Below are 57,671 nucleotides of genomic sequence, written 5' to 3' on the forward strand. Positions count from 1 at the left end.
ACGGGCGCCCCTATTCACTCACAAAATGGGCCTGTGGATAACTCCACGGGGGCCTTTGCCTCGGGTATTCTGAAGCGGGGGAGTAGCGTCCACAAACCCGCTGGTTAGTTGGAGAATCTCGAGTCGCGGTGCACCTCGGTGCGCGCCCTCGCCACCGACGCCCGGCCGCCGCCGCGGTTCTTGGAGAATCTCCAGAGCCTCGGGCACGGACCCGGCTTCGGCGGTCGCATCGTGGCGTGGTTCGGTCGGAGAATCTCTCGAGAGCAGTAGGCGTCGACGCAGGTGCTGGCCGACGGCGGGTCGGGCGCCAATCCTGTACGGATTGGAGAATCCCCAACCCNNNTCCGCCGCTGCGGTGCTTGGAGAATCTCCAGTGCCATCGAGCTCTCCCCGTCCTCGACGGTCACGTCGCGGCGCCGTACGAGCGGAGAATCTCTGCTGCGATGCGCGTTGGAGCAAGGGGTCATTGGCGGCGCACCGGGCGTCACCCCTGCGAGGGTTGGAGAATCTCCAGGTCCGCGGACGTCCCCGTCTTCGGCGGTCGCATCTAGGCGTCGACGCAGGTGCTGGCCGACGGCGGGTCGGACGCCAATCCTGTACGGATTGGAGAATCCCCAACCCGGCCACCGCACACCCGCCACCCCCGACACTCAATGCTCGACCGGGAGTGCCGGGGCCGGAAGGACACCCGCACACCTGCCACCCCTGGCCTCAATGCTCCGCCGGGAGTGCCGGGGCATGCCTGTGCCGTTGCCGTTGCTTGTGCCGTTGCTTGTGCCGTCGCAGGAGCGAGCCACCACCCCCACACCTGAACCGTTGGCCACAATGAAACACCCCAGGGGGTGGGGTAGTTGCCCTTGACCCCGTTCCTTTGGGCTGGCGGGGGCCTCGGGGGAGCGGGTGGTTCGTCGATGCGGGTCGGGTCAGCCCGGCNTCCCGACACTCAATGCTCGGCCGGGAGTGCCGGGGCCTGAAGGACACCCGCACACCTGCCACCCCGGGACTCAATGCCCTGCCGGGAGTGCGCGGGGCGTGCCTGTGCCGTTGGCCTTCCGCAGGAGCGAGCCACCGCCCCCACACCTGAACCGTTGGCCACAATGAAGCACCCCAGGGGGTGGCAGTAGCAGTTGGCTCTTGACCCCGTTCCTTTGGGCTGGCGGGGGCCTCGGGGGAGCGGGTGGTTCGTCGATGCGGGTCGGGTCAGCCCGGCGAACAGGGCCGGAACGCACACCCCGAGGCGCCNCCCTGCGAGGGTTGGAGAATCTCCAGATCCGCGGACGTCCCCGTCTTCGGCGGTCGTATCGTGGCGTGGCTCGGTCGGAGAATCTCTCGAGCAGTAGGCGTCGACGCAGGTGCTGGCCGACGGCGGGTCGGACGCCAATCCTGTACGAACTGGAGAACCCCCAACCCGGCCACCGCACACCCGCCACCCCCGACACTCAATGCTCGGCCGGGAGCGCCGGGGCCCGGAGGACACCCGCACACCCGCCACCCCCGACACTCAATGCTCGGCCGGGAGCGCCGGGGCCCGGAGGACACCCGCACACCCGCCACCCCCGACACTCAATGCTCGGCCGGGAGCGCCGGGGCCCGGAGGACACCCGCACACCCGCCACCCCCGACACTCAATGCTCGGCCGGGAGCGCCGGGGCCCGGAGGACACCCGCACACCCGCCACCCCCGACACTCAATGCTCGGCCGGGAGCGCCGGGGCCCGGAGGACACCCGCACACCCGCCACCCCCGACACTCAATGCTCGGCCGGGAGCGCCGGGGCCCGGAGGACACCCGCACACCCGCCACCCCCGACACTCAATGCTCGGCCGGGAGTGCGCGGGCGTGCCTGTGCTTCCGCAGGAGCGAGCCACCGCCCCCACACNCGCGGGGCGTGCCTGTGCCGTTGGCCTTCCGCAGGAGCGAGCCACCGCCCCCACACCTGAACCGTTGGCCACAATGAAGCACCCCAGGGGGTGGCAGTAGCAGTTGGCTCTTGACCCCGTTCCTTTGGGCTGGCGGGGGCCTCGGGGGAGCGGGTGGTTCGTCGATGCGGGTCGGGTCAGCCCGGCGAACAGGGCCGGAACGCACACCCCGAGGCGCCCCGAACAACCACGCACAACGCCGCCACCCTCACCGCCCAGAGAAAGGGTCAGGGGGTGGCGCCGATGAGGGTTGCGTGAGGGCCCGGCCGGGCTAAGATCCGGCCCCGACGAACCACCACCCCCGAGGCACCCCCCCAGAACACCCCCCCAGAACACCCCCCCAGAACACCCCCCCCAGAACANCACAGGCATCCCGGCACGCACCCCACCGGCCCCGGAACGAGCTCCACCTCCGGACGGGCCACCCGCTCCGGAGACGGAGTGCACAGTCGACTTTCCTCCAGGGCTGAAAGCCTCCAGAACTGCACGCCGTGGGTGACTACAACCCCGCGATGGCGGCGGCGGGGTCCTCCATGGCGTCAGCAACAACACGCATGAACCCGGCGGCCGTGCCCCCGTCGCAGACACGGTGGTCGAAGGCGAAGGAGAGCTGGGTGATCTTGCGGGCGGTCAACTCCCCGTCGACGATCCACGGCCGGTCCATGATGCGGCCGAGCCCGAGGATCGCGACCTGGGGGTGGTTGATGATGGCGGCGCTCCCGTCCACACGCAGCGCTCCGTAGTTGTTCAGGGTGAACGTGCCGCCGGTCATCTCGGCGGGGGACGACTTCCCCTCACGCGCAGCCGCTGTCACCCGCCGGATCTCGGTGTCCAGCTCGGCCGTCGTGTACCGGTGGGCACCGAGCACGGCCGGGGCAACGAGACCCCGGTCGGTCTGCACGGCGAGGCCGAGGTTGACGCCGTCGTAGCGCACGAGCTCCTCGCGGTCGGTGTCCACACACCCGTTCAGCTCGGGGTGCGCGCGCAGTCCGGCGAGGACGAACCGGGCCACGTACACCATGAGCCCGGGGCCGTCGGGGTGCGATTCCCGCAGGCGCACCAGCTCCGTGGCGTCGACGTCCACCCACACGGTGGCCTCGGGGATCTCCCGGCGACTGCGGGAGAGCGCGGTGGCGACACTCTTGCGGAACCCGGTTATGGGCACCCGCGCGGACTCGGGCAGGCCGGTGCGGGGGTCGGTGGCACCGGGGGCACCAGCCGCCGCGGCCACGGCGTCCCGTCCGCCATTGCTCCGGCCGCCGGTGTCCTGACCCGCGACGTCGATCGCGGCGCGCACGTCCTTGCGCATGATCAGCCCGTTCGGACCGCTCCCCTCGAGGTCCGCAACACGGATGCCCGCCTCCCGCGCCATCTGCCGGACCAGGGGAGAGGTCACCAGCGGAACCCGGCGGGGCTCAGGCACCCCGCGGGGCTCCGGAACGCGGCCCCGCCCACCCGTGGACGGTACGGCGGTCGCGGCGGGACGGGTCCGGGGACGGCGCGTGCGTCCCCGGCCACCGGTCTCGGGGGTCCCGTAACCGACGAGCACGTTGCCGGATCCGGCACGCTCCTCCTCCCGGTAGCGCTCACCGGCCGGGTCGGGCGCAGTCGCAGCCGTAGGCGCGGGCACCGCCGCACCCGCCGCCTCGGAATCCCCCGACACCACGGTGATAAGCGGCCGCCCCACCTCGACGACCGCGCCCTCCTCGCCGTGCAAGACGCCGACGGTGCCGGCGAAGGGCGATGGCACCTCGACGATCGACTTGGCGGTCTCCACCTCGACGACGGGCTGGTCGAGCGCCACGGTGTCGCCGACGGCGACGAGCCAGCGCACGACCTCGGCCTCGGTCAGGCCCTCGCCCAGGTCGGGCAGGTCGAAGGTCCGGTCTGTCACTGGTCCTCCCACTGAAGGTCGTCGACGGCGTCGAGGATGCGGTCCACACCCGGCAGCTGGTGGCGTTCCAGCTTCGGCGGCGGGTACGGGATGTCGAACCCGGTCACACGCCGGACCGGGGCCGCGAGGGAGTGGAAGCAGCGTTCGTTCACACGCGCGGCGATCTCCGAGGCGACGCTGGCGAACCCGCTCGCCTCGGCGACGACGACGGCCCGGCCGGTGGAACGCACTGCCTCGCACACCGTCGTGTCGTCGAAGGGCACGAGGGACCGCACGTCCACGACCTGCAGGCTGCGCCCTTCCTGCGCGGCGGCCTCGGCGGCCTCGAGCGCGGTGGGCACGGAGGGCCCGTAGGTGATGAGCGTGGCGTCCGTGCCCTCCCGGCGGAGCACGGCGGTACCGATGCCCGGTGCAGGGGTGCTCAGGTCGACCTCGTCCTTGCCCCAGTAGAGCTTCTTCGGCTCCATGAACACGACCGGGTCGGGCAGGGCGATCGCCTCGCGCAGCATCCAGTACGCATCGGCGGGGGTGGAGGGGGCGAGCACGGTGAGGCCGGGGGTGTGCGCGTAGTAGGCCTCGGAGGAGTCGCAGTGGTGTTCGACCCCGCCGATGCCTCCGGCGTACGGAACCCGGATCACCATGGGCAGCGTGACCCGGCCGCGGGTGCGGTTGCGGGTCTTGGCGACGTGGCTGACGATCTGCTCGAACGCGGGGTAGGCGAAGGCGTCGAACTGCATCTCCACGACGGGCCGCATGCCGTTCATGGCCATGCCCACCGCCATGCCGACGATCCCGGACTCGGCGAGCGGGGTGTCGAAGCAGCGCTCCTCGCCGAAGTCGTCGGTGATGCCGTCGGTGATGCGGAAGACCCCGCCGAGCGGGCCGACGTCCTCGCCGAAGACGTACACGGTCGGGTCCTCGGCCATGGCGTCGCGCAGGGCCAGGTTGAGGGCCTGGGCCATGGACGTCTTCGTGAACCGTTCGGCCATGTCAGTTGCCCTCTCTGCTGAGTTCGTCGGCCAGGAAGGCGGCCTGCTCGGTCAGTTGGGGTGTGGGACGCGAGTGCACGTGGGCGAAGAGCTGCGAGGGGTCCGGGTCGGGGTCGGCGTCCGCACCGGCGCGCATGGCGGCGGCTACCTCCTCGGCTCGTTCGGCGATGCGGGCCGCGCGGGCCTTGGTCAGCACCCGTCTGCGCTTGAGGTGGGCCTCGGCGCGCAGCAGGGGGTCACGTTCGCGCCAGGGGTCGACCTCGCCGCCGTCGCGGTAGCGGGTGTCGTCATCGGCGTTGGTGTGGGCCTGCATCCGGTAGGTGTGCGCCTCCACGAGCCGGGGTCCTGCGCCGGCGCGGGCGGCGGCGACCTCGCGCTCGAGCACGGCCAGGACCGCGGCGATGTCGTTGCCGTCGACGCGTTCGCCCTTGATCCCGTAGCCGATGCCCTTGTGTGCCAGGGAGGGCGCTGCGGTCTGGCGGGCGAGGGGGACGGAGATCGCGTACTCGTTGTTCTGCACGAAGAAGACGACGGGGGCGTTGAACACCGCGGCGAAGTTGAGCGCCTCGTGGAAGTCGCCCTCGCTGGTGGCTCCGTCGCCGCACAGGGCCATGACGACGGTGTCCTCACCGCGCAGGCGGGCGGCGTGTGCGACGCCGACGGCGTGCAGGAGCTGGGTGGCCAGGGGTGTGGCCTGGGGCGCGACGCGGTGTTCGTGGGGGTCGTAGCCGGAGTGCCAGTCACCCTTGAGCAGGGTGAGCACCTCGACGGGGTCGACGCCCCGGGCCACGGCGGCCGCGGTGTCCCGGTAGGTCGGGAAGAGCCAGTCGCCGTCGGCGAGGGCGAGGGCGGCGCCGGTCTGGCAGGCCTCCTGGCCGTGGGAGGAGGGGTAGACGGCGAGCTTGCCCTGCCGGACGAGGGCTCCGGCCTGGTCGTTGACGCGGCGGCCGACCACCAGGGACTCGTACGCGGCGAGCAACCGGTCCTTGTGTGGGAGCGGCAGGACCGGGTGGTCGACCGCGCGGCCCGACGTGTCGAGCAGCTGTACGGGCTGCTCGGAGGGCAACAGGTCCCGGGCGTCGGCCATGCGACCACCTCCGTGTGTCGTGGATGACTCGTACGGCAACATGGTGCGATTCGGAGCCATCTGTTCGCCACAAACCGGGAAGATCCGAGAAAACGTCGCGATCTTCGCCGGATTTTCTGGCCAACCGTCCACCCATGTGACCTGAACCACCCGGGAGGCTGGACAGTTGTCCGGCCCTCCCGGCACCCCGTCCCTCCGGGGCACACACCGGACAGGCATACGATGGGCCGGTGCCGCACCGGCCCCCACCAGCGAGGAAGCGGGTCGGCGGCCCCCACCACACCCACCGGTCACTAAGGAATCCCCGTGAGCGACGAGCGCGAGAACCTCAGCTACGAACTCTTCGGCACCGCGATGCGCGATCTGGCCACCGCGGTCGCCGACGACGGGTTCGAGCCCGACATGATCCTCTCCATCGCCCGCGGCGGCCTCTTCGTCGCCGGCGGCCTCGGCTACGCGCTCGACGTCAAGAACCTGCACGTGATGAACGTGGAGTTCTACACGGGGGTCGGCCAGACCCTGGACATGCCGGTCATGCTCCCGCCCGTGCCCAACGTGGTGGACCTCAGCGACAAGAAGGTCCTGGTGGCCGACGACGTCGCCGACACAGGCAAGACCCTCAAACTCGTGCACGACTTCTGCGCCGAGCACGTCGCCGAGGTGCGCAGCGCGGTCATCTACGAGAAGCCGCAGTCCTCCATCAAGTGCGAGTACGTGTGGCGCCACACCGACCGGTGGATCAACTTCCCGTGGTCGGTCGAGCCCCCGGTCGTTCAGCGTCAGGGCCAGGTCCTGGACTCCTGACCCCGTCGCCGTCCTCGCGCGGCCGGCGCAGGAGCAGCCACACCAGGGCCGCGGCCATCGCCGCGCCGAGGACGAGCGCGAACACCGCACCGGGCATCCGCAGCGCCTCGGGCAGGTACAGCGGCAGGTGCCAGGAGCGGCCGACTGCCCCGGTGGCCAGGGCGATCAACGACATCGCACCCTGGTAGAGCGGCAGCCAGAAGGTCAGGCCGAGCACGGCCATGAGCGCGCCGGTGCGCGGTGGCATCGTCTCCAGGTTCCGGCCGACGCGGTCGACCAGGGCGCCGTGCTCCTCGGGGCCGTCCCCGCCACCGCCGTCCTCCCGGTCCGGTCCGCCGTGCTCGACCCGCTCGGCCACGCTCTGCCCGGCGGTGGCGTCCCATCCCCAGCGCAGTGTGGTCAGCAGCTCGGGCCCGCGGCGTTCCAGGCGCCGGTACGCGACCCGTCCCAGCACCCACCAGAACAGCAGGCCCTCCACCGCCCCCAGGGCGGCGCCGGCCCACATCACACCCGGCAGGCCGCCGAACACCCCGATCGCGGTCACGACGGCCGGCGGCACGCAGCTCACCAGGAGGATCGGGAAGAGCAGCGTGAACTGTCCGACCACGTCGCCGGACTCCAGCGCGTCCCCGCCGTGTCGATGGGGTTCCGGCCCCGGGGCGGGCCAGGCCACGGCGAACAGAACACTGAACCCGGCGCCCGCACCGGCGAGCGCGGGCAGCAGGGCCGCCACCCACGGCCACGCCCAGTCCTGCCCGGTCACCAGGGCCCCGCCCGCCGACAGCACCACCGCGACCGGCACGAACAGCAGCAGCCACACGAGCTGGCGCCCGCGCACGTCGCGGCGTTCGGCCCCGGGTGTGAGGAGCGTCTGCCACAGGGCCGTGCCGTCGAGCGCGTAGACGTTGAGCGACATGAGGGCGCCCAGGGCCAGGGTGACCAGGCCCGCCAGGGGAACCATGAAGGTCAGCCCCACGAGGAGCCCGAGCCCGCAGACGAGCACGCCGGTCCACAGGGCGATGCGCAGTTCCAGGGCGCGCCGCGGATCCTGTCCCCAGGTCCGCAGTTCCCTCGCGACGACCGCGCCGAGGGGACCCGACGGCAGCACGCGCACCGCATACCCGGTCAGCCCACCTCCCACACGGCCGGGCGCGGTGGTGGGGCTGGTGACCCGGGTGTGCACGAGCCGGGTCCAGACCGCGATCAGGCCCATCGAGGAGAGCCCCAGCGCCAGCAGCAACCCCAGGGCCAGGAGCACGTTGCCCTCGCCCGCCGCGGTGACCGCCCATACGCCCCACCCCGAGGGCAGGGCGAACAGTACGGACGTCCAGGGGTCGGCGAAACCCTCGTTCCACAGCGACCCCAGCACGTCGGAGTACTGCGAGACCGCTTGGTAGAGCATGAAGACCGAGAAACCGGTCGCCAGCACCGCCGCGTTCTGCAGGGCGGTGACCTCGATACCGAGGCGCGTGCGCAGGGCCGCGCTCGACAACGCCGTCACCACACGTGAGGCCAGCACGGTCAGGAGCAGCTGGGCGGGGACCGCGACCACGGCCACGAGCGCGGCCACCGCGCCGAACCGCGCCCCGAGCAGCACCAGCGACACCAGCGCCAACGCCGTCACCGGTGCGGTCACACCCACGAAGGCGGAGGCCAGCAGCCCCGCGGTGATACGGCGGACCGGGAACGCTTCCAGGGCGAAGTACTCCGGCCGCAGGGACTGGTCACCCCCGCCGGAGCCGGACGGCCCCAGCACCCACCCGAGCGTCCACGCCGCGACGAGCGCCGCGAGCAGACCCGCCGCCGCGGGGAGCGGGGCGAAGGCGGCGGTCAGAAGCGTCGCGATCGCCAGGGCGAGACCGACCACCCCGCCGACGGCCCTCCGGCTCCCGGAACCGTGCCGCAGGATCGCCAGCTTCATCCGGACCATCACGCCAACCATGCGAACCCCTTCACGGGTTCGGGGGCGCCGACCAGGTCGACGAAGGCCTCCTCCAGACCGGCGTGGTCACCGCGGACCTCACCCACGGTTCCCTGCGCCAGGACCCTGCCCCGGGCGATGACCCCGACGTGGTCGCAGACCTGCTCGACCAGCGCCATGACGTGGCTGGAGACCACGACCGACCCGCCGCCGTCGACGAACGAGCGCAGGAGGTCCTTGATGACGGTGGCGGACACGGGGTCGACGGCCTCGAACGGTTCGTCCAGCACCAGGAGCCTGGGGGCGTGGATCAGTGCACCGGCCAGCCCGATCTTCTTCCGCATGCCGGCCGAGTACTCGATGATCAGCGTGTTCTCGGCCTCGTCGAGCCCCAGGCCCGAGAGGAGGTCGTCGACCCGTTCCTGCACCTGGGCGGGGGAGAGGCCGCGCAGCTGCGCGAGGTAGGTGAGCAGTTCCCGTCCGGTGAGGCGCTCGGGCATGGCCATGCCGTCGGGCAGCACCCCGATCATCGCCTTGGCCCGGTCGGGGGCACCCCACACGTCCGTGCCGAAGACTTGCGCGCCGCCGGCGTCGGGACGGAGCAGGCCCACGGCCATGGTCAGGGACGTGGTCTTGCCGGCGCCGTTGGGCCCGACGAGACCGTAGAAAGAACCTCGGGGAACGGTGAGGTCGACGCCGTCGACGGCCCGTTTCTCACCGAACGTCTTCCTGAGGCCGTACAGCTCGAAGGCGGGGGGATGGGTGTCCATGAGCACCTCGGGGGGATGGGCTGTGATGGCGCACAGTCGTCTTCTGTTGTGGTTCTGCAGAGATCATGGCACACGGAGACCCGCGCTCAGGAACCCCCTCCTGCCGCGCGCAGCCGTTCGGCCAGCCACAGCGGCGTCCGCGCCCCGTCCCGGGGGAAGTACCGGGCGTCGAGCGCGTAACTGAACGCCGGCGGCGGGATCGAGAACGCGGGTTCGTCGGTGCGGTCGTAGGACATGCGCCACCCGCTGCCGTGTTCCAGGGTCAGGCAGGCGGTGAACCAGGCGCCGTACCCGGGCGAGAAGGTGGCCGAACGCAGCAGCGCCATCTCCTCCCGCAGGCCGTCGGGGAGCGGGACGTGGTGCTCGGCGTCGGGGCTCACCGCCACGATCTCGCCGCCCGCATAACCCACGAGCGCACGGTGGACCAGGCGCAGCTTCCGCCACGGGAGGCCGTCCGCGGCCTCGACGACGAGCGCCCGGATCCGGTCGATCAGCACCGCCCGCTCCTGTGCGTCCATCTCCACCGGGTCCACGCTGGGCAACCCGGGCGGGCCCGGCCACGGGGGCGACCACCGGGTGCGCGGGTCGAGCAGGCCGGCCCACGGGGGAGCACCGTCGGCCGGCGGACCGTGCTCCAGCAGGGCGGGGTCCGCGCGGCCCGAGGGGTCGTAGCCGTGGTCCTCGCCGGCGGTGCGCAGTGCGTCCCCGACGAGCAGCGCCCACTCGTCACGGCCGATGAGCGGCACCGAACGCACCGGCGGCGGCCCCTGACCGGCGGGGAGCTCCGGCGGGTCGGAACCCTCGGTGAGCCCCAGCCCGTGTGCGACGGTCACCGCGGTCCCGGTGTCGAACCCGGACACCCCGGACGCGGCCTCGGCGACCGCCTCCCGGGTGAGGTCGCGGCCCATGCACCGCGCCACGAACTCGTCGACCTCGGCCGCGGAGGAGCCTGGGCCGAGCAGGCGCGCGACCTCATCCGCCGTGGCGGACGGTGTGGCCGACCAGCCCAGCAGCCCGGCGATCCCGTCGTCGTCCCAGTCGTCGGGATAGGCGGCGCGCACCCAGGTGTCCTCCCACCAGTAGAGGAAGTGCGGGTCGGTCAGACGGTGGCGTTCCAGCCAATCGACCGGCAGCCACGAGGGAGCCCCGTCGAACGGGTCGGTGGGGCGGCGCAGCCCGGTCGCCGGGGCGCTGTCCGGGTTCTGGCCGAGCAGCACGAAACGCCCGTCGCCGACCCTCAGCAGGCGGAACCCCGAGCCGGGGACCCCCACGGCCAGGGACCGGTCGACGAGGGCGGCGTCGACCGCCCCCGACCCGGCCGAGACGACCGCGACAGCACCCGCCCGGCCCCAGAGGTCCTCGGGGCCGGGCAGGTCGCTGGGGAGTCCGGGTCGATGGAACACGTGCGGAGATCCTTCCTCGGGCCGTCCGTCTGTGCCGGGAACCCTTCCCCGGCATCCGCGCCGCCTCACACCTGGGCGTTCTCCGCGCGCTCGCGGGCGTCGCGCCGCCGGCGCTGCGGCACCACGGTGTACTTCGGGTCCTCCTGGGACTGGCGCCCGGCGTGGAAGACCCCCAACCGGGTGCACGCCGAACCGGCCACGAGCGCCGCGCCGCTGAGCGCCGAGGCGACCCGGCTGCGACGACCGAGCACGGCCCCGGCGGCACCCGCGAGCGTGAGGGTCTTGGCGGCGCGCATGTACCGGCCCGCCGTCCCCCGCCCGTAGAGCTCACCCGACAGCCCCATGCGGTGCTCCATCGCCGTGGACACCGCGGTCTCGGCGATGGCGCCCCCGACCGCGGCACGGCGTGCGGGACCGCTCTGTTCGGTGGGCGCGCCGATGAGCCCCGCACCCCCGGCGGCGGCGACCGCGGAGGAGGCGAAGACGAAGGGCATGTACCGGTAGCCCTCGTGCCAGGCCGGGACGGCGGTGTCGCAGACCAGGGGCGCGGTGTAGGTCGCCACGAGCGCGCCCATCGCCCCGGCACCGTAGGTGGCCAGGCGTCCGGTGCGCGGGAACCACCCGGTCAGGGCCGTCACCGCGGAGACACCCGCCAGGGGCCCGTATCCCATGAGGATCCACGAGCCCACGCTCATCGGCGAGGTCGGTTTGAACACGCGCAGCATGTTGAGGAACCGTTCCGGGCGCCCCAGGTCGTAGATGAGCGCGGCCGTCGATCCGGAGATCGCGGCGAGGGCGGTGTAGCGCAGCGGTCGGGCCAGTCCCGGCCGGCCGGTCAGTTCCGCACCCGCCGCGAGGGCGGAGGAGGCCCCGGCGAGGCCGCCGAGGAACAGGTAGCCGCCGATCGCGGGCGCCTCCCACACGATCGCGTTGATCACGGGCCGCCCGTAGTACGAGGCGAACTCGCCGTCGTCGGCGTGCCGTTCGGAGGGGCGTGCGTCGCGTTCGCGCCGCTGTTGTTCCCCGACGACACCGGCGGCGCCCGTGACGGCGTCCCGCCCGGGTTTCTGCCCGTGCATTTCTTCTTCGGTCACGTCCGACGTGCTCATTTCCGGCCTCCCAGGAACGTCGCGGCCACCCCGGCCAGCATCACCACCGCCGCCGCACCCGCGTGCCGCCACATCGACGGCAGGTCGCGTGTGGTGACGACGGGGTCCGGCGGCAGCCCGTACACCTCGGGTTCGTCCAGCAGCAGGAAGAACGCCCCGTTGCCGCCGACACCGTCGTCCGGGTCCTCGCCGTACAGGCGCGCGGAGCTCACCCCCGCGCCGTGCAGGTCCTCCAGGCGCTGTGCGGCGCGCTCGCGCAGTTCGTCGAGGTCGCCGAACTGGATGGAGTCGGTGGGGCAGGCCTTCGCGCAGGCGGGTTCGAGCCCGTCGCCGACCCGGTCGTAGCACAGGGTGCACTTCCAGGCCCGGCCGTCGTCCTCACGCCGGTCGATGACGCCGTAGGGACAGGCCGGGATGCAGTAGCCGCAGCCGTTGCAGATGTCCTGCTGCACGACCACGGTGTCGAACTCGGTGTGGAACAGTGCGCCGGTCGGGCACACGTCCACGCACGCCGCGTGGGTGCAGTGCTTGCACACGTCCGAGGACATGAGCCACCGGAACTCGCCGCGCTCCTCCGGCGCCGCCGACGCCCCGGGGAGCTCGAACGAGGGCATGCCCAGGTCGACGGTGTCCCTGCGCCCCAGGCCGGTCTCCTGGTGGGCGAGGGGTTCGCGCTGTTCGACGAAGGCCACGTGCCTCCAGGTGTCGGCGCTCAGGCCCCCGGTGTTGTCGAAGGACATCCCGGTGAAGTCGAGGCCGTCCTCAGGGACCATGTTCCATTCCTTGCAGGCCACCTCGCAGGCTTTGCACCCGATGCACACGCTGGTGTCGGTGAAGAAGCCGAGCCGCGGTTGCTCGGCGCCGCTGTCGGTGCTCACGTTCATTCCCCCGTTCCGGTCGACTCGGTGATGCGTGCGCGGCGGCGGTACGAACGCACGAGTTCGCGCCGCCCGGGGCCCCTGGGCCGGCGGCCGGGCCGGATGTCGGCGGTCAGCGCCTTGACCTCCTGGATGTGCACGTTCGGGTCGAGCGCCATGGACATGAGCTCGTTGGCGGAGTCGCCCGTGCTGTAGCCGTTGGGGCCCCAGTGGTAGGGCATGCCGATCTGGTGCACGACCCGGCCCTGCACCCGTAGCGGGGCCATGCGGTCGGTGACCATGACCCGGGCCTCGACGGCGTTGCGGGCGGTGACGACCGTGGCCCAGTCGCCGTGGCTGAGCCCGCGTTCGGCGGCCAGTTCGGGGCTGACCTCGCAGAAGAACGCGGGTTGGAGCTCGGCCAGATAGGGCGTCCACCGGCTCATGCCGCCGGAGGTGAAGTGCTCGGTGACCCGGTAGGTCGTGACCACGTACGGGTAGACGTCGGCCTCCGGGCTGCCGGGGTCCGGGTGGTACAGGTTGTACTCGTGCGGGTACAGCAGCCGGGTCGGGTTGCGGCCCTGTGCGTAGAGCGGGTTGTCGAACGGGGTGTCCTGCGGTTCGTAGTGGGTCGGCATCGGCCCGTCGTTCAGGCCCGCGGGTGCGTACAGCCACCCCTTGCCGTCGGACTGCATGATGAAGGCGTCGCGCCCGCTCAGCGCCTCCACGCCCTCGGCACCGTCGGACGGCCTGTGGTCGGGCGCCTTGTGTTTCTCGAAGTCGGGGCGGTCGTGCCCGGTCCACTCTCCGCGTTCGGCGTCCCACCAGACGAGGCTCTTGCGCGGGCTCCAGGGGCGTCCGTCCTCGTCGGCGGAGGCCCGGTTGTAGAGGATGCGCCGGTTGTCGGGCCAGCTCCAGGCCCATTCGGCCGCGATCCAGTCCTGCTCGGACCCGGGTTTCTTGCGGGCGGCCTGGTTGACGCCGTCCTTGAAGACACCGCAGTAGATCCAGCACCCGCAGGAGGTCGACCCGTCACTGCGCAGTTCCGTGTAGGCGTCGAGCGGACGTCCCTCGGCGTCGTGCCCGTTGATCTCCCGCAGGATCGCGGCGGCGTCGGGCTCCCCGTCGGGTTCGAGCGGATACCCCCAGGTCAGCTCCTGGACGGGCCGGTCCTTGGGGTCCTCGGAAGCGGCGAGGCGTTGGCGGATCAGCTCGCCCAGCCTGTGCATGAACCACAGGTCGCTTCGCCGGTCACCGCTCGGGTGTACTGCACGGTCGTGCCACTGCAGCGTGCGGTTGGTGTTGGTGAAGGTCCCCGACTTCTCGGTGTGCGCGGCCGCGGGGAAGAAGAACACCTCGGTGCCGATGTCCTCGGGGCGGTACTCCTCCGACTCGACCTCGGGCCCGTCCTTCCACCAGGTCGCGCTCTCGATGAGGGAGAAGTCGCGCACCACGAGCCAGTCGAGGTTGGCCATGCCCATGCGCTGGGCCCTGCTGTTGGCCGAGCCGACGGCGGGGTTCTCCCCCATGAGGAAGTACCCCTTGCACTCACCGCGGATCTGCGCCATGACCGTGTCGTAAGTGCTGTGCGACCCGGTCAGCCGGGGCAGGTACCCGAAGCAGTAGTCGTTGTCGGCGGTTGCGTTCTCGCCCCACCACGCCTTGAGCAGGCTGACGGTGTAGGCCTCCATGTTCGACCAGAACCCCTTGTGCGGGTGGCCGACGGCCCGCACGTAGGAACCCAGGTCCTGTTCCTCGTGCGCGTGCGGCATCGGCAGGTATCCGGGCAGCAGGTCGAACAGGGTCGGAACGTCGCTGGAGCCCTGGATGCTGGCGTGCCCGCGCAGCGCCTGGATCCCGCCGCCCGGCCGGCCGATGTTTCCCAGCAACAGCTGCAGGATCGAGGCGGTGCGGATGTACTGCGACCCGACGGTGTGCTGGGTCCAGCCGACCGCGTAACAGAACGCGCTCGTGCGGTCCTTGTTCGAGTTCTCGGTGAGGTGCCGGCACACCCGGAGGAAGGTCTCCTTCGGGATCCCGCAGATCTCCTCCACCATCTCCGGTGTGTAGCGCTCGTAGTGGCGCTTGAGGATCTGGAACACACAGCGCGGGTCCTGGAGCGTCTCGTCCTGGCGCGAGGCGTGTCGGATCACGGCCCCGCCCGCGCCCTGCTGCTCGGGGCGGCCCGACCGCGAGACGTCCAGTTCCTCCTCGGACCGCGCCTTGTAGAGCTGGTTGCGGTCGCCCGCCGCGGCCGCGACCTCCACACCCTCGTAGGTCCACTTCGACACGTCGTAGTCGCGCGCGGCGGGGTCGAAGCCCGAGAACAGCCCGTCGAGGTCCTCGGTGTCCCGGAACTCGTCCGTGACGATCGTGGACGCGTTGGTGAACGCCTTGACGTACCCCTCGAAGTACTTCCCCTCGGTGAGGACGTGGTTGATGATCCCGCCGAGGAACGCGATGTCGGTGCCGGCCCGGATCGGCACGTGCAGGTCGGCCAGGGCACTGGTGCGGCTGAACCGGGGATCGACGTGGATGACGACGGCGCCGCGGGCCTTGGCCTCCATCACCCACTGGAACCCGACGGGGTGGGCCTCGGCGAAGTTGGACCCCTCGATGACGATGCAGTCGGAGTTCTGCAGGTCCTGCAGGAACATCGTCGCGCCGCCGCGGCCGAAGCTGGTGCCGAGCCCGGCGACCGTGGAGCTGTGGCACACACGCGCCTGGTTCTCCACCTGCACGACGCCGAGCGCGCTGTGGAGCTTCTTGATGAGGTAGTTCTCCTCGTTGTCGAGCGTCGCCCCGCCCAGGCTCGCGATGCCCATGGTGCGGGCGACGCGGCGGCCGTTGCTCTCCTCCTGCCAGGTCTCCTCACGGGTGTCGACCACCCGGTCGGCGACCATGCGCATGGCCGTGTCGAGGTCGAGCGCCTCCCAGTCGGTTCCGTGCGGGCGGCGGTAGAGGACCTTCTCCTCGCGGGAGGGGCCGGTGGTCAGCTGCAGGCTGGCCGAGCCCTTGGGGCACAGGCGGCCGCGGCTGACGGGGGAGTCGGGGTCCCCCTCGATCTGCACGACCTGCTCGTCCTTGACGTAGACGTTCTGTCCGCAGCCGACGGCACAGAACGGGCAGACCGACTTGACCACACGGTCGGCGTCCTCGGTGCGCGGGCGCAGATCCTCACTCCACCGGGACTTGGCGGCCGCCCCTCGACCTGTCGGATCTTCGCCCGTGAGTTGCCGGTAGACCGGCCACGACTCGATCCATGTCCGTACCCCCATCGTGTGCCTCCCCCTGGCCCGCAACGGTCGGCGCGGGCTCGTCTCACCGTCGGCCACGGCGCGGGGACGGCAGGTGAGGACACGCCGCGCGGGGCACACGCTTGGGCGCTCCGGACGGGGTCAGTCCGCGGGGGAGACGAGGCGGGCCAGTTCCACCCGGGAGCGCACACCGAGCTCGGCGTAGATGTTGCGCAGGTGGTGGTCGACGGTACGAGGGCTCAGGTGCAGGCGCGCGGCGACCTCGCGGTTGGTGGCGCCGGAGACGACGTGGCGGGCCACGCGCGCCTGCTGCGGGCTGAGGCGGTCCAGGTCCACGGCGGGGGACGGGCCCGTGGTTCCGCGGGCGGCCCGCAGTTCCTCCGCGGCCTGTCTGGCCCACGGCACCGCGCCCAGGTGCTCCAGGGACGACAGGGCGGTGTAGAGGTGCTCGCGGGCCCGGCCAGGCCTGCGGGTACGGCGCAGATGGCCCCCGTACAGCAAGCGTGTGCGGGCCTCGTCCAGGTCGCAGTATCCGGAGGCGTGCAGTTCGAGTGCGCGTTCGAACCAGGCGTCGGCCTCCCGGCCCGGGGCGAGCAGCCCTCGGCAGCGCATGACCAGGGCGTGTGCGGTGGCGTCGCCGGTGGCTCCGGCCCAGGCCTCGAAGGTCGCCAGCCCCGCGTCGACCCGTACCGGGACCCCGCCCCGGACGGCCGCCTCCACCAGGTGCGGGGTCATGAGCAGCCGTACGGCGGCGTGCCCGCGGCCCGGGCCGGCGTGCGCCAGCGCCCTGAGCCCGAGGGCTGCCTCGGCGGTACGGCCGGCGCCCAGGTCGAGCAGGCACAGGGCCCAGGCGGCCAGTCCGGCGGGAAGGCCGACGTCGTTCTCGGCAGCGACCGCGAGGGCGGAACCGGCGTGGGTGCGGCACACGTCCTCCTCGCCCCGAACCGCCGCGACGAGGGCGAGAGCACCCCGGTGGTGGCCGGCGCAGTTGCGCTGCCCCGAAGCCGTGGCCATCGCGAGCCCGTCGACGGCGGTGGCCTCGGCCTGGGCGAGGCGCCCCGACCACAGTTCCGCGTACGTGCGGAACTCCAGGGCCTGGGGGACGAGGGCGAGGGCCCCGGTCGAACGCGCGCGTGTGGCGGCACGGGTGGCCAGGGACCTGGTGCGCTGCTGGTCCCCGCACAACAGCCCGGCGATGGCGCCCAACACCAAGGACTGCGGGTCGCCGGCCGCGTCGGCCCGGTCGAGAACCCCGCGCAGGGTGGCCACGCCCTCCCGGTGGCGTCCGCGGAAGAGCGCCGCCTTGCCCGCCATGTAGTCCAGGTGGAGGAGGTCGCGGGGGTGACGGACCCCTTCACCTCCACGCCACCGGCCCGCACGCTCGGCGGTGGCGAAGAACCGTGCGTGGTCACCGGAGAGACAACTGGCCTCGCCCGCGTGGAACAGGCCTTGCAGGGCCGCCTGCGGGTCGCGGTCGGCGATTCGGGTGACCGTTGCGTCGAGGAGGTGGAAGGCGTCGATGGCCACCCCGGACCGCAGTTCCATCTCGGCTCGGAGCAGGTCAGCGTGTTCGGGCGCCGCGTGGCCCCGGTCGAGGAGCCGGTGGGCGCGTTCCGGGTCTCCCGAGGTCCACGCGGCGCGTGCAGCTTCGACGCTGCGCACGGCCCTGGTGAAGGGGTCGGAGGTCAGGGCGGCGGCCTGCTGGTGCAGGACGGAGGAGTGGGCGTGACCGCGGGTCCGGGCCGCGCGGAGGGCTGAGGCGGCGAGCTCGGCGGCGATCCCCTCGTCGGGGCCGGGTGCGGTGGCGGCGCGGTGGAGCAGGGCGGTGTCGAGGTCTCCGGAGGCGTGCGCGCGGGCGGCGAGGGAGCGGTGGGCGCTCCGCCGGTCCTCGGGGTCGGCCCGGTGGTAGGCCGCGGCACGGGCCAGGGGATGGGCGGGGACGGGTCTGCCGTGTTCGTCGGTGACCAGGCCGGCCCGCCGGGCGGGGGTGAGGGCGTCGGTGCTGCCGGGGCCGTGGACGGGGTCGGCCGCTGTCTCGAGCAGGGCACGTCGGGCGGGAGCGGGCAGGCGCGCGATCGTTTCCGCGTAGGCCTCGGTGCGTTCGCCCTCGGCCGGGGGCGGCGCCCAGAGCGGCGCGGTGTGCACGTCGCCGGCCTCCGCCGCACGGGCCCCGGCGGCCAGTTCGAGTGCGGCACCGGGGTTTCCCTGCGCGGCGCGGGCGAGGTCGTTGCGTGCGGTGCCGGAGAGTCCGGGGGTTTCCTCCAGGGTTCGGAGGAGGTCGGTGTGGCTCAGGGGGCGTAAGGCGTGGACGGGGACCCCGGCGAGGTGATCGGGGTGTTCGTGGAGGGAGGTGAGCAGGGCCGCCGCCCCGTCGGCGGGCAGGCGTCGCGCGGCGAAGGCGACGGCCTCCATGGACAGGGGGTCGAGCAGGTGGAAGTCGTCGACGCAGACGAACAGGGGTGTGCGCGCGGCCGCCGCGGCCAGGAGCCCGTGGACGGCTGCTGCCACGGACCCGGCCTGCCCGGGGTCGCCGCTGTCCAGTGCCCGGACGAGCGTTGCGCGCGGTCGGGCGGGTAAGCGCGGCAGGTGGTGCAGGAGCGGGTGCAGGAGTTGGTTGAGGCCGGCCGCGGGGAGGTGCCGTTCGGCGGGGGCGGCCCGGGTGCGGAGGACGGTGAGGCCGTCGGCGTCCGCTGCGGCCCGTTCCAGGAGGGTGGTGCGGCCGGTTCCGGGGGATCCGGTGGCCAGGAGGGCGGCGCCGTCCCCGGAGCGTGCGGCTCGGAGGAGGTGCCGGACCAGGAGGAGTTCGTGGTGGCGTCCGTGCATCGGTGTGGTGCGTGTGAGCGGGGTCACGCTTGTCACGCCGCCAAGTTACCCGTCAGTCAATCGTGAGTAAAGAGACCGGCGATTCAGCCGATGCGCACCCGGCGGGGACGGACACACACTCGGAGTTCCCCCACCCCCTCACCGACGGAGTCCCCCATGAGACGCCTCCTCGCCCTGCTTTCCGGGTTCGCCCTCGTCGCTGCCCTCTTCCCCGCCTCGGCCGCCGCGGCCCAACCGTCCACCCCCGTCGTCTTCGTCCACGGCTTCAGCGGCAAGGGCGACCAGTGGGACGAGATGCGCGGGACCCTGGCCGACTCCGGTTACCCGGAGGAGCTGCTCAGCGCCTTCGACTACGACTGGGCCCGCTCCAACACCACGATCGCGGAAGGGCTCGGCGACCACGTCGACGACCTCCTCGACGAGCACGGCGCCGAGCGCGTGCACATGGTCACGCACTCCATGGGCGGACTCTCCTCGCGCTACTACATCCAGAACCTCGGCGGCACCGACACGGTGGACCAGTGGATCTCCATCGGCGGCCCCAACAACGGCACGAACATCGCGAACCTGTGCCCCTCGCCGATCACCCCGTGCGAGGAGATGCGCCACGACTCCGACTTCCTCAACGACCTCAACGAGGACCCCACCCCCGGGCCGGTCGACTACACGACCATGCGCTCACCCTGCGACGCCGTCATCTCGCCCGTCGACAGCACCTCCCTGCCGGGCGCCGAGAACATCGAGACCGGCTGCATCGGGCACATCGGGATGATGTCGGACGACGAGGTCATCGATCTCGTGGGCGACATCGTGCTCTGACGCCCCGGGCACAGCCCTCGTCGAGGTGTCGACCATGGCGAGGCGCCGACAGGTCACCCTGTCGGCGTCTCGCGATGTGTGTTTCACGTGAAACCGGCCAGGCCTCCGGCCAGGAAGAGCGTTCCAGGCCCGGGCCCCTGACCGCTCAATGCAGGCCCTCCGGTGCCTCCCCTGTGACGGTGAAGTCGCGGAACCGGGCCCGGAACCCCGCACGCTGCGGGGAGCAGCACATGAGCCCCACGAACGCCCGCTCGGCGGGCACCAGGGGACCCATGCGCAACATCTGCCAACCGTCGCCGTCCCGGTACTGGATCTGCACCGAGTCGTACCGGCGTACGAGGCGGAGCGTGAACTCACCGCCAGTGTCCGCGGGTCGCACCACCGACCAGTCGGAGACACCGTGGGTGACCACGGCGCTCAGATGGGGGACCCCGTCGGTGAACTCGACGCCGGCCTTGACCCAGTTCCCATCGTCCACGCGCACCATGAGGCCGAGCTGGTCATAAAGGGTCTCGTAGTCCCCGGAGAAGGTCACCTCTGCGGTGAAAACGCCCTCGACGTCGAGGCCGTAGACGTGACCGTCGTCGCGGACGAAACCGTAGAAGGTCTCGCGCCAGAAGTCGGTGCGGTCGCCGGTGACCGCTGTCAGGACGCCATCGGTGACGTCCCACTCCGGGGGCCGGTTCAGCCATCGCATGTCGGGGTACACGGGCCGCCTCCGTTCGTTCCGTTGCCCGAGGGATATCGCTTCACCGTTGGCACGGCAAGTCGGCACAGCCGCACCGGGCGGGGCCGTGTCCGGGTCCCGCCCGGTGCGCCCTCGTGCCTAACGCGCGGCCGTGTCGTCCTCGACGTGGAGGTCCACACCCTGCGGGTTCTTCACCAGGGAGACGGCCGTGCCCGAGATCAGGCACAGCACGACGATGTAGACACCGATGGTCCACGAGGCGCCGAACGAGGTCAGCAGCAGTTCGGCGATCGTGGCCGCGAACGCACCGCCGAGGATCGCACCCAACGCGTAGCCGATGGACACACCGGAGTAGCGGATCTCGGCGGGGAACATCTCCGCGTACAGCGCCGACTGGGGCCCGTAGCTCAGTCCGAGGGTCAGGCAGAACACGAACACCCCGACGAAGTACCAGAGCACGTCGGCGGTGTCGATCATGAACCACATCGGCACGGCCCAGACCGCGAGGATGACGTAGCCGACCTGGAAGGTGCGCACCCTGCCGAGCTTGTCGCTGACCCACCCGCCGTACATGGTCGAGATGAGCCAGCCGAACGAGGCGAGGGTGGTCGCCAGGAGCACCGTCTCGCGGTCCATGCCCAGACCGAACTCCTCCGCCGGGCGTGAGGCGTAGGTGGCCAGGAAGGCGATGACGAGGTAACCGGCGGCGTTGTTGGCCACGAAGATCAGCGCGGCGAGCACGACCTCCTTGGTGTTCTTGCGGAAGAGGCGACCCAGGGGAGCGGAGGACTTGGCCCGGCGCCGCTGCATCAGCTCGAAGACCGGGGACTCCTCGACCGTTCGCCGGATGAGGTGGCCGACCACGATCAGGACGAACGACAGCAGGAACGGGATGCGCCAACCCCATTCCATGAACGCGTCGGTGCCGATGGCCGCGGTGATCGCCCAGACCACGAAGGTCGCGAGGATCATGCCGCAGGGCACGCCGATCTGCGGGTAGGCGCCGAAGAGCCCGCGCTTGTGCACGGGGGCGTGCTCGACCGACATCAGCGCGGCGCCGCCCCACTCCCCTCCGGCGGAGAAGCCCTGCACCACGCGCAGGAAGATCAGCAGCACCGGCGCGGCCACGCCGATCTGCGCGTAGGTGGGGAGCAGTCCGATGAGGAAGGTCGCCACACCCATCATCACCAGGGTGAGCACGAGGATCCTCTTGCGGCCGAAGCGGTCGCCGAGGTGTCCGGCCACGATCGCGCCCAGGGGGCGGAAGAGGAAGGAGATGCCGATGGTGGCGAAGGCCAGCACCTGCGCCACGACGGGGTTGGCGTCGGCGAGGGGTGACAGGAAGAGCGGGGACAGGACCAGGCCCGCCGCCTGGGCGTAGATGAAGAAGTCGTACCACTCGATGGTCGTGCCGACCATGGTCCCGGCGAGGACCTTGCGCCGTTCCCGGGGTTCGAGCGTCCCGTCCGGGCGGGAGGCGGGTGGGTCGGAAGGTGCCATGGGTGCTCCGTAGGTTCTCGCGCCGGCCCAGGGGGAGGGCCGAACAGAACGACGAATCAGTGCGATCCGGTGATCCAACGCACACCATGACATGTGACCCACAGCACTCCAACCACTGGGGGCACCTATTTCCTGTTCGCCGCGTATGTCCTGAACGAACGGTCGGTCTGCGCGGGTCGGCCGGGAACCGCGCGGGGGTGGGCCGCACCGGAGGTCGATAACCTGCGCACGCAGCATCCCCCGACCCAAGGACCCCAGGTGCACCCCGACGAGTCGGCCCGAACGGGCCACGGCCCCCGCCATCACACGCGGAACCTGGAGAACCGCCCCGAGGACCTCGGTCTTCCGGGCGGGATCGCGGCAACCCTCTGTGCTGTGGGCCTCGTCTACGTGCGACGCCTGTGGCCACTGCTCGTGTCGATCACGGTGCCCCTGGCGTTTGCGGCCCCGCCGGCTGCGCTGCTCCTGTCCTTTCCCGGGCACGTCATCGCCAACGGCTTGCCCGTGCTCCTCGACGATCCGGACGCGTGGCGCATCGTGGCCCGCGGTGTTCTGACGGTCGCGGCCCTGGCTGGGGCCGCCGTCGGCCTGGGCGCGGCGGTCACACTCGGAAGCGCCGCGCTCATGGGGCGGGACGTCCCGGTGGCTGCGGCCTGGCGCATCGGCCTGCGGCGTCTGCGCACACTCGTCGTGTGGACCGCCGGGACCGGCGCCCTGACCGCCGCCACGCTGTGGACGGGGATGGTGAGGTTCACCGAGAGCGACATCCCGCCACCGTTCGCCATGCTCGTACTCCTGCCGCCCTACCTCCTACTCATGGCGGTGTGGTGTGTCGCGCTGTCCGCCGCGCTCTTGGAGGGGCGAGGGCTGGTGGACGCCGTGCGTCGGGCCTGGGAACTGGGCACCACGCGCCGCACCAGCCACGCGGTGCTCACGTCGGCCTGCGTCGCCACCGCTGTGCTGGCCGTCACCGGGACCGAGATCGCCGTCGGGGCCATCGTGGGCTCCGGCGGCGACCAGCTCCTGGCTCTGGCGGCCCGCGGAGCACTCCTGACCCTCGCCGTCCCGCTCGTACTCCTGCTGCTGTGTGCCCCGGGTGTGCACGCGAGCCCGGACTCACCCTGGTACCTCGACCTGGCACGCGTGGACCGGCGCCTAACGGCCGCAGGAAACACGGTGTGGCCCGTCCCGCGCGCGACAGTGCCGGTGTTGGCCGTTGCCGTGGCCCTTCCGACCGTAGCCCCGCCCCTGGCCACAGCGCTGTCGCCGAACATCACGCCCCAACTGGTCTCGGAGCCGTTGGACCTCGACGGGGCAGACGCCGGCCAGATGACCATCTCCGAGGACGGGACCACGGTGCACTTCGGCGACGACCTGGACACGGCCGAGCTGCGGGAGACCCACGGTGTGGCCGACCAGTACCGCAGCGCCCCCGCACCTCTGGAGAACGGGGTGGTCGTGACGACCTACGTCGACCCACACCACCGCATGGAGGAAGAAGGACCCGACCATCTCGACGGTCTGCGTGCCCACGTGTGCGAGGACGCCGCCTGCACCGACCCCCGGGAAGTGGATCTGGATGAAGAGCTCGAACAGACGGACAGGTTCCACAGGGACGAACACGCACGGGGGGGACATGGGGCTGGACGTGGCTGCCTCACCCGACGGTGGCTTTTCCGTGACGGTGCAGGAACCGGACTCCGGATCCTTCACCTTGATCCACTGTGCCGACACCGCCTGCTCGGACCCGGTGACCACTGAGCTGACCCGGCAGATCAACGCCTCCACCGACGCCGACACCCCGATCGAGGTGACCGGCTCCAGTATCGAGTACCGGCCGGACGGAACCCCGGTCATCGCCCACACCGACGCCCAACAGAGCGGCACTCACCTCGTCGACTGCCACGACGCCGCCTGTACCGAGTCGACCTCCCGTGTGCTCACCGGTAGCCCCTACGCCTGGACCACCACGCACGCCCCACCGGGTCTGGCGATCGACTCGCAGGGCGTGCCACACGTGGCCACGGCCGACCTGGACGCCTGGAAGCTGGTTCTGGTCTCTTGCCTCGACCTCACATGCTCCGAACACACCACGGTGCCTCTGAGCGGGTTCGGTGAACAGCCCAGGACGATCTTGCTGGGTCTGGACGGGCAGGACCGCCCGCGCCTGGTGTGGGGACCTTCGCCGGGAGAGGAGGGCCTGTGGCACACCGGTCGCGGCCCCGACGGCGAGTATCTGTGGTGCACCGAGCCCCGGTGCGGAGCTCCGGGTTCCGATCAGGGCTCCGCACCCTGATTCGGCCTCCGGGCCCACGGGCAGGGCAGGTCCGAGCCCGATTCGTCCCGCTCGCGGGGCCGAACCCGATCGGAGCTCCGGAAGAACATCGCCAGAATTGGGGGATCAGCGATGGCACTGACCACGGTGCGCGAAGTCATGACACCGGATCCGCGCTGCATCGGCACGGACGACTCGCTCCAGAAGGCGGCGGAGCTCATGGCCGGCGACGGGGTGGGCGCCCTTCCGATCTGCGGCCAGGACGGTCGGCTCAAGGGGGTGCTGACCGACCGGGACATCGTCGTGCGCGGACTCGCCGGGGGCAAGGAGCTCGCCGACCCGGCGGGCAGCCTCAACCAGGGGGAAGCGGTCACCGCGGGCGCCGACGACCCGGTCGACGTCGTACTGAACACCATGGTCGACAAGGGGGTCAAGCGCCTTCCGGTCATCGACGGCACGGAGCTGGTCGGGATGGTCACCGTCGCCGACATCGCCACGGCCCTGCCCAACCCGGCGGTCGGTGACCTCGTCGAGGTCCTGAGCGTGGACTGAAAGCCCCGTTTCCGTGGCGTCATGCGGTCATGGCGCCATGTCGACACGGTGACATGCAGGACGCCACGGCGACACGGCGCCGGGTCAGAGGGCCTCCTCGACGTCGGCGACGGTCGTGACCTCCGGGAACTGGGTCAGCCACCACGTGGCGCCGGCGTCCCGGAACGGGGCGGCGTCCTGCCCGGGCGGGCCGCCGACGGCGACCTCGTACCCGTCCAGTCCGCCGCGGTGTTCGGAGACCGACGCGAGCATCTCCCACAACCCGTCGGGGTCGGTCTCCGGGCACAGCCCCTCGTACCGCGCAGCACGGCGCAGGGGTGCGGCGCTGGTCGACTGAGCGGCCACCCACACCGGGATGCGGGGGCGCTGAACCGGGCGCGGCAGGAACCGGAGCCCGTCAACCCGGTAGTGCGTGCCCTCGTGGTGGACCTCCTCGCCGGTCCACAGGCGGCAGATCACGTCGAGGGCCTCGTCGAGCATGCCCGCCCGCTCGCGCGCACCGGTCGTCTCGCCCAGGCGCGAGAACTCACCGCCGGTGTCCCCGCCGAGCCCCGCCCCGAGCACGAAGCGTCCCCCGCTGAGGTGGTCCAGGGCCACGGCCTGCCGGGCGACCATCTCCGGCCTGCGCCGGGAGAGCGGGGTGACGCGCGTTCCCAGCACGACACGTTCGGTGCGGGAGGCCATCGCGGCGAGCGCGATCCACGGGTCGCACACCGGCAGGCCCGGGTTGAGCGGGCGCGCCACGTGGTCCCACAGGAACACCCCGTCGTAGCCGGCGTTCTCGGCGCGTACGGCCAGCTCGGCGAGGACGGCGGGGTCGGACAGCTCCCCGAACGGCGGCAGGTACAGACCGTGGCGCATCACAGCAGTCCCTTCAGATAGGCACCGGTCCGGCTCTCGGGCGCGGCGGCGACGTGGGCCGGTGTGCCCTCCGCGACGACCCGACCACCGGCCGCGCCCCCGTCGGGGCCGAGGTCGATCACGTGGTCGGCCACCGAGACCACCCGCATGTCGTGCTCGGCGGCAACGACGGTCGCCCCGGCGTCGATGAGGTCCTGCAGGCGGAGCATGAGCACGTCGGTGTCGTGAGGGTGCAGTCCGGAGGTGGGTTCGTCCAGCAGGTACACGGTGTCGGCGACACGGCGGCGCTGCAGTTCGGTGGCGAGCTTGATGCGCTGGGCCTCCCCGCCGGAGAGCTCCGTGGCGGGCTGCCCCAGCCGCAGGTAACCGAGGCCGACGGCGTTCAGGGTGTCGAGGGAGCGCCGGACCGCGGGAACGTCGTCGAAGAAGGCGAGCGCGTCCTCCACCGACAGGTCGAGGACGTCGGCGATGGTGCGCCCGCGATAAGCCACCCGCAGCGTGTCCGGGTTGTAGCGGGACCCTCCGCAGGTCGGACAGGGCGCGTAGGTCGTCGGCAGGAAGAGCAGCTCCACCGAGACGAACCCTTCGCCCTCGCAGGTGGGGCAGCGGCCGCCGGTGACGTTGAAGGAGAACCGTCCGGGCCCGTACCCGTGTTCGCGGGCCGTGTCGGTGGCGGCGAACAACTTGCGCACGGTGTCGAACAGCCCGGTGTAGGTGGCCAGGTTGGAGCGGGGCGTGCGCCCGATGGGCTGCTGGTCGACCCACACCGCCCGGCCCCGTTCGGCGGCGCGCTCGGCGACCCCGGTGAGCAGGCTGGACTTCCCCGCCCCGGACACCCCGGTCACGGCGGTCAGCACACCCAGGGGGACGTCCACGTCGAGACCGCGGAGGTTGTTGCGTTCCAGCCCGCGCACCTCCAGCTGCCCGGACGGGGTGTGGGGACGGCGTTCGGGGACCCGGTGCTCGAACAGGTACCGCCGGGTCTGCGAACCCTCGACCCCGGCGAGCCCGTCGACGGGGCCGCTGTAGAGCACGTGTCCGCCGTTCTCGCCGGCGCCCGGCCCCACGTCCACGACCCAGTCGGCGCCGCGAACCACGTCCAGGTCGTGCTCGACGAAACAGACGGTGTTGCCGCCGTCGCGCAATCGACGCAGGATCCCGGACAGCGCCTCGCAATCGGCCGGGTGCAGGCCCGCGGAGGGTTCGTCGAGCACGTAGACCACCCCGAACAGGGCGGTGCGCAGCTGCGTGGCCAGACGGATGCGCTGCATCTCGCCGCTGGAGAGCGTGGGCGCGGGCCGGTCGGTGCTCAGGTAACCGAGGCCGAGCTCGGCCAGGACCTCGACGCGCCCCACGATGTCCTCGGCCAGGGTGGACGCCGCCCCCTCCGTTCCCAGCCAGGGGCGCAGGAGGTCGGCCAGCGCGGTCAGCGGCAGGGCGGCCGCCTCGGTGACCGTGTGCCCGGCGAACGTGACCCGCAGGGCCTCGCGCCGCAGCCGGTGCCCGCCGCACTCGGGGCAGACCCGGTCGACCATGTACCGCTCCGCGCGCTTGCGCCGGGACTCGCTCGCCGAACCCGCGAACGCCTTGAGCACCAGGCGCCGGGCGCTGCTGTACTGCCCCTGGTACGGGCGGTGGATCCGGCCCGGGTCGCGCACGGGGTGCACCGTGACGACCGGCTGTTCCTCGGTGAACAGGATCCAGTCGCGTTCGGCCTGCGGGAGCTCGCTCCAGGGCCGGTGCACGTCGTACCCGAGGGTGTCGAGCACATCGCGCAGGTTCTTGCTCTGCCACGCGCCCGGCCAGGCGGCGATCGCACCCTCGGCGATGCTCGACGAGGGGTCGGGGACGAGGGAGTCCTCGGTGACCTCGTGCTCCACCCCCTCCCCGTGGCACACCGGGCAGGCGCCCACGGCGGTGTTCGGGGAGAAGGAGTCGGAGTCCAGGCGCTCGGCCCCGGGCGGATAGTGGCCGGCCCGCGAGAACAGCATGCGCAGCGAGTTGGACACCATCGTGAGCGTGCCGACGGTGGACCGCCCCGACGGCGCCGAACGGGCCTGCGCCAGTGCGACGGCCGGCGGCAGGCCGGTGATGTCGTCGACCTCCGGAGCGGGCAGCTGCTGGAGCAGGCGCCGGGCGTAGGGGGCGACCGACTCCATGTACCGGTGCTGCGCCTCCGCGAAGAGGGTCCCGAACGCCAACGACGACTTCCCGGAACCGGAGACCCCGGTGAAGGCCACGAGGGCGTCGCGCGGCACGGAGACGTGGACGTCGCGGAGGTTGTGGATCCGCGCGCCGCGCACGTGGATGCGGCCGTCGGTGGGGTCCATGGCCAGGGTTCTGCCCTCCCGGGGCTCTATGTGTTGTCGATGCGGGGTCGTGGTTCCGCAAACACGTGGCCCCGGAGGTCGACAGGCCGTTTCGGTGACCTGTCGACAAGGCGTCCCCTCGACATGGTGATCAGGCCATGAGGGGCAGGCGTTTGGTCAGGCGGGTGACCGCGTTGCGGGGTCCGAACAGGGCCACACCCACGTGGGCGACGTCCTCGGCGGGGGTCCGGGCGAGGGCCTCGGTGTAGGCCTCGTAGGTGCGGGACCTGCGCGCCACCTCGTTGAAGCCCACGACCACGACATCCTTACGGGCGGCCGCCTTGGCGTGCAACTCACCGAGACGGTCGGCGCTCGCGGTGAGTGTAGGCACCGGGTGCGGGTTGAGCCCGGCATGCACACCCCCGGAGGCGTCCTCGGAGTCCCCGGCGACGGAGCCCTCCAGGCGCCCACCCAGGGCGAGCCCGAGGACCGCGGCGGCGTTGGCAGCCAGTGCCGGGGACAGGTCCTCCTGGAGCGCGATGACAAGCTTGCGGTCGGACACAGTGACCTCACAGATGCGGATGATCGGCGTTACGGTCAATACACTAGACATACGCCCGGATTCAGAGCCAGAGATCTGAACATCATTCGGAAGATCGAGGTGAGGCGGCCGATGGACGAACTCGATACGGCGATCGTGCGCGAACTCCAAACGGATGCGCGGCAGACCAACCGGGAGCTCGCGCGCAGGGTGGGGATCGCCCCGTCGACCTGCCTGGAGCGCGTGCGCGCGCTGCACGAGCGAGGGGTCCTGCGGGGGTACCACGCCGAGATCGACCCGCGCGCGCTCAACCGGGGCGTCGAGGCCTTCGTCAGCACCCGTCTGCGGCCGCTGAGCCGTCCGGTGATCGACGGGTTCCGCAAGGCCCTCATCGACCTGCCCGAGGTACTGGCGGTGTACGTGGTCGCCGGCGACGACGACTTCCTCGTGCACGTGGCCGTGCAGGACCTCGACCACCTGCACGCGTTCCTCATCGACCGGCTGAGCCGCCGCAAGGAGGTCGTGGGGTTCCGGAGCCAGATCATCTACGCCAGCGACCACAAGCACGTGCGCGACCGGCTCCCCGACGTGTGAGGCGGCCGGCCTCGCCCACCCAAAGTCAATTAAACAAGCAGGAAAACAAGGAAGTGAGCCCGTGCCTGCACGGCGACCTGTCGACACGTCGACAGGTCCGCAGGTCACCAATGGGACAGGCCGCAACCGAGGCCTTGCCGACCCGGGGCTCCGCGTGCTGAGATCCAGGGGAACCACCACCGGGAGGCACCGTGGACACGACCGACGAACTCCTCGCCCTGGAACACGAAGGATGGCGCTCCCTGTGCGAGGGCACGGGCGACACCTTCTACGGCGAGCTCATGACCGAGGACGGCGCCATGGTCCTGGCCGACGGATCGGTGTTCGACCGGGACGCCGTCATCGCCTCGCTCGACCAGGCACCGACGTGGGACACCTACGAGCTCACCGGCGTCCGCCGCATCGACACCGGACCGGACTCCGCGGCGCTCGTCTACACGGGCCGCGCTCACAGGGGGGACGAGCCGCCGTTCGAGGCCCGCATGGCCAGCACGTACCGCTACACCGGCGGCCGGTGGCGCCTCGCGCTCTACCAGCAGACACCCCTGCCCTGACGCACCTGTGGCGCACGGGCACAAAAAAAGACCCCCCGAAGGGGGTCTTTTCGCTGGTGGGCGTACCAGGACTTGAACCTGGGGCCTCATCCTTATCAGGGATGCGCTCTAACCGACTGAGCTATACGCCCGCGTTCCGAGTGGAACTCTACCGCATCCGGAAGACCGGAGCGAACCGGATCCCGGACGAGGAAGGCGGAGGGACACGGAGCCCGCGTCCTTCTCCACCTCCCATTTTATCGCCCTTCGGGAGTGCTCGGACCAACCGGCGGCCGAGCCCCTCCGGCGCCGGCTACTCGGCCTCGGACAGGGTGATGTCGACGCCGCCCACCAGGTCCGCGACCAGGTTGTACAGCATGGCGCCCACCGTGGACAGCGCGGTGAGCAGCACGATGTTGAGGGCACCGACCACACCGGTGTAACCGAGCACCCGGCCGGGGGAGAACCATGCGGCGGGGTTCAGCCCGAGCTCGTCCTCGCCCCCGTCGCCCTCCAGCAGCGCCGTGATCATCGCCGTGAGCTCGTCGAAGACGCCGAGCACCGACAGCGTCGCGTAGATGACCGCGACCGCCACGAACAGGATGATGAAGCAGACCAGCGAGACGACGAAGCTGAACTTCATCACCGACCACGGCTCCACCCGGGAGACCGTCAGGTGCGCCTTGCGGCTGGACATCGTCGCCTTCACCGCGGTGGGGCCCTCCGGGACCGAGGAGGTGTCGGTCGCCTCCGCGCCGCCGCTCTCCCCGCTCTCGGCCGAGGAACCGGTCTCCGAAGAAGCGGTCTCCGCGGTGGACCCGCCCGCGTCCTTCTCAACAGCCGTGTCGACACCGTCCGCGTCGGAGTCGTTCGAGGTGGAGTTCCGCTCGTTGTCAGACATAGAAACGTTACCGCTGGACTTTCGTTGAGAACGGTGGTGGCGCCGTGGTTACCCGTGGGCCCTGGGATCCGGGGCCCACGGGAACCGAAATACATCGGGACGTACCGCGCAGTCTAGGCCTCGGCGTCCGGCGTGTCGTCGACCTCGGACCCCTCCGTGTCGGCCTCCTCGGCCTCGGCCTCGCCCGCGGCCTCGGCGTTGCGCGCCACGGCGATGATCTTGTTGCCGTTGTCGAGGTTCATCAGGCGCACACCCATGGTGGTGCGGCCGGACTGCTTGATCTCGTCCACGCCGGTACGGATGACCCCGCCGATGGAGGTGATCGCGAAGATCTCGTCCTCCTCGGGGTCGACCGTCATGGCCCCGACGATCTCGCCGCGGGCCTCGACGACCTTGGCGGTCAGCACACCCTTGCCGCCCCGGTTCTGCACCGGGTACTGGTCGGAGGGCGTGCGCTTGGCGTAACCGTTCTCGGTGGTGACCAGGATGTCGGTGGCACCGTCGCCGGGCCGGATCACGTCCATGGACAGCAGGTGGCCGCCCTCGAGGAACCGCATACCGATCACACCGCTGGTCGCCCGGCCCATGGGACGCAGCGACTCGTCCGAGGCCGGGAACCGGATCGCCTGCGCGTCGCTGGAGATCAGCAGCAGGTCGTCCTCGGAGAAGACCAGGCGGGCGGCGATGAGCTCGTCGTCCTCACGCAGGTTGATCGCGATGATGCCGGCCGAACGGGCGGAGTCGAAGTCGCCCAGGCGGGACTTCTTGACCAGGCCGGCCCGGGTCGCCAGCACCAGGTACGGGGCGGCCTCGTAGTCGCGCAGCGCCATGATCTGCGCGATCTCCTCGTCCGGCTGGAACGGGAGCAGGTTCGCCACGTGCTGGCCGCGGGCGTCGCGTGCGGCCTCGGGCAGCTCGTAGGCCTTCATCCGGTAGACCCGCCCCTGGTTCGTGAAGCAGAGGATCCAGTGGTGGGTCGTGGTGACGAAGAAGTGCTGGACGATGTCGTCCTGCTTGAGCTGGGCACCGCGCACGCCCTTGCCGCCGCGCTTCTGGGCGCGGTAGCTGTCGACGCGGGTGCGCTTGGCGTACCCACCGCGGGAGATCGTGACGACCACGTCCTCCTCCGCGATGAAGTCCTCCATGCGCATGTCGCCCTCGAAGGGGATGATGTGCGTGCGCCGCTCGTTGCCGTACTTCTCGACGATCTCGCCGAGCTCGGAGCGGATGATCGAGCGCTGGCGCACGTCCGACCCGAGGATGTCGTTGTAGTCGGCGATCTGCGCCATGAGCTCGTCGTACTCGGACGTGAGCTGGTTGCGCTCCAGGGCGGCGAGCTTGCGCAACTGCATGTCGAGGATCGCGCGCGCCTGCACGTCGTCGATCTCGAGCAGCTCCATGAGACCCGTACGGGCGTCGTCGGCGGAGGCGCTGCCGCGGATGAGGTTGATGACCTCGTCGATGCGGTCCATCGCGCGCAGGAGCGCACGCAGGATGTGGGCCCGCTCCTCGGCCTTGCGCAGCAGGTACTGCGTGCGGCGGACGATGACCTCGACCTGGTGCTTGACCCAGTGGCGGATCATCTGGTCCAGGCGCAGGGTGCGCGGTACACCGTCGACCAGCGCGAGCATGTTCGCGCCGAACGTCTCCTGCAGCTGCGTGTGCTTGTACAGGTTGTTGAGCACGACCTTGGCGACCGCGTCGCGCTTGAGCACCACGACCAGGCGCTGCCCGGTGCGGCCGCTGCTCTCGTCCCGCACGTCGGCGATGCCGCTGATCTTGCCGTCCTTGACCAGGTCGGCGATCTTCAGCGCGAGGTTGTCCGGGTTGACCTGGTAGGGCAGCTCGGTGACGACGAGGATCTGGCGCCCGCGGCTGTCCTCCTCGACCTCGACGACCGCGCGCATCGTGATGGAACCGCGCCCGGTGCGGTAGGCCTCCTCGATCCCGCGGCGGCCCACGATGAGGCCGCGGGTGGGGAAGTCGGGGCCCTTCACCCGCGCGATGAGCGCCTCGAGGAGCTCCTCGTCGTCGGTCTCCGGGTTGTCGAGGTACCAGTTGACGCCCTCGGCGACCTCGCGCAGGTTGTGCGGCGGGATGTTGGTGGCCATACCGACCGCGATGCCCGACGAGCCGTTCACCAGCAGGTTCGGGAAGCGGGCCGGGAGGACCACGGGCTCCTGGGAGCGGCCGTCGTAGTTGGGCCGGAAATCGACGGTCTCCTTGTCGATGTCCCGGAGCATCTCCATCGCCAGCGGCGCGAGCTTGGACTCGGTGTAACGCATCGCGGCGGCCGGGTCGTTGCCGGGCGAACCGAAGTTGCCGTTGGGGTCGACCAGCGGCATGCGCATCGACCACCACTGGGCCAGGCGGACCAGGGTGTCGTAGATGGCGCTGTCGCCGTGCGGGTGGTAGTTACCCATGACGTCGCCGACGACGCGGGCACACTTGAAGTACCCGCGGTCGGGTCGGTACCCGCCGTCGTACATGGCGTAGAGCACGCGCTGGTGGACCGGCTTGAGGCCGTCACGCACATCGGGCAGGGCACGGCCGACGATGACCGACATCGCGTAGTCGAGGTAGCTGCGCTGCATCTCGACCTGGATGTCGACTGGTTCGATCCGGTCGTGCTCGCCCGTGGGAGCGTCCGGGTTGTTCGCATCCGCCACGGATGTCGATCCCTTCTTCGAGGAGTCGTGGAGCTGGGTTCCGCCGGGTCAGATGTCCAGGAAACGGACGTCCTTGGCGTTGCGCTGGATGAAGGAGCGCCGGGACTCGACGTCCTCGCCCATGAGCACGCTGAACATCTCGTCGGCCTGAGCGGCGTCGTCCAAGCTGACCTGGGCCAGAACCCGCCGTGCCGGGTCCATCGTGGTGTCCCACAGTTCGTTGGCGTTCATCTCGCCGAGGCCCTTGAACCGCTGGACCAGGTCGCGGGGGCGCGGGTCCCGCTTGCCCTGCGCGATACCGGCCTCGATGGCGCGGTCGCGCCCGGCGTCGGAGAACGCGTAGTCGGCGTCGGAGCCGCGCTGGTCCCACTTGATCTTGTAGAGCGGCGGCATGGCGAGGTAGACGTTGCCGGCCTCGACCAGGGGCTTCATGAAGCGGAACAGCAGGGTGAGCAGCAGGGTGCGGATGTGCTGGCCGTCGACGTCGGCGTCGGCCATGAGGATGATCTTGTGGTACCGCAGCTTGCTCGCGTCGAAGTCCTCGTGGATCCCGGTGCCCAGGGCGGTGATGATCGCCTGGACCTCGTTGTTCTTGAGGATCCGGTCGATGCGCGACTTCTCCACGTTCAGGATCTTGCCTCGGATCGGCAGGATCGCCTGGTGGTGCGGGTCGCGGCCACCCTTCGCGGAACCGCCCGCCGAGTCGCCCTCGACGATGTAGACCTCGCACTCCTCCGGGTTGGTGGACTGGCAGTCCGACAGCTTGCCCGGAAGGGACGTGGTCTCGAGGAGGGTCTTGCGGCGGGTGAGGTCGCGCGCCTGGCGCGCGGCCACGCGGGCGCGCGCGGCCTGGCTGGCCTTGGAGACGATGTCCTTGGCCTCGCCGGGGTTGCGCTCGAGCCAGTCGCGCAGGTGCTCGTTGGTGACCTTCTGGACGAAGGACTTGGCCTCGGTGTTGCCGAGCTTGGTCTTGGTCTGCCCCTCGAACTGGGGGTCGGCCAGCTTGACCGAGATGATCGCGGTCAGACCCTCGCGGATGTCGTCACCGGTGAGGTTGTCGTCCTTGTCGCGCAGCAGCTTCTGATCGCGCGCGTACCGGTTGATCAGCGCGGTGAGCGCGGTGCGGAACCCTTCCTCGTGCGTGCCGCCCTCCGCCGTGTTGATCGTGTTGGCGAAGGTGTGCACCGACGAGGTGTAGGACTGGTTCCACTGCATGGCGATCTCGACCGAGATGCCGTCGCCGTCCTCCTCGAAGGAGATGATCGACGCGTGCGCCGGCTCCTTCTTGGAGTTGATGTAGTCGACGTAGTCCGAGAGGCCGTTCTCGTAGTGGTACGTGTTGACCACGGGGCCGTCGTCCACGAAATCGGGGCGCTCGTCGCGGATGGAGATGGACAGCCCCTTGTTGAGGAAGGCCATCTCCTGCATCCGACGGGAGAGCGTCTCGTAGGAGAACGTGGTCGTCTCGAAGATGCCCGCGTCCGGCCAGAAGGTGATCTGGGTACCGGTGCGCGTGGCCTCCTCACCCCGGACGAGGTCGCCGGTCGGGCGCGTCATCTCGTAGTGCTGGCGCCAGATGTGGCCGTCCCGGTGGATCTCCACGTCGAGGGAGGACGACAGCGCGTTGACGACGGAGACACCGACACCGTGCAGACCGCCGGAGACCGCGTAGGACTTGTCGTCGAACTTGCCGCCGGCGTGCAGCGTCGTGAGGACGAGTTCGACCGCGGGTCGTTTCTCCACGGGGTGGAGGTCGGTGGGGATGCCTCGGCCGTTGTCGGCGACGCGCACGCCGCCGTCGGCGAGCAGCGTCACCTCGATGGCGTCGGCGTGGCCCGCCATCGCCTCGTCGACGGAGTTGTCGACCACCTCGTAGACCAGGTGGTGCAGGCCCCGCTCTCCGGTGGAACCGATGTACATCCCGGGGCGCTTGCGTACTGCCTCAAGCCCCTCGAGGACAGTGATTGATCGAGCGTCGTAGGCCAAGTGGGAACACCCTCCTGCTGGGGACACCCGTCCACCGGTACGGAGGAGGCGACGGGTGGGCCCGCGGCAGGGCTGCCCGCAGGGACCGACTCACCTCGGCACCTGGGGATCAGCGCTCGCCGTACGGGCCGTCCGTCCACCCTCTGCTTGGGGCGTGGTACCGGCTTGGGGGCGTCTGAAGAACCGGCTCCATGATACCTCGCGTGGTGCGACAAAGTGGCATTGGCGGCCCTGTGCCGCCTCACAACGAATTTTCAGCGAGGGACGCGAGCCCCCTCACGCGGAACGGGCCCTCCGAGAGCCGGTGACGCCTTCAGCGGCCTTGAGGGCACAAGTGACCGGCAACACTCCACCGAACCCGCTTCACGGGCGCCCCCGAAGGCTCACGCATCACGGGAGAACCAGTCTTTCACCCCTGTGACCTGCTGAAACATCGGAACGCGACAGAAGGCGCGTCCTGCGCCACAGGGGTCAACGGCGGCGCGAACCGGGCCCTCGGACCTTGATGGCCAGGACGGTGCCGTCACCCAGCTCCTCGTTGAGCTTCTTCATCAAGGGCCGCACCATCGTTCGCGCCTGGGCCGCCATGGTCGGTGAATCGGCCACGACGACCAGCTCGCCCTCCGAAAAACTCTCCGGCTGGAGCCGACTGGCGTTGAACTCACCCACGATGTCGGACCACCGCCCGAAGACCCCTCCGATGGCCACCTGCTCCTGCCATCCGTGTTCGATCAGCCACGTACGGACCGCGTCGCCGAACATCTGGGGCTCGTCGCGTGACCGCAATCGGCCACGGCGGCGATGGCGGCGGGGGGCACGCGTGTCGCCCCCGCGCTCACGCGCCTGGGCTCGGGCCCGCGCCAGGGCCTGGCGGGCCAGGTCGGCACCGGAGGCCTGCGGCGCCTCGTCCGCGGGGGAGGGGGCATCCACAGGTTGTGGATGCCCTTGCGCCGCACCGGACCCGGGGCCTTGTGGGCGGCCGGGGCCGTCCACAGGCTGTGGAAGGAACTCATCCATCACCGACGCCCCCGTCGCGCACCACGAAACGGGCGCCGTCGAGCTCCTTGGGGATGTCGTCCTCGACGGCAGCGGTCACCAACACCTGCTCGGCGTCGCGCACCCGTTCCGCCAGTCTCCGGCGGCGTTCGGCGTCCAGCTCGGCGAACACGTCGTCCAGGATCAGCACCGGGTCGTCGCTCTCCTCGCGCAACAGCCCGAAGGCCGACAGTTTCAGCGACAGCGCGAACGACCAGGACTCGCCCTGGCTCGCGTACCCCTTCGCCGGCAGCTCTCCCAGGCTCAGCACCAGATCGTCGCGGTGCGGGCCCACCAGGCTGACCCCGCGCTGCAGTTCACGGTCGCGGGCCTCGGCCATCGCCGACCGCAGCGCCGCAGTGAGGGCCTCGCGGTCGGGCGCGGGTTCCGGGGCGTCCGGGTCGATGGAGGAACGGTAGGCCAGCCGCGCGGGGCCGCCGGAGTCGGTGAGCCCGGCGTAGGCCTCCTCGACCAGCGGGCGCAGGTCGTCCACAAGGGACAGGCGGGCCGCGAGCAGCTCGGCACCGGTCTCGGCCAGATGGGCGTCCCACACCTCGAGGGTGCTCAGGTCCGGGGGTGCGCCCTTGCGGGAGAACATACGGCCCGACGCGGATTTCAGCAGGGCGTTGCGCTGCTTCAACACCCGCTCGTAGTCGGAACGCACCCCCGCCATGCGCGGGGCGCGCGAGACCAGGAGATCGTCCAGGAAGCGTCTGCGTTCGCCGGGGTCGCCCTTGACCAACGAGAGGTCCTCGGGGGCGAACAGGACGGTGCGCAGCGCGCCGAGCACCTCACGCGGGCGCTGGGCGGGGGACTGGTTGATGCGGGCCCGGTTGGCCTTGCCGGGGTTGAGCTCCAGGTCCACGACCATCGACCGCTCGTCCCGCACGATCTTGGTGCGGATGATCGCCCGCGGCGCGCCCTGGCGCACGAGCGGGGTGTCGGACGAGACCCGGTGGCTGCTGAGGGTCGCCACGTAACCGAGCGCCTCGATCAGGTTGGTCTTGCCCTGGCCGTTGGCGCCGACGAACACGGTGACCCCGGGCGAGAGTTCCAGGAGGGCCTCGCCGTAGGACCGGAAGTCGGCCAGTTGCAGGTGGGAGACGTACATCCGGCCTTCCTCCTCGGGGGTGGCATGAGAACGGGGTCGGGCCGGGGCGGATACGGACGTCGCCCCGGCCGGACGCGGCTCAGGCGGAGGGGGTGTCCTCGGCGGACTTGGTGACGGCGTGGCCGCCGAACTGGTTGCGCAGGGCCGCGACGACCTTCATGGCCGGGCTGTCGTCCTGGCGGGAGGCGAAGCGGGCGAAGAGCGCGGCGGTCATGGCCGGTGCCGGGACGGCGTGGTCGACCGCGGCCTGGACGGTCCAGCGGCCCTCGCCGGAGTCCTGGGCGTACCCGCGCAGCTCGGCCAGCTCGGGGTCCTCCTCCAGCGCACGCGCGAGCAGGTCCAGCAGCCAGGAGCGCACGACGGTGCCCTCACGCCAGCTCTCGAACGTGCCGGGGACGTCGTCGACGATCCCGGAGGCGGCCATGAGCTCGTACCCCTCGGCGAAGGACTGCATCATGCCGTACTCGATGCCGTTGTGGACCATCTTGACGAAGTGGCCGGCACCGACGGCACCCGCGTGCACGAAGCCGCCGCCGTCGTCGGGGGTGAGGGACTCGAAGACGGGACGGGCCGCCTCGACGTGCTCGGCGTCGCCGCCGACCATGATCCCGTAGCCGTTCTGGCGGCCCCAGACACCGCCGCTGACGCCGGCGTCGAGGTACCCGATGCCCTTGGCGGCGAGCGCGTCGGCGCGGGTCCGGTCGTCGACGTAGTGGGTGTTGCCGCCCTCGATGACGAGGTCGCCCTCGCCGAGCAGCTCACCGAGTTCGGCGACGGTCGCCGCGGTGGGGTCGCCGGCCGGGACCATCACCCACACCACACGCGGCGCTTCCAGGCGGGCGACCAGGGCCGCCAGGCTGTCGACGTCGCGCTGGTCGGAGGTGACGTCGTAACCGACGACCTCGTGGCCCTTCTCGCGCAGGCGGGCGGCCATGTTGCCGCCCATCTTGCCCAGGCCGATCATTCCGAGTCGCATGGGTCCTCCCAGCTGTGGACACGTGCGGACCACCGGCCACCGCGACAGGCGGCCGGTGGTGTCAGTCAATCGAACGGCTGCGGATCAGTTGGACAGGCGCACCGGCATGATCAGGTACCGGTACTCGGGGGCGGCGCCCTCCTCGACGGGCTTGCCGGTGAGGATCGCGGGCTTGGTCGAGGTGGTGAAGTTGAGCCGCGCCACGTCGCCGCCGATCGCCCCGAGGCCGTCCAGGAGGAAGCCGGAGTTGAAGGCGATCTGGATGTCGTCGCCGTCGAGCTCGGCCTCGAGCGTCTCCACGGCCTGGGCGTCCTCGCCGGTGCCGGCCTCGAGGGTCAGCGTGCCCTCGGAGAAGGCCAGGCGGAGCGGGGTGTTGCGCTCGGCGACCAGGGAGACGCGCTTGACGGCCTCGACGAACTCGGCCCGGTTGATCTCGGCGACCGAGTTGAAGCTGTCCGGCAGCAGGGCCCGGTACTTGGGGAACTCGCCGTCCAGGAGTCGGGTCGTGGTCCGGCGGCCGCCGCCCTCGAAGCCGATCATGCCGTCGCCGGTGTCGCCGCTGGCCAGGGCCACCGAGATCTCGGCGCCCGAGGTGAGCGACTTGGCGGTGTCGGCGAGGGTCTTGGCCGGGACCAGGGCGACCGCGGACAGCTCCGGGTTCTCCGGCTTCCAGGTCAGCTCGCGCACCGCCAGGCGGTAGCGGTCGGTGGAGGCCAGCGTGATGGTCTCGCCCTCGATCTCGACGCGCACACCGGTGAGCATCGGCAGGGTGTCGTCGCGGCCGGCGGCGACGGCGACCTGGCCGACGGCGGCGGCGAAGGCGTCACTGCCGACGGTCCCGCTCAGACCGGGCATCTCCGGGAGCGTGGGGTACTCGTCGACGGACATCGTGTTGATGGTGAACTTCGCGCTGCCGCAGGTGACCAGGGCCTTGGCGCCGTCGGTGGAGATCTCCACAGTCTGTGGAGGAAGGTTCCGGGTGATCTCGGAGAGCAGCTTGCCGGGCACAAGGACGCGGCCGGGTTCCTCGACATCGACGTCGATCACCGACTGGGTGGAGACCTCGTAGTCGAAACCGGACAGCCGTACGCGCTGGGTGCCCTCGGTGTCGTCGGTCTCGAGCAGGATGCCGACGAGCACCGGGACCGAGGGGCGCGTCGGGAGAGTGCGCGCGGTCCAGGCGACTGCGTCGGCCAGTACGTCGCGTTCGACCCGGAACTTCACTTGTCCGACTCACTTTCCGCACGACCGACGACGTCGGTCGAAGCCTTCACGTTGGCAGCTCGTGGGTGTCTGTGGGGGTGGCCGGGTCCTGCGCGTCGCCGGTGGATGTCCACAGTGTGTGGACCACCGGGGGAGTCACCCGGTCCCCGTCGGGGTCTCCGCACCTGAGGGCGGGACGGGACAGGGGCGAGACCACACGTTACCCGGATTCACCGGCTGCCGCTGACGACACCACACCTCGCTGCTCCGGCCCCTCTCGAGGCCGGTTGTCCACAGATTCGCAGCGAAGCTGTTTTGACGCCACATCTGGGTTACTCAAGGTGCGCAGTAGTAGTAGGGCCTGTGGACAGTGTGGATAACCATTGTCTTTGCAGGTCAGAGACGGAATTTTTGTCCACAGGGCCTGTGGGTGAAGCTGTGGGAAACTCCGGGTCACTGTGGATGAAGAAGAGGGCCCACAGGTTGTCCACACGGCATCCACAGCTGCGTCCACAGGTTTTCCCCAGGTTGTCCACATGAGGCTGAGGTCCCGTGATCGGATGATGGGTGAACTCCGTCCACAGCTGAACCCCGGTTACCCACAGGGCGGGAGCACTTGTCCACAGCTTTTCCACAGTGTTGTCCACAGAATTCGACCTCCACCTGTGGACAACTGAGTCGAGATCGCTGAAAATTTTTTTTCGAGCACCCCGACGTACCTCTCGTACTGGGACAAAGATGCTGTGCACAGCGTTTTCCACAGGCACCCCGAAGAACGTGCACATCCGCCGTTGACACGGTCGTCCGGGGGCGGAGGCTCGGGTGTGGATGAAACCCCGGAACAGCCCGAAGAGCAGGGCGTTCGGTGCTTTGTGGCCAGGAAGGGGCAGGTCGGGGACGGTACCTCGCACAGCGGTCACCGGGGTGCTCATCCACACACAAGCCTGTGGATAACTTGCACTCAGGGCGGTGAGCGGCCTTCCGCAGGGCCGGCGGCGGCCGCATCACCCGTGGACCTGTGGACGAAGAGGCGGGGTCTGCACGGGGGGACACATCGGCCCGTGGACAGGTCGACCCGTCGACAAGTCGTGCCGTCGACGGGTCGACACCTCGACACAGAACGGGGAGGGCCGACAGGGACGTCGGCCCTCCCCGGAGTCACGGATGCCCTGGAGCGGGCGGGGGTCAGTGCAGCGAGGGCTGGTCCTTGATGCGGCTGGTGAGCTCGTGCACCTGGTTGTAGATGGACCGCCGCTCGGCCATGAGCGCGCGCACCTTGCGGTCGGCGTGCATCACCGTCGTGTGGTCGCGGCCGCCGAACTGCTGCCCGATCTTGGGCAGCGACAGCTCGGTGAGCTCCCGGCACAGGTACATGGCGATCTGGCGGGCCGTCACGAGCACACGCGAACGCGAGGTCCCGCAGAGGTCGTCCACGGTCAGGCCGAAGTAGGCGGCCGTCTGGGACATGATCGTGCCGGTCGTGATCTCGGGGACCTCGTCGCTGGGCACCAGGTCGCGCAGGACCTGCCCGGTCAGCTCCAGGTCCACCGACTGCCGGTTGAGGCTGGCGAAGGCGGTGACGCGGATCAGCGCGCCCTCGAGCTCGCGGATGTTCGTGGAGATCTTGCTCGCGATGAACTCCAGGACCTCCGGCGGCGCCGCCAGGCCCTCCTGCGCGGCCTTCTTGCGCAGGATCGCGATACGGGTCTCCAGCTCCGGCGGCTGCACGTCCGTGAGCAGGCCCCACTCGAACCGGCTGCGCATCCGGTCCTCCAGCGTCGTCAGCTGCTTGGGCGGCCGGTCACTGGAGATGACGATCTGTTTGTCGGAGTTGTGGAGCGTGTTGAACGTGTGGAAGAACTCCTCCTGCGTCTGCTCCTTGTTCTCCAGGAACTGGATGTCGTCCACCAGGAGCACGTCGATGTCCCGGTACCGGCGGCGGAACCCGTCCGCCTTGCCGTCGCGGATCGAGTTGATGAACTCGTTGGTGAACTCCTCGGAGCTGACGTAACGCACCCGGGAACCCTCGTAGAGACGGTGCGTGTAGTGCCCGATGGCGTGCAGGAGGTGGGTCTTGCCCAGGCCGGAACCGCCGTGGATGAACAGCGGGTTGTAGGCCTTGGCGGGCGCCTCCGCGGCCGCGACCGACGCGGCGTGCGCGAAGCGGTTGCTCGAACCGATGACGAACGTGTCGAAGGTGTACTTCGGGTTCAGGCGCGCGTGCTCGCTGGGCGGGGCCTCCTGTGAGCGGCCGGGCGGCGCCCCGGGGGACTCGCGCGCCTTGCCCTGGTCGGAGGGGGTCTGTCCCCCGGCCCCGGCGGACGCGGGTGCGTCTTCGGCCGGAGGGGTCTGAGGGGTCTCCCAGCGGTTGGGCGCGTCCCACTCGGGCGCGGGGACCTGCTCCTCCGACCGCGGTGCCCACCCGCCCGGCTCGGCCCGCCACGGCTCGGGCTGAGGCGCTGCCTGAGGCGCGGGCTGCGGTGCCGGTTGCGGGGCCGGCTGAGGAGCGGGCTGCGGGGCCGGCTCGGGACCGTGCGTCGGCCAGGCGGTCTCCCCACCCTGGGGGCCCGCGCCCGGCAGCTCCTCCTGGGAATAATGCTGCGGCTCGGCCTGCGGGGCGGCGTGTGCACCGCGCCGTTCCCACCCCTGGGGCTCGGGCTGCAGCAGGTCGGCCTGCTCGTGCTCCTGGGGCGCGGGGCGGGCGTGCTTGCTCTCCCAGTGCTGTTCATTCTGCTCGGGGGCGCTGTAGTAGCGCTCCTCCGGCGGCTGGAAGGGCGGCTGCGGTTGCGGCTGTGCCTGCGGCTCGGGCGCAGGGGCGTGCTGCGGCCCCTGGGCCTGGGGCCCTTGGGCAGGGGCCTCCGGGTACGGCGTCGGGGCAGGGTTGTGCTGGGCCGGGGAGGACGGCGGCGGCTGCACCGGTTGGGGGGTCTGCGGCGTCGGCGGTGGCGTGGGGACCGCGGTGGGGTCGACCGTCACCGCCACACGGATGTCCCTGCCCAGCTGTCCGGACAGCGCCTTGCTGATGGCCGGATAGAGCCGGGTCTCGAGCACCTTCTTGGTGAACTCGTTCGGTGCGGCGATGAGCGCCGTGTCCTCGATCAGGCCGAGCGGACGGGTCTGCGGAAGCCAGGCGCGCTGGTGCGCGGGCAGGGCGTCGTTGTCGATCCCGTCCAGCACGCTGGACCAGACCATTGCGAGGTTGACCTGTGCATCAGCCAAGGTGACCTGCCATGGGTGCTGTCCCTTCGGTGCGGATCTGTTCGGGCGTTCGTGCGCTCGTGCGCGCTGCCCCGGTGTGGGCGCGACTCTCCATTGTCCTCCCACACAGGGGGTCGACGGGACGCTTCGGGCGTCCCTGAAGGGGATCCGGGCCTGTGGACAACTTCACGGAGCCGGTGGCGCGGCCCTGTGGGTTACTGGTGAGTATCCACAGTCGGGGACGCTTGTCCACAAGTTGTGCACAGGTTTGTCCACAGGGTCTCAGATGGGTGTGCACAGCGCAGGGTTTTCCACAGTGCGCAGGTCAGGGCATGTGTGCAACGATCATGAGGAGGTTGTGCACAGGCGGCTCCCCGGCGAGGGGAAAGTTATCCACAGGCTGAGGTTATCCACAGGAGCCCGGGGATGTGGAAGTCTCACACGCTGTGGACAACCGGTGTCCACAGGTTTCCGCCGAACCCCTCCACCTCCCGGGCCGACAGTCTCTCGCGCGCGGGCCACGCGCGCGAGGGGAGAGCGGGCGGACCGCCCGGCCGCACCCCCTGAACAGGCCCGATTTGACCCCACGCGGGCCAGGCCGTATGTTCTTTATGCTTATGCCGATGATTCTGTCTGCGCCCGTGTGCTCAGTACTCGGTGACGCGTCCTCGGCGCATGAGCACAGCACGACCCCGCATATCCTGGGGGTCTGTCGTATGTATTTCCTGACACGCCCCTGGAGCCTTAAGTGAGCAAGCGTACGTTTCAGCCGAACAACCGGCGTCGCGCTAAGGTCCACGGCTTCCGGCTGCGCATGCGTACGCGCGCCGGTCGCGCCATCATCGCCTCGCGCCGTCGCAAGGGGCGCAAGGCTCTGAGCGTGAGCCACTAGGTCACGCGCGAGACCCACACTCTCGGGGACCGGTCCGGCCACTCGCCGGCCGGTCCCTTTGTCATGGGAAGACGCGGAGAGCCGGGAGGAAGCCATGCTGTCGCCGAAGAACCGGATGCGCCACAGCTCCGAGTTCGGCTCCGTCATGCGCTCCGGAAAGCGTTCTTCCCGCGAGACCCTGGGAGTGGTCTACCTCTCACCGCCCACCGTCGGGTCCGGAACCGGGACCGACCCCGAACCGCCCCGCGTCGGCTTCGTCGTGAGCAAAGCGGTCGGGGGAGCGGTCGTCCGCAAGCGGGTCCAGCGCCGCCTCCGTCACCTGATGCGGTCTCGGCTGGGTGATCTGCCAGACGGTAGCCTTCTGGTAGTGCGTGCCAAACCCTCCTCCGCCACCGCGCGGAACGAGGAACTGGCCGCGCAACTGGACAGTGCGATCGCCGCCGCGAAGCGCCCCAAGAGCGCCTCGCGGCGCCGCCGCGGCCGTGGCCGGACCCGTCCTCCCGAGGGGCCGGCGAACGGTGAAGCAGAAGGGAACCGCCGCCCCGAAGCGGCCGGAGAACGGTGGGCCAGCCGATGACCGAGCACAGACCGACCGCGTTCGCGCGTGTGCTGATGCTGCCCATCCGGGGATACCAACGCTTCATCAGCCCACTGTTCCCGCCGGTCTGTCGCTTCTACCCCTCGTGCAGCGCGTACGCCATGGAGGCCCTGCGCGTGCACGGCGCCCTCCGCGGACTGTGGCTCGCCGTCGCACGGATCGCCCGCTGCCATCCCTTCCACCCCGGAGGCCTGGACCCCGTCCCGCCTCCCCGGGGTGCTCGTACCGACCGGGCCGCCTCCGACGGCGGACCCGGGTCCGAACGGGAGCCCGCTCCCGATGACTCGGCGGACGGACCCGGTGACCCGGGAATCCGCCCCGGAGACCGCTAGCCGAACGAATCACCTAGGAGTTGGCCGGTGCTGGACTGGCTTTACAACATCGTCGGCCACGTATTGGTCTGGATCCATGCGGGTCTGACCGCCGTGGGCCTGAACCCCGAGAGCGGGTGGGCGTGGGGCCTGTCCATCGTGCTGCTCACCGTCGTCATGCGCCTGCTGCTGGTGCCGCTGTTCGTCAAGCAGATGAACACGCAGCGCAAGATGCAGGAGGTCCAACCGAAGATCGCCAAGCTTCGGGAGCGCTACAAGCACGACAAGGAACGCCTGCAGCGCGAGTCCATGAAGATCTACCAGGAGAGCGGCACCAACCCGATCATGGGTTGTCTCCCGCTCCTCCTGCAGATGCCGGTCTTCTTCGCCCTGTTCAACGTGCTGCGCAACGTCGCTGAGGGCAACGCCCGGTTCGGGTTCGACGAGCAGCTGGTCGAGCAGGCCCGTGAGGCCCAGATCTTCGCGGCCCCGATCGCCGCCCAGTTCAACTCCTCCGAGCAGGAGCTGGCCGCGCTGGGCGCCTCCGACCCCATCATCGCCAAGGTCGTCATCGCGATCGCGTGTGTGACCATGGGTCTGACGACCTTCCTCACCATGCGTCAGAGCATCAAGCGGAGCATGGCTCAGCAGCCTGACAACCCGATGATGCAGACGCAGAAGATCATGATGTACATGGCGCCCCTCTTCGGGCTCTTCGGCCTCATGATGCCGGTCGGTGTTCTGGTCTACTGGGTCACCTCCAACGTCTGGACCATGGGTCAGCAGCACATCCTCTACCGGAACCAGCCGGCGCCGGGTGAGGAGCCCAAGGCCAAGGAGAACGGTTCGGCCAAGGGCATGCTCGGCCGCAAGAAGGGGACCGAACCCGCGCCCGAGCCGGCGGAACAGCCTAAGATCGAACGCAAGCAGCCGAAGAAGCAGCCGCGTTCCAAGCGCACGGGTGGCGGTTCCTGACGGGACCCCCTCGGCCCGGCCGGAGACCGTCGTCGTGCTTCGTGTCGGCCGCGCACACAGTCGCGTACGCGGGCGACAATGCCCCTGAAGGTCACGACGTGAACGAGGAGACGGGATCGCTGTGGGACGTAGCGAGGAAGAGAGCGGTGGAGTAGCGGTGGCAGAGGCGCCTGAGTCCGGTATCGACGTCGAATCCTTGGAGAACGAGGGCGACATCGCCGCGGACTACATTGAGGGCCTCCTCGACATCGGGGACTTCGACGGGGACATCGACATGGACGTCGAGGGCGATCGTGCTCTCGTCTCCGTGGTCGGCGCGACCCTCGACGAGCTCATCGGTGACGACGGCGAGGTCCTGGAGTCGCTCCAGGAGCTCACCCGGCTGGCCGTACACCGGGCCACGGGTGAGCGCAGCCGCCTGATGCTCGACATCGGCGGTTACCGGGAAGGGCGCCGGAAGGTGCTCTTCCAGGTCGGCACTGACGCTGCGGACAAGGTCAAGGAGAGCGGGGAGTCCCACTCGCTGGAGCCCATGACCCCGTTCGAGCGCAAGGTCGTGCACGACGCCGTCGCCGCTGCCGGTCTGACGAGCGAGTCCGAGGGCGAGGAGCCCAACCGGTACGTGGTGGTCAACCCCGCCTGAGGTCGACCCTCACGCAGAACCCGAGGGCGTCGGTGCGAGAGCACCGGCGCCCTTCGTCGTGTCCGGGGCCTGTTTCACGTGAAACACACGCGCCCACGCGTGCCCTTGGTGGGAGCGGTCGGGTCGTGTTTCACGTGAAACCACTGGCCGATTCATGGCCATGTCGACATGGCCATGAATCGGGTGCACGGGAAGGCCACCGCACCAAGGGATCCTGGGATCTGGGGTCGAGGAGGAGGGGGTGCATCGACCCGTCGCCATATCGACATGCCGATCCCCGTGGGCGGTCCGCGCGTCTGCGGCACCCCTGTTTCACGTGAAACACGGCCCGTGAAACGCCCGATCCCCGGGTCGACGGTGATGGTTGCGCGGTGTCCCGCATAGGATCGATGGGGGTCCGACCCGATGGTGGTCGACTCTCATGAACCCCCTGCCCCACGCACCCCCGTTCGGCCGTGCCGGGAGAGTCCGCGCCCGGGTGGCCGCGCAAGCATGGAAATGACGATGGACGAGTACCGACAGGTGGTGTCCGATGACCTCGGGGCCTGACGTCCCGCCCGCAGCCGAAGCGCCGCCGCAGGAGGCGGAGGCCGTCTTCGGTGACTCCCTGCCCAAGGCCCGACGTTACGCAGAACTGCTCGCGGACGACGGCGTCCGCCGGGGGCTCATCGGCCCGCGTGAGGTCCCGCGCCTGTGGGGCCGGCACCTGATCAACTGCGCCGTCGTGGAGGAGCTCCTCCCGGAGGGCGCCGACGTGATCGACGTGGGGTCGGGCGCCGGGCTCCCCGGGGTGGTCCTCGGGCTGATGCGCCCGGACCTCAACGTGACGCTCCTGGAGCCGCTCCTTCGCCGCACCGTCTTCCTCGAGGAAGCGGTGCAGACGCTGGAGCTCCCCAATGTCCAGGTGCGCCGCGGGCGTGCCGAGGAGGTGCGCGGAGACCTGTCGGCGGACTTCGTGACCGCCCGTGCGGTCGCGCCGTTGGGCCGGCTCGCGGGATGGTCCCTGCCGCTCCTGCGTAAGAACGGGAGCCTCCTGGCGCTCAAGGGAGAGCAGGCCGAGGCCGAATTGGCAGCCGCAGAGAAAGACGTTTCAAAATTGCGGCCAAGTGTTAGCGATGTGATCCGGGTCGGTCGGGGTAAAGTCGATCCCGCTACCACGGTCGTTCGCGTCACGGTGACATCCGACGGTGGTCCGCCCCCCGGATCCCAGAAGTCGCGGGGCGGCAAGAAGAAGCGCGGACGGAAGAGGTGAACTCATTCGTGCCCCAGTACCCAGCCGACCAGGCCGCTGTTTCACGTGAAACAGCGCCGGGCGCCTACGGTGATCTGCTCGACGGCGACGGTGTTTCACGTGAAACACCCACGCCCGCGGCGCCGAACACGCCCCTGGCCAACGCCGCTCACGCAGCCACGTCCACACACGGGCACGACGAAGTGTGGCCGCGCCCCGAGCGCTGCCGCGTGATCAGCGTCGCCAATCAGAAGGGGGGCGTCGGCAAGACCACGACGACGGTCAATATCGCCGCCGCTCTCGCGATGCACGGGCAGCGTGTGCTCGTGGTCGACCTCGACCCCCAGGGGAACGCATCCACGGCGCTCGGTGTCGAGCGCGACAACCAGACCCGGTCCATCTACCACTGCCTGGTGGAGGACGAAGAGATCCGGAAGTTGGCGCAGCCGGTCCCCGACATCCCCAACCTGTGGTGCGCGCCGGCCACGATCGACCTGGCGGGCGCCGAGATCGAGCTCGTCTCCCTCGTCGCGCGGGAGGCCCGCCTCAAGCGTGCCTTCGCCGCCTACGACACCTCCGAACTCGACTACATCCTCGTCGACTGCCCTCCCTCACTGGGTCTGCTCACCGTCAACGCGATGGTCGCCTGCGACGAGGTCATGATCCCGATCCAGTGCGAGTACTACGCGCTGGAGGGTCTCGGCCAGCTGCTGCGGAACGTGGAACTCGTGCAGTCCCACCTCAACCCCGGGCTGTCCATCAGCACGATCCTCCTGACGATGTACGACGGGCGCACGCGCCTGTCCCAACAGGTCGCCGACGAGGTCAGGTCCCACTTCGGTGAGGTCGTCCTCAACTCGGTGGTGCCGCGCAGCGTGCGGGTCTCAGAGGCACCGAGTTACGGGCAGTCGGTGATGACCTACGACCCGTCCTCGACGGGTGCGTCCGCCTACGCGGACTCCGCGCGGGAGATGGCCCACCGCGCCCCGACCGCCGGTCGTTGACGGGCCGGTGGTTCTCCGTGTTCCCGGGGTAGGAGCCCCGGGGCGCACGACGTTCGTACGAAGGAATCTGGAGGGAATTGCCGGTGAGTCAGCAGCGGCGCGGACTGGGCAAGGGACTGGGGGCGCTCATCCCGCAGGGGCCGGCGGCCCCCGCGCCGTCGGAGGGCGGTGGCACCCCCGAGCCGGCGCCCGTGCCGGAGGCCCCCGAGGTCGTCGATGTGACCCCGGAGGGTCCGGCGGGGTTGTCCGACGGGACGTATCTGGAGGAGGTCGAGCTCGGGGCGATCACGCCGAACCCCCGGCAACCGCGGGTCAACTTCGACGACGAGGCGCTGGAGGAACTGCGCGACTCGATCGTGGAGGTCGGTCTCCTGCAGCCGGTGGTGGTACGCAAGCTCGCCGTCCGGGAGGGCGTGCAGCGCTACGAGCTCATCATGGGCGAGCGCCGTTGGCGGGCCAGCAAGGAGGCCGGTCTCGAGCGCATCCCCGCAATCGTGCGCAGCACGGGCGACGACGAGTTGCTCAGGGACGCGCTCCTGGAGAACCTCCAGCGCCAGGAACTCGACCCGTTGGAAGAGGCCGCCGCGTACCAGCAGCTGCTGGACGACTTCGGTGCCACGCACGGGGAGCTCGCCCAGCGGTTGGGCCGGTCGCGGTCGCACATCACCAACACCCTCCGGTTGCTGAACCTGCCGCCGAAGGTGCAGACACGGGTGAGCGCCCGTGTGCTGAGCGCCGGCCACGCGCGGGCGCTGCTCGCGGTGGAGGAACCGGAGCTTCAGGAGCGGCTCGCGGAGCGGGTCAACCTGGAAGGGCTCTCGGTGCGCTCCCTGGAGGAGACCATCGCTCTGCAGAAGAGCGGCCACGGGGTCGACGACCGCGACCGCGCACGGCGCAGCACCGGGCGTCCGACCCCGCCGCCGCAGGCGGAGGAGTGGGCCACGCGCCTCTCCGACCGTTTCGACACGACGGTGAAGGTCGACTTCGGCAAGAAGAAGGGGAAGCTCGTCGTCGAGTTCGCGACGATGGAGGACCTCGAGCGCATCATCGAGCAGATGGACGGCCGCGCCTCCTGACCGTCCGCCCGCGGTGTTTCACGTGAAACACCGCGCACGAAGAAGGGCCCCGGAGCGAAGAAAACGCTCCGGGGCCCTCGCGTGTCCGGGGACCGCTGAGGGTCACAGGAACTCGGCGAGCTCCTTCTCCAGGACGCGCTTGGGCTTGGCGCCGATGAGCTGCTTGACGACCTCACCGTCCTTGTAGACGTTCATGGTCGGCAGCGACATGACGTTGTAGGTGCGGGGGGTGTCGGGGTTCTGGTCGGTGTTGATCTTGACGACCTCGATCTTGTCGCCGTACTCCTCCGCCAGCTTGTCCAGCACCGGGGCCATCTGCTTGCACGGCCCGCACCAGTCCGCCCAGAAGTCCACGAGGACGGGCTTGCTGTTGGAGAGGACGTCGTCCTTGAAGGACGCGTCGGTGGTGGTCTTGACGTTGGACATGGTTCTCCTCGGTTGGCGGAACGTGAGGGATCCGGTCTCGGCACCGCTGCCGCCCCGGGGGACGGGGAGCCGGGACCGCATGGTCGATCGGGGTGTCAGTTGCCCATCGCGGCGAGGTGGCGCTCGGCGTCCAGTGCGGCCGAGCAGCCGGTCCCGGCGGCGGTGATCGCCTGGCGGTACTCGTGGTCGACGACGTCGCCGGAAGCGAAGACCCCGGGGAGGGTGGTGCGGGTGGAGGGGAAGTCCACCTTGACGTAACCCTCCTCGTCGAGCTCGATCTGCTTGTCGAACAGCTCGACACGGGGGTCGTGACCGATGGCGACGAAGAGGCCGGTGACCTCCAGGGTGCCGGACTCGCCGGTCTTGTTGTTGTAGGTCTTCAGCCCAGTGACGCGCTCCTCGCCGAGCACCTCGGTGACCTCGGTGTCCCACACGAAACTGATCTTCTCGTTGGCGTGGGCGCGCTCGGCCATGATCGCGCTGGCGCGGAGCTCGTCGCGGCGGTGGACGACCGTGACGGACTTGGCGAATCGCGTGAGGAAGAGCGCCTCCTCCATCGCGGTGTCGCCGCCGCCGACCACGGCGATGTCCTGGTCGCGGAAGAAGAAGCCGTCGCAGGTGGCGCACCAGGAGGTGCCCCGGCCGGAGAGCTCCTTCTCACCGGGAACGCCCAGCTCGCGGTAGCCCGAACCCGTGGAGAGGATGACGGTGTGGGCGTAGAAGGTCTCGCCGCCGGCGACGACCTCCTTCACCGGCTTGGTGAGGTCGGCCTCGGTCACGTCCTCGGGGACGAGCTCGGCGCCGAAGCGCTCGGCCTGCTTGCGCATGTTGTCCATGAGGTCGGGTCCCATGATCCCGTCGGGGAACCCGGGGAAGTTCTCGACGTCGGTCGTGTTCATGAGCGCGCCGCCGGCGGTGATGGAACCCTCGAAGACCAGGGGGCGCAGCTCAGCACGTGCTGCGTAGACGGCCGCGGTGTATCCCGCGGGACCGGAACCGATGATGATCACATTGCGGACGTCACTCACGCTCGTTGGCCCTTCGCACAGTCGCTGCCCCGGCCACCGGGCGTGACCTCGGGGAGAATGGTTAGCACAACCGATGGTAAGCGTCCGGCTATTCCCGATCGGACAGGGCCTCCGGGTACTGGGGAGGGGTATCGGTGCGGGCGTGCAGGGCAGAGCCCGTGGAGGCCTCCGCGCCGACCTCCTGCACGGCGCTCAGGTGACCCTGTGGCGGGTGCGGAGGGCCGACCCGGCCCCGAGTGCGATCAACCCCGCGACGAGCCCCCAGAGAGCGTTGGTGGCCGCCATCGGGACGAGCGCCACCGGGTTGGCCAGCGGGCCCTGGAGCTCACCGGACAGCACGGGGGACAGCACCGCGCTCAGTACGACCGACGCGAGCGCGTACGTGAGGCCGGTCAGCACGAGGGTGGCGACCGGGCGCGGCTCCCGCACCGCGACCACGGTTCCCACCCACACCGCCGTGATGAGAACGGTCACCAGGGGCTGGACGATCGCCCCGCCCACGGCTTCGGTCACCCCCACGATGCTGAGCAGCGGACGGACCAGGGCCAGCGCACCGAGTCCGAGAACGAGCGCCCACGGCAGACCGGGGGGCCGGCCCTGTTGGGAAGGGCGGGGCGGAAGAGGCTGAGACATGGTGACCTCCGACGTGTGACCTGCGATGACGTCCACCGACGGTAGAGCTCGGCCGCGCCCCGGTGCGTCCCCTCACGCGCGCCTTCTCGGACGCATACGGGCGTGCACCGCCTACGCGCGAACGCGTACACGGAGGACCGCGCCGCGGTAGGGACACCCGGACCCGCGCTCCGTAGAATCACCGCCATGTCCAGTGAGAGCGGCCGCCGGGCCGTCGCAGTCGACGCCCTCTTCGGGTTCGCCGTCTTCGCCGTCGTCGCCATCGCCGTGGGCTCCGACGTGGCCGACCCGGGTGTGGACGAACCCCTCGTCGTGGACCGCCCGGCGCTCGGGTACCTCATCGCGGTCATGCTCGGCGCACTCATGTTCTGGCGCCGCACCCGCCCGGTCGCGGTGCTGCTCGCCACGGGTGTCCTCATCGTCGCGAACTACGTGCTGGACCTGCCGATCATCGGGCTGGCCGTCCCCTTGGCCCCGGCGCTGTACTCGGCCGCCGAGGCCGACCGCACCCGGTGGGCCGTCGGCACAGCGACGGGGCTGCTCCTGCTGTCCACCGGCGTACGCCTGGCCCAGGGACAGGACCCCGCCTTCGTCCTGGGTTACGAACTCGCCTCCACGGTCGCGATCATGGGCGCCGCGATCGCCCTCGGCCACATCCAGGTGCAGCGCCGCCGCGCAGGGGAACAGCGGATGCGCATCGCCGAACTCGACCGCCAGGCCGCCCGCGCCGAGGCCGCCGAGCGGGTCTCACTGGAACGGACCCGGATCGCACGCGACCTCCACGACGCCGTCGGCCACCGGCTCACCGTCGTCATGCTGCACTCCTCCGTCGCGGTCGAGGCCCTCGAGGGCGACCGGCCCGACCTCGACACCGCCCGCACCGAACTCGGGTACGTCACCGACTACTCACGCGCCGGACTGCGCGAACTGCGGTCGACCGTGCACGCCCTGCGCGGGTCCGACAGCGAGGTCGCCGGGACCGCGTCCCTGGCCTACCTCGACGACCTGACCGCCGAGGTGCGTGCCGCCGGACTCACCGTGGACGTGCGCGGACGCCCCGAACGAGGCGACCTGCCCGCCCTGGTCGACGCGACCGCCCACCGGGTCGTGCAGGAGGCCCTCACGAACACGCTCAAGCACGCGCGGGCCCGATCCGCGACCGTGGAGTTCACCGTCGACGGGGAGGATCTCACCGTGAGCGTGGCCGACGACGGGGCCACCCCGGCCGGGGACGAGGGGACCGGCAGCGGGCTCGCGGGGATGCGCGAACGGGTCCGCCTCCTCGGCGGGGAACTGGAGACCGGCCCGCGGCCCGACGGCGGGTTCCTGGTCCGGGCACGGCTGCCGATCGGGGGGCCGCGTTGATCACCCTGCTGCTCGCCGACGACCAACCGCTCGTCCGCACGGGCGTACGCTCCCTCGTCGAACGGGACGGCGACATCGAGGTCGTCGCCGAGGCGGGGACCGGGCGCGAGACCCTCGCGGCGATCGATCGCCACCGTCCCGACGTGACCCTCCTCGACCTACAGATGCCGGACCTGGACGGCCTCCAGGTGCTGCGCGAGCTCGGCCGGCGCAGGTCGGCAGAGCGACAGGACGCCACGTCCGCACAGAGACATGTCGACACACGTGTGGTGGTGCTGACCACCTTCGGGGAGGACTCGAACGTCTTCGCCGCACTGGCCTCCGGGGCGGCCGGGTTCCTGCTCAAGGACGCAGGACCCGACGAACTGCGAGGGGCCGTCCGGACGATCGCGGCGGGGGAGGCGCTGCTCTCACCCGGCGTCACCCGCCGGGTCGTCGAACGGATGGTCGCCTCGGTTCCGGCCCACGGATCCGGGGAACGGCTCTCGGTCCTGACCGGTCGCGAACGCGATGTGCTGGCCCTGGTCGGCCGCGGTATGTCCAACGGGGAGATCGGACAGCACCTGCACCTGAGCCCGGAGACGGCCCGCACCCACGTGGGCCGTGTGCTCGCCAAGCTCGGGGCCCGCGACCGTGCCGGTCTTGTCGTCATCGCCTACGAGACCGGGCTGGTGCGTCCGGGAGAGGCCTCGGGCGAGGCCTGAACGGGGGACGGGTCGCCGTGTCGACACGGCGACACACGGACATCTCGACAGGGAGAGCGGGACACGGGAGAGGCGGATCGGCCGGTCGCTCTGTCGACAGAACGACCTGTCGACGTCACTACCCTTCGACGGTCTCCTGAGCCAGGATGCTGTCCTCGACCTCGTCGGCCCGGTCGCAGTCGGCCTCGACCACGAGCACCTCGACGTCGTCGCCGTCGGGGGCGAACATGACCCAGGCGGGGTCGGAGGAAGCGCCGTACAGGGCATCGTCGACGAGCACGACCCGCAGGCCCAGCTCCTCGGCGGCACCGGACGCGCATGCCTCGGCGCCCGGAGGGACGGTCGACTCCGCGGGCAGCGGCTCGTCCTCGGACGTGCCGCCCAGGGACGAACGGTCCAGGGTCTCGGAGGCCTGCTCGGAGAGGTCGCCACTGGTGTAGGAGGTCCCGCTGCGCACGAGCTCGGGTGTGTAGGCCTGCGCGGTGTCGGGGTCCGATTCATGCTCGGCCGCCGGGTCGTCCGAGAGCGGGGCGGCCGCGCTCTGTTCGTCGTCGTTCTGGGTCAGGACCCCGTTGACCACGGCCGCGCCGCCACCGACGACGAACACCGCGGCAGCGGCGGCCATCATGATGCGGGGCAGGCCGAATCGGCGCTTGCGGTGCTCGGACAGGCTCGCGACCGGCGCGCCCTCGGGCGGCGGCACGGATGCGGGCACGTCCGACGGTTCGGGTTCGGAAGAGGCGCCGACGGGGTCCGCGGGCTCGACCGCGCGGTCACGGACGGCCTCTGCGATCTGCTGTTCGAGGCGGTCGGCGACTTCCGGGGGAAGTTCGGGGGCCGGCGCCGCGGCCAGGACCTGGGAGACGTTGGACAACTCGTCCAGGGCCTTCGAGCACTCTTCACAGGACTCGACGTGCAGGGCGACGTTGCGTTCCTCGTCCGGCTCCAGGAGCCCTTCGGCGAAGAAGGCGAGTGCCTCCACCTCGGGATGGGACGTCACGATGGATTGGCACCTCCTCTCTCAGATGTGACGTCTCGAGAGGACCGAGGGTTCCTCAGATGCGCGAGCGAGGGAAGGAGTTTCGAGCGACCTCGAGCACACCGGCTCTTGACCGTGCCCGAAGCCACCTCGAGGATCTCGGCGGCCTCCTCGACCCGGTACCCGAGCATGTCGACGAGGGTCAGCGCCATGCGCTGGTCGAGCGGGAGGTGCTCCAGAGCGTCGCGCACGACCAGGCGTGTCTCGGTACGGGAGGCGTGGTCGTGTGTGGTGCCCCCGCGCAGGTCCTGGTCATTGGCGAGCACGTCGAGCGTCTCGCCCTCCGTCGGGGTCGCGGGGCGGACCTTGCGGCGCCGCAGGCGGTCGTGGCAGGCGTTGACGACGATGCGGTGCATCCAGGTACTGACCTGCGCCTCACCGCGGAACCGGCCCGCCGCGCGGAAGGCCGACAGGAACGCGTCCTGCAGGGCGTCGGAGGCCTCCTCGGGGTCGGCCATGATGCGCACGGCGACAGCCCAGAGGCGCTCGCGGTGACGCCGCACCAGGACCGCGAAGGCCTGGTCGTCGCCGTCTGCGTGCCTCGTCAGAAGCTCACGGTCGGAGAGCTCGTGGACCGACTCCATCAGCGCTGATCACATACCCCACATTTGGACGCCGCGTGCCTTACCCCTGGATGCCGCGTACCTCGACCTCGTCCACCGTCCCGCGGAAGGTGCCGCCGTCCGACGGCATCTCGACGAACCAGACCACGACGTACTGCCCGGAGGCGGGCTCGTCGAGCTCGATGCTCTCCTCACCGGAGACCTGCCCCTGCCAGTGGACCGGGAGGTCGGAGTCCAGGACCTCTTCGCCCTGGTTGGTCTCGGTGCGGGTGTCGCCGACCCGGATCTGCACGCCGTAGGTGCTCTCCGGCACGGTGAGGTCGAGCTCGTGCACCTCTTGGCTCTGGCCCATGTCGAGCAGGAGCCCGACGCCGGCCTTGGTCTGGCCCATGGGGTCCTTATAACCCTCGGTGTTCCAGACCTCGCCGTTGCTCTCCAGGACGTTCGGGGCGTTGTTGCCGTGCTCGCTGCCGTCGCCGAGGGGGTCGAACCCGTCGGCCTGGGCGATCTGGAGCGCGTCGAGATCGGCCGAGTCCACGTCGCCGTCGCTCGTGGCGTCTCCGCTGGGGGAGGCCTCCTCGGACGGGCGCATCATCGAGCCGAGCGTCCACGCGCCGGCGACCACACCGACGAACAGGAGCCCGGCCGCACCCCACACGAGGGCCTTGCGGGCCGTGCTCTGTTGCTGCGGGGAGCGCCGACGTCCCCTGGGGGAGGCAGCGGGTGCCGCGGCAGCAGCCGCCGCTCCGGCGCGCTCGCTCCGGCGCGGACCGGTCCCGGTGCTGCCGAACTCGCCGGTGCGCCGCGAGGTGCCCTGCTCGGGCTCGGGCGCCGGTTCGGCCGGGGACACCGGCAGCGGGATCAGCCGGGGCACGTCGGCCATGGCGCGGCAGAAGTCCGCCGGGGTCGTCAGGGGAGGGCCGGGCACGACCTGGCCCACCAGATGCGGCAGGGCCGCTCGGGTGGAGATCGTGGCCAGGGGCTCGGAGATGCCCGGGCGTACCTGGTCGGCAGGTGCTGGTCCGCCCGGGCCCTGGGGCGCCGGAGGCAGTGAGCTCTGCTGGGTGCCGGGCCAGTGCCCGGTCAGTGCCGCGTAGAGCAGGTGGCCCAGGCCCTGGGCGTCGGCCGCGGCCGGGTCCTGGACGCTGGTGCCCAGGAGCGCGGCGTCCACACCGATGCCGGTGACCTTGACCGCGCCGCCACTGCTCCACATGAGTTTGTCGGGGGTCAGGCACAGGTGGTGCAGTCCGCCCTCGTGCGCGGCCGCGATGGCCTCGGCGGCCTCCGTGACCAGGCCGGCGGCGCGCTCGGGCTCCATGGGGCCCTGCGCGAGCAGGTCGGCGAGGGAGGAACCGATGACCCACTCCTCGACGACGTAGGGCACGGGTGCCGTGTCGTCGGCGTCGAAGACCTGTGTGACGCGGGAGTCGGGGATCCGGCTCGTGGCGCGTGCGGCGCGCACGGCCTCGGAGGTACGCGGGAAGCCCTCGGTGAAGGTCCACACGGCCACGGGCCGTGCGAGTGTCTCGTCGGTGGCCTTCCATCTGGTGGCACCACCGGTCTCGCTCACGACGTCGTCGAGGCGGTACCGGTTGGCCAGCTTGGCCCCGGGTTCGATCAGGAAGGTGCTCATGATGGGAGTGACGGGCGCCAGTGCCGTGTCTCGCTGTGCGTCCCGCTGGGCTCCTGCGTCCTGGGGGACGGGGCGCGGGTCTCGAACGAGGGGGTCATCGGCTCTGAGTGCTGTCCCCAGCCTCCCTTCGGGCAGCTCGGATAAACAATGCGGTAGCGGTTAAGCGGTGCCTGTCCATGCTAGGACGCGTGAACAGCACCTTTGGTGGACAACGGATACTGACCCGCCTTCCGGCTCATTCCGGAGGCCGATCGCCGGGGGGTGCGTTCCCGGTGATCAGCCCCGTCGCAACTTCGCCTTGATCAGATCGAGGAAAGCTGTGACTTCTGTCACCTTCAGGAACTTGGCTGTGATGACGAAGAGTACGGCACCCACGACACCTCCGGCCAGCATCGATCCGAGAGCCGGCCACAGGTTGCCGGGAAGGCCCTGGAAGACGGAGATCATCAGCAGTCCGAACAGCGCAGCCGGGATCGTCGCCACGTGCAGCCTGAACAGGGTCGACGCCGTGCGGCGGCCGTCCAGCCCGTTGAGGCGCTTGTGGAGCAGGCGCCACATGATGATCGACCCCAGGACGTAGTACAGGCCGTAGGGCAGGGGCAGCCAGACCACGATGTACTGCGGTTCCATCCACAGCAGCAGGCTGAACGCGGTCACCGCGTGCGCGGCCTCCGACGGCAGGGCCACCAGGGCGGGCGTGCGGGTGTCGCCGAGCGCGTAGAACACACGCATCTGCAGCTGGAAGAGCGTGAACGGGATCAGCGCCACGCAGAAGACCATGAGGATGCGGCCGATCGTGGCGGCGTCCTCGGCCGAGGTGCTGCCCTGCGCGTAGATCATCACGCAGAACGGGACCGCGAACACGATCATCGCCACGGAGATCGGGACGATGAGCACCGACGACAGCCGGAAACCCCGCGAGAAGTCGGCGCGCACCTGGTCCTTGCGCCCGGCGGCCACGTGCTCG

At 70.5% G+C, this 57,671-nt stretch carries 47 protein-coding genes and 1 tRNA gene (1 of these 48 running past the window's edge); 17 read left to right on the plus strand and 31 right to left on the minus strand.

What is annotated here, in order from left to right:
• Positions 1-2,417 precede the first annotated feature (2,417 nt).
• Genes IDM40_RS05105 through pdhA form a run of 3 tightly spaced genes read right to left on the minus strand, consistent with a single transcriptional unit; the run spans position 2,418 to position 5,888 of the window.
• Entirely contained in the window at positions 2,418-3,812 is a 1,395-nt protein-coding gene (locus IDM40_RS05105; protein WP_193120751.1) for a dihydrolipoamide acetyltransferase family protein, read from the minus strand.
• Entirely contained in the window at positions 3,809-4,801 is a 993-nt protein-coding gene (locus IDM40_RS05110; protein ID WP_193120752.1) for an alpha-ketoacid dehydrogenase subunit beta, read from the minus strand. Before IDM40_RS05110 ends, IDM40_RS05105 begins: the two co-directional genes overlap by 4 nt.
• A 1-nt stretch (position 4,802) precedes the next feature.
• Positions 4,803-5,888 (minus strand): pyruvate dehydrogenase (acetyl-transferring) E1 component subunit alpha, encoded by a 1,086-nt coding sequence (pdhA, locus tag IDM40_RS05115; RefSeq protein ID WP_193120753.1) that lies wholly within the window; start codon positions 5,886-5,888, stop codon positions 4,803-4,805.
• 306 nt (positions 5,889-6,194) lie between these two features.
• Here pdhA and IDM40_RS05120 point away from each other — a divergent pair, with 306 nt between their 5' ends.
• On the plus strand, positions 6,195-6,692 hold the full coding sequence (locus IDM40_RS05120) for a phosphoribosyltransferase (protein WP_193120754.1): 498 nt from the start codon (positions 6,195-6,197) through the stop codon (positions 6,690-6,692).
• On the opposite strand, the gene IDM40_RS05125 is transcribed toward IDM40_RS05120, so the two are convergent.
• The 7 genes from IDM40_RS05125 to IDM40_RS05155 all read right to left on the minus strand — a co-directional run bounded on the left by IDM40_RS05125 (position 6,628) and on the right by IDM40_RS05155 (position 18,868).
• Positions 6,628-8,634, minus strand: coding sequence for a hypothetical protein (locus IDM40_RS05125; protein WP_193120755.1), 2,007 nt, complete (start codon positions 8,632-8,634; stop codon positions 6,628-6,630). The two genes, IDM40_RS05120 and IDM40_RS05125, sit on opposite strands and share 65 nt — an antisense overlap.
• Entirely contained in the window at positions 8,622-9,383 is a 762-nt protein-coding gene (locus IDM40_RS05130) for an ABC transporter ATP-binding protein (protein ID WP_193120756.1), read from the minus strand. The genes IDM40_RS05125 and IDM40_RS05130 overlap by 13 nt, the downstream gene beginning before the upstream one ends.
• An 86-nt stretch (positions 9,384-9,469) precedes the next feature.
• Complete coding sequence (locus IDM40_RS05135; RefSeq protein ID WP_193120757.1) at positions 9,470-10,786, minus strand: hypothetical protein; 1,317 nt, start codon at positions 10,784-10,786, stop codon at positions 9,470-9,472.
• 65 nt (positions 10,787-10,851) lie between these two features.
• A complete protein-coding gene (gene nrfD, locus IDM40_RS05140; protein ID WP_193120758.1) occupies positions 10,852-11,895 on the minus strand; it encodes an NrfD/PsrC family molybdoenzyme membrane anchor subunit in 1,044 nt (347 codons plus the stop codon).
• Positions 11,892-12,779: a 4Fe-4S dicluster domain-containing protein gene (locus tag IDM40_RS05145; protein ID WP_193120759.1), complete on the minus strand. Its 888-nt coding sequence runs from the start codon at positions 12,777-12,779 to the stop codon at positions 11,892-11,894. Before IDM40_RS05145 ends, nrfD begins: the two co-directional genes overlap by 4 nt.
• Complete coding sequence (gene fdh / locus IDM40_RS05150; RefSeq protein WP_193120760.1) at positions 12,776-16,030, minus strand: formate dehydrogenase; 3,255 nt, start codon at positions 16,028-16,030, stop codon at positions 12,776-12,778. Before fdh ends, IDM40_RS05145 begins: the two co-directional genes overlap by 4 nt.
• A gap of 120 nt (positions 16,031-16,150) precedes the next feature.
• Complete coding sequence (locus IDM40_RS05155) at positions 16,151-18,868, minus strand: helix-turn-helix transcriptional regulator (protein ID WP_193120761.1); 2,718 nt, start codon at positions 18,866-18,868, stop codon at positions 16,151-16,153.
• 120 nt (positions 18,869-18,988) lie between these two features.
• On the opposite strand from IDM40_RS05155, the gene IDM40_RS05160 reads away from it, so the two are divergent.
• Positions 18,989-19,651 (plus strand): esterase/lipase family protein, encoded by a 663-nt coding sequence (locus IDM40_RS05160; protein ID WP_193120762.1) that lies wholly within the window; start codon positions 18,989-18,991, stop codon positions 19,649-19,651.
• 145 nt (positions 19,652-19,796) lie between these two features.
• Here the strand turns inward: IDM40_RS05160 and IDM40_RS05165 are convergent, their stop codons facing one another.
• Together IDM40_RS05165 and IDM40_RS05170 are read right to left on the minus strand one after the other, a co-directional pair.
• Entirely contained in the window at positions 19,797-20,348 is a 552-nt protein-coding gene (locus IDM40_RS05165) for a DUF1349 domain-containing protein (RefSeq protein ID WP_193120763.1), read from the minus strand.
• Positions 20,349-20,477: 129 nt separating this feature from the next.
• Positions 20,478-21,839 carry an MFS transporter gene (locus tag IDM40_RS05170; protein ID WP_193120764.1) on the minus strand — a complete coding sequence of 454 codons (1,362 nt, stop codon included), beginning with the start codon at positions 21,837-21,839 and terminating at the stop codon, positions 20,478-20,480.
• A 375-nt stretch (positions 21,840-22,214) separates the two neighbouring features.
• On the opposite strand from IDM40_RS05170, the gene IDM40_RS05175 reads away from it, so the two are divergent.
• The 3 genes from IDM40_RS05175 to IDM40_RS05185 all read left to right on the plus strand — a co-directional run bounded on the left by IDM40_RS05175 (position 22,215) and on the right by IDM40_RS05185 (position 24,666).
• Positions 22,215-23,600, plus strand: a complete 1,386-nt coding sequence (locus IDM40_RS05175) for a hypothetical protein (RefSeq protein WP_193120765.1) — start codon at positions 22,215-22,217, stop codon at positions 23,598-23,600.
• The gene (locus IDM40_RS05180; RefSeq protein ID WP_193120766.1) at positions 23,590-24,135 is read left to right on the plus strand and encodes a hypothetical protein; all 546 of its coding nucleotides are present in this window, start codon (positions 23,590-23,592) and stop codon (positions 24,133-24,135) included. The genes IDM40_RS05175 and IDM40_RS05180 overlap by 11 nt, the downstream gene beginning before the upstream one ends.
• A 111-nt stretch (positions 24,136-24,246) precedes the next feature.
• On the plus strand, positions 24,247-24,666 hold the full coding sequence (locus IDM40_RS05185; RefSeq protein ID WP_193120767.1) for a CBS domain-containing protein: 420 nt from the start codon (positions 24,247-24,249) through the stop codon (positions 24,664-24,666).
• Between the two features lie 84 nt (positions 24,667-24,750).
• On the opposite strand, the gene IDM40_RS05190 is transcribed toward IDM40_RS05185, so the two are convergent.
• The 3 genes from IDM40_RS05190 to IDM40_RS05200 all read right to left on the minus strand — a co-directional run bounded on the left by IDM40_RS05190 (position 24,751) and on the right by IDM40_RS05200 (position 28,398).
• Positions 24,751-25,527, minus strand: a complete 777-nt coding sequence (locus tag IDM40_RS05190) for an LLM class flavin-dependent oxidoreductase (protein WP_193120768.1) — start codon at positions 25,525-25,527, stop codon at positions 24,751-24,753.
• Positions 25,527-27,857 (minus strand): ATP-binding cassette domain-containing protein, encoded by a 2,331-nt coding sequence (locus IDM40_RS05195; RefSeq protein WP_193120769.1) that lies wholly within the window; start codon positions 27,855-27,857, stop codon positions 25,527-25,529. Before IDM40_RS05195 ends, IDM40_RS05190 begins: the two co-directional genes overlap by 1 nt.
• Before the next feature lie 130 nt (positions 27,858-27,987).
• Positions 27,988-28,398 (minus strand): DUF2000 domain-containing protein, encoded by a 411-nt coding sequence (locus IDM40_RS05200; protein WP_193120770.1) that lies wholly within the window; start codon positions 28,396-28,398, stop codon positions 27,988-27,990.
• A 111-nt stretch (positions 28,399-28,509) separates the two neighbouring features.
• Here IDM40_RS05200 and IDM40_RS05205 point away from each other — a divergent pair, with 111 nt between their 5' ends.
• Both IDM40_RS05205 and IDM40_RS05210 read left to right on the plus strand, forming a co-directional pair.
• Complete coding sequence (locus IDM40_RS05205) at positions 28,510-28,971, plus strand: Lrp/AsnC family transcriptional regulator (RefSeq protein ID WP_193120771.1); 462 nt, start codon at positions 28,510-28,512, stop codon at positions 28,969-28,971.
• Between the two features lie 191 nt (positions 28,972-29,162).
• Positions 29,163-29,525 carry a nuclear transport factor 2 family protein gene (locus tag IDM40_RS05210; protein ID WP_193120772.1) on the plus strand — a complete coding sequence of 121 codons (363 nt, stop codon included), beginning with the start codon at positions 29,163-29,165 and terminating at the stop codon, positions 29,523-29,525.
• A 54-nt stretch (positions 29,526-29,579) separates the two neighbouring features.
• On the opposite strand, the gene IDM40_RS05215 is transcribed toward IDM40_RS05210, so the two are convergent.
• From IDM40_RS05215 to dnaA, 9 genes are all read right to left on the minus strand, one after another.
• Positions 29,580-29,656 (minus strand) — tRNA-Ile (locus IDM40_RS05215).
• Between the two features lie 161 nt (positions 29,657-29,817).
• A complete protein-coding gene (locus tag IDM40_RS05220; protein ID WP_193120773.1) occupies positions 29,818-30,405 on the minus strand; it encodes a DUF3566 domain-containing protein in 588 nt (195 codons plus the stop codon).
• Between the two features lie 113 nt (positions 30,406-30,518).
• Entirely contained in the window at positions 30,519-33,074 is a 2,556-nt protein-coding gene (gene gyrA / locus IDM40_RS05225; RefSeq protein ID WP_193120774.1) for a DNA gyrase subunit A, read from the minus strand.
• A 48-nt stretch (positions 33,075-33,122) separates the two neighbouring features.
• On the minus strand, positions 33,123-35,060 hold the full coding sequence (gene gyrB, locus IDM40_RS05230; RefSeq protein ID WP_193120775.1) for a DNA topoisomerase (ATP-hydrolyzing) subunit B: 1,938 nt from the start codon (positions 35,058-35,060) through the stop codon (positions 33,123-33,125).
• 471 nt (positions 35,061-35,531) lie between these two features.
• Positions 35,532-35,990 carry a DUF721 domain-containing protein gene (locus IDM40_RS05235; RefSeq protein ID WP_328806944.1) on the minus strand — a complete coding sequence of 153 codons (459 nt, stop codon included), beginning with the start codon at positions 35,988-35,990 and terminating at the stop codon, positions 35,532-35,534.
• 79 nt (positions 35,991-36,069) lie between these two features.
• Positions 36,070-37,206 carry a DNA replication/repair protein RecF gene (recF, locus tag IDM40_RS05240; protein WP_193120776.1) on the minus strand — a complete coding sequence of 379 codons (1,137 nt, stop codon included), beginning with the start codon at positions 37,204-37,206 and terminating at the stop codon, positions 36,070-36,072.
• Positions 37,207-37,285: 79 nt separating this feature from the next.
• Positions 37,286-38,182 (minus strand): phosphogluconate dehydrogenase (NAD(+)-dependent, decarboxylating), encoded by an 897-nt coding sequence (gene gnd / locus IDM40_RS05245; protein ID WP_193120777.1) that lies wholly within the window; start codon positions 38,180-38,182, stop codon positions 37,286-37,288.
• Between the two features lie 84 nt (positions 38,183-38,266).
• Positions 38,267-39,406, minus strand: a complete 1,140-nt coding sequence (gene dnaN / locus IDM40_RS05250) for a DNA polymerase III subunit beta (RefSeq protein ID WP_193120778.1) — start codon at positions 39,404-39,406, stop codon at positions 38,267-38,269.
• Positions 39,407-40,570: 1,164 nt separating this feature from the next.
• Positions 40,571-42,577, minus strand: coding sequence for a chromosomal replication initiator protein DnaA (gene dnaA, locus IDM40_RS05255; protein ID WP_235997372.1), 2,007 nt, complete (start codon positions 42,575-42,577; stop codon positions 40,571-40,573).
• Positions 42,578-43,331: 754 nt separating this feature from the next.
• Between dnaA and rpmH the strand changes: the two genes are divergently transcribed.
• The 8 genes from rpmH to IDM40_RS05295 all read left to right on the plus strand — a co-directional run bounded on the left by rpmH (position 43,332) and on the right by IDM40_RS05295 (position 49,313).
• On the plus strand, positions 43,332-43,475 hold the full coding sequence (rpmH, locus tag IDM40_RS05260) for a 50S ribosomal protein L34 (RefSeq protein WP_193120780.1): 144 nt from the start codon (positions 43,332-43,334) through the stop codon (positions 43,473-43,475).
• Between the two features lie 94 nt (positions 43,476-43,569).
• Positions 43,570-44,052: a ribonuclease P protein component gene (gene rnpA, locus IDM40_RS05265; protein ID WP_193120781.1), complete on the plus strand. Its 483-nt coding sequence runs from the start codon at positions 43,570-43,572 to the stop codon at positions 44,050-44,052.
• Entirely contained in the window at positions 44,049-44,405 is a 357-nt protein-coding gene (gene yidD / locus IDM40_RS05270; RefSeq protein ID WP_193120782.1) for a membrane protein insertion efficiency factor YidD, read from the plus strand. Before rnpA ends, yidD begins: the two co-directional genes overlap by 4 nt.
• Positions 44,406-44,432: 27 nt before the next feature.
• Entirely contained in the window at positions 44,433-45,359 is a 927-nt protein-coding gene (yidC, locus tag IDM40_RS05275) for a membrane protein insertase YidC (RefSeq protein WP_193120783.1), read from the plus strand.
• A gap of 157 nt (positions 45,360-45,516) precedes the next feature.
• On the plus strand, positions 45,517-46,002 hold the full coding sequence (locus IDM40_RS05280) for a Jag family protein (protein WP_193120784.1): 486 nt from the start codon (positions 45,517-45,519) through the stop codon (positions 46,000-46,002).
• 532 nt (positions 46,003-46,534) lie between these two features.
• The gene (gene rsmG, locus IDM40_RS05285; RefSeq protein ID WP_193120785.1) at positions 46,535-47,254 is read left to right on the plus strand and encodes a 16S rRNA (guanine(527)-N(7))-methyltransferase RsmG; all 720 of its coding nucleotides are present in this window, start codon (positions 46,535-46,537) and stop codon (positions 47,252-47,254) included.
• Positions 47,255-47,262: 8 nt separating this feature from the next.
• Complete coding sequence (locus IDM40_RS05290) at positions 47,263-48,237, plus strand: ParA family protein (RefSeq protein ID WP_407939930.1); 975 nt, start codon at positions 47,263-47,265, stop codon at positions 48,235-48,237.
• An 83-nt stretch (positions 48,238-48,320) separates the two neighbouring features.
• Complete coding sequence (locus tag IDM40_RS05295) at positions 48,321-49,313, plus strand: ParB/RepB/Spo0J family partition protein (RefSeq protein ID WP_193120786.1); 993 nt, start codon at positions 48,321-48,323, stop codon at positions 49,311-49,313.
• A gap of 102 nt (positions 49,314-49,415) precedes the next feature.
• Here IDM40_RS05295 and trxA read toward each other — a convergent pair whose 3' ends face one another.
• The 3 genes from trxA to IDM40_RS05310 all read right to left on the minus strand — a co-directional run bounded on the left by trxA (position 49,416) and on the right by IDM40_RS05310 (position 51,400).
• Positions 49,416-49,739, minus strand: coding sequence for a thioredoxin (gene trxA / locus IDM40_RS05300; RefSeq protein ID WP_017614196.1), 324 nt, complete (start codon positions 49,737-49,739; stop codon positions 49,416-49,418).
• Positions 49,740-49,834: 95 nt separating this feature from the next.
• Positions 49,835-50,767: a thioredoxin-disulfide reductase gene (trxB, locus tag IDM40_RS05305; RefSeq protein WP_193120787.1), complete on the minus strand. Its 933-nt coding sequence runs from the start codon at positions 50,765-50,767 to the stop codon at positions 49,835-49,837.
• A 192-nt stretch (positions 50,768-50,959) separates the two neighbouring features.
• The gene (locus tag IDM40_RS05310) at positions 50,960-51,400 is read right to left on the minus strand and encodes a hypothetical protein (RefSeq protein WP_193120788.1); all 441 of its coding nucleotides are present in this window, start codon (positions 51,398-51,400) and stop codon (positions 50,960-50,962) included.
• A 186-nt stretch (positions 51,401-51,586) separates the two neighbouring features.
• Here IDM40_RS05310 and IDM40_RS05315 point away from each other — a divergent pair, with 186 nt between their 5' ends.
• Entirely contained in the window at positions 51,587-52,765 is a 1,179-nt protein-coding gene (locus IDM40_RS05315; protein ID WP_193120789.1) for a sensor histidine kinase, read from the plus strand.
• Positions 52,762-53,469, plus strand: coding sequence for a response regulator (locus IDM40_RS05320; RefSeq protein ID WP_193120790.1), 708 nt, complete (start codon positions 52,762-52,764; stop codon positions 53,467-53,469). The genes IDM40_RS05315 and IDM40_RS05320 overlap by 4 nt, the downstream gene beginning before the upstream one ends.
• Before the next feature lie 118 nt (positions 53,470-53,587).
• Here the strand turns inward: IDM40_RS05320 and IDM40_RS05325 are convergent, their stop codons facing one another.
• From IDM40_RS05325 to murJ, 4 genes are all read right to left on the minus strand, one after another.
• Entirely contained in the window at positions 53,588-54,469 is an 882-nt protein-coding gene (locus IDM40_RS05325; RefSeq protein WP_193120791.1) for an anti-sigma factor, read from the minus strand.
• On the minus strand, positions 54,466-55,092 hold the full coding sequence (gene sigM / locus IDM40_RS05330; protein ID WP_193120792.1) for an RNA polymerase sigma factor SigM: 627 nt from the start codon (positions 55,090-55,092) through the stop codon (positions 54,466-54,468). The genes IDM40_RS05325 and sigM overlap by 4 nt, the downstream gene beginning before the upstream one ends.
• Positions 55,093-55,132: 40 nt before the next feature.
• On the minus strand, positions 55,133-56,704 hold the full coding sequence (locus tag IDM40_RS05335) for a protein kinase family protein (RefSeq protein ID WP_193120793.1): 1,572 nt from the start codon (positions 56,702-56,704) through the stop codon (positions 55,133-55,135).
• Positions 56,705-56,980: 276 nt separating this feature from the next.
• A protein-coding gene (gene murJ, locus IDM40_RS05340) for a murein biosynthesis integral membrane protein MurJ (protein WP_216630386.1) crosses the window boundary here: on the minus strand, positions 56,981-57,671 show its final stretch. 1,097 nt of this gene lie beyond the right edge of the window; 691 of the gene's 1,788 nt are visible here — the last part of the coding sequence; the start codon falls outside the window, past its right edge — the gene reads right to left on this strand; it ends in the stop codon at positions 56,981-56,983.

Source organism: Nocardiopsis coralli (genome assembly GCF_014892575.1).
In the GTDB taxonomy this organism is placed as follows: domain Bacteria; phylum Actinomycetota; class Actinomycetes; order Streptosporangiales; family Streptosporangiaceae; genus Nocardiopsis; species Nocardiopsis coralli.

Coding starts and splice junctions, on each gene's coding strand:
- IDM40_RS05110 (WP_193120752.1), bottom strand. CDS start 4,801: ATGGCCGAACGGTTCACGAAGACGTCCATGGCCCAGGCCCTCAACCTG.
- pdhA (WP_193120753.1), bottom strand. CDS start 5,888: ATGGCCGACGCCCGGGACCTGTTGCCCTCCGAGCAGCCCGTACAGCTG.
- IDM40_RS05125 (WP_193120755.1), bottom strand. CDS start 8,634: ATGGTTGGCGTGATGGTCCGGATGAAGCTGGCGATCCTGCGGCACGGT.
- IDM40_RS05130 (WP_193120756.1), bottom strand. CDS start 9,383: ATGGACACCCATCCCCCCGCCTTCGAGCTGTACGGCCTCAGGAAGACG.
- nrfD (WP_193120758.1), bottom strand. CDS start 11,895: ATGAGCACGTCGGACGTGACCGAAGAAGAAATGCACGGGCAGAAACCC.
- IDM40_RS05145 (WP_193120759.1), bottom strand. CDS start 12,779: ATGAACGTGAGCACCGACAGCGGCGCCGAGCAACCGCGGCTCGGCTTC.
- fdh (WP_193120760.1), bottom strand. CDS start 16,030: ATGGGGGTACGGACATGGATCGAGTCGTGGCCGGTCTACCGGCAACTC.
- IDM40_RS05160 (WP_193120762.1), top strand. CDS start 18,989: ATGAGACGCCTCCTCGCCCTGCTTTCCGGGTTCGCCCTCGTCGCTGCC.
- IDM40_RS05165 (WP_193120763.1), bottom strand. CDS start 20,348: ATGCGATGGCTGAACCGGCCCCCGGAGTGGGACGTCACCGATGGCGTC.
- IDM40_RS05170 (WP_193120764.1), bottom strand. CDS start 21,839: ATGGCACCTTCCGACCCACCCGCCTCCCGCCCGGACGGGACGCTCGAA.
- IDM40_RS05185 (WP_193120767.1), top strand. CDS start 24,247: ATGGCACTGACCACGGTGCGCGAAGTCATGACACCGGATCCGCGCTGC.
- IDM40_RS05190 (WP_193120768.1), bottom strand. CDS start 25,527: ATGCGCCACGGTCTGTACCTGCCGCCGTTCGGGGAGCTGTCCGACCCC.
- IDM40_RS05195 (WP_193120769.1), bottom strand. CDS start 27,857: ATGGACCCCACCGACGGCCGCATCCACGTGCGCGGCGCGCGGATCCAC.
- IDM40_RS05205 (WP_193120771.1), top strand. CDS start 28,510: ATGGACGAACTCGATACGGCGATCGTGCGCGAACTCCAAACGGATGCG.
- IDM40_RS05220 (WP_193120773.1), bottom strand. CDS start 30,405: ATGTCTGACAACGAGCGGAACTCCACCTCGAACGACTCCGACGCGGAC.
- recF (WP_193120776.1), bottom strand. CDS start 37,206: ATGTACGTCTCCCACCTGCAACTGGCCGACTTCCGGTCCTACGGCGAG.
- gnd (WP_193120777.1), bottom strand. CDS start 38,182: ATGCGACTCGGAATGATCGGCCTGGGCAAGATGGGCGGCAACATGGCC.
- dnaA (WP_235997372.1), bottom strand. CDS start 42,577: ATGGTCTGGTCCAGCGTGCTGGACGGGATCGACAACGACGCCCTGCCC.
- rnpA (WP_193120781.1), top strand. CDS start 43,570: ATGCTGTCGCCGAAGAACCGGATGCGCCACAGCTCCGAGTTCGGCTCC.
- yidD (WP_193120782.1), top strand. CDS start 44,049: ATGACCGAGCACAGACCGACCGCGTTCGCGCGTGTGCTGATGCTGCCC.
- rsmG (WP_193120785.1), top strand. CDS start 46,535: ATGACCTCGGGGCCTGACGTCCCGCCCGCAGCCGAAGCGCCGCCGCAG.
- trxA (WP_017614196.1), bottom strand. CDS start 49,739: ATGTCCAACGTCAAGACCACCACCGACGCGTCCTTCAAGGACGACGTC.
- IDM40_RS05310 (WP_193120788.1), bottom strand. CDS start 51,400: ATGTCTCAGCCTCTTCCGCCCCGCCCTTCCCAACAGGGCCGGCCCCCC.
- IDM40_RS05315 (WP_193120789.1), top strand. CDS start 51,587: ATGTCCAGTGAGAGCGGCCGCCGGGCCGTCGCAGTCGACGCCCTCTTC.
- sigM (WP_193120792.1), bottom strand. CDS start 55,092: ATGGAGTCGGTCCACGAGCTCTCCGACCGTGAGCTTCTGACGAGGCAC.
- IDM40_RS05335 (WP_193120793.1), bottom strand. CDS start 56,704: ATGAGCACCTTCCTGATCGAACCCGGGGCCAAGCTGGCCAACCGGTAC.